General features: G+C 34.9%; 60 protein-coding genes, 1 tRNA gene and 2 pseudogenes (1 of these 63 running past the window's edge). 7 read left to right on the top strand and 56 right to left on the bottom strand.

All coding sequences use genetic code 11. The annotated features are described in order from the left end of the window. The 5 genes from H8718_RS07175 to H8718_RS07155 all read right to left on the bottom strand — a co-directional run. Nucleotides 1-415: the 5' portion of a flavin reductase family protein gene (locus H8718_RS07175; protein ID WP_177669565.1), read on the bottom strand. It extends 365 nt beyond the left edge of the window; the window shows 415 of its 780 coding nt (coding positions 1-415); the start codon lies at nucleotides 413-415; the stop codon falls past the left edge of the window. A gap of 283 nt (nucleotides 416-698) precedes the next feature. Next, nucleotides 699-1,916, bottom strand: a complete 1,218-nt coding sequence (locus H8718_RS07170) for a radical SAM/SPASM domain-containing protein (protein WP_249332421.1) — start codon at nucleotides 1,914-1,916, stop codon at nucleotides 699-701. Nucleotides 1,917-1,919: 3 nt separating this feature from the next. After that, complete coding sequence (locus H8718_RS07165; RefSeq protein WP_249332420.1) at nucleotides 1,920-2,783, bottom strand: class I SAM-dependent methyltransferase; 864 nt, start codon at nucleotides 2,781-2,783, stop codon at nucleotides 1,920-1,922. After that, nucleotides 2,776-3,363, bottom strand: coding sequence for a class I SAM-dependent DNA methyltransferase (locus tag H8718_RS07160; protein WP_177669559.1), 588 nt, complete (start codon nucleotides 3,361-3,363; stop codon nucleotides 2,776-2,778). Before H8718_RS07160 ends, H8718_RS07165 begins: the two co-directional genes overlap by 8 nt. An 11-nt stretch (nucleotides 3,364-3,374) precedes the next feature. Next, nucleotides 3,375-3,650, bottom strand: a complete 276-nt coding sequence (locus tag H8718_RS07155; protein WP_249332419.1) for a hypothetical protein — start codon at nucleotides 3,648-3,650, stop codon at nucleotides 3,375-3,377. A gap of 161 nt (nucleotides 3,651-3,811) precedes the next feature. Between H8718_RS07155 and H8718_RS07150 the strand changes: the two genes are divergently transcribed. Further along, on the top strand, nucleotides 3,812-4,528 hold the full coding sequence (locus H8718_RS07150; protein ID WP_177669555.1) for a lysophospholipid acyltransferase family protein: 717 nt from the start codon (nucleotides 3,812-3,814) through the stop codon (nucleotides 4,526-4,528). Between the two features lie 60 nt (nucleotides 4,529-4,588). Here the strand turns inward: H8718_RS07150 and H8718_RS07145 are convergent, their stop codons facing one another. Together H8718_RS07145 and H8718_RS07140 are read right to left on the bottom strand one after the other, a co-directional pair. Next, nucleotides 4,589-5,170 (bottom strand): helix-turn-helix domain-containing protein, encoded by a 582-nt coding sequence (locus H8718_RS07145; RefSeq protein ID WP_177669553.1) that lies wholly within the window; start codon nucleotides 5,168-5,170, stop codon nucleotides 4,589-4,591. 131 nt (nucleotides 5,171-5,301) lie between these two features. Next, nucleotides 5,302-7,020, bottom strand: coding sequence for an ABC transporter ATP-binding protein (locus tag H8718_RS07140; protein ID WP_177669551.1), 1,719 nt, complete (start codon nucleotides 7,018-7,020; stop codon nucleotides 5,302-5,304). 157 nt (nucleotides 7,021-7,177) lie between these two features. Here H8718_RS07140 and H8718_RS07135 point away from each other — a divergent pair, with 157 nt between their 5' ends. Then, nucleotides 7,178-8,074, top strand: coding sequence for a stalk domain-containing protein (locus tag H8718_RS07135; RefSeq protein WP_177669550.1), 897 nt, complete (start codon nucleotides 7,178-7,180; stop codon nucleotides 8,072-8,074). 61 nt (nucleotides 8,075-8,135) lie between these two features. Here the strand turns inward: H8718_RS07135 and H8718_RS07130 are convergent, their stop codons facing one another. From H8718_RS07130 to H8718_RS07085, 10 genes are all read right to left on the bottom strand, one after another. Next, the gene (locus H8718_RS07130) at nucleotides 8,136-9,683 is read right to left on the bottom strand and encodes a DEAD/DEAH box helicase (protein ID WP_283246172.1); all 1,548 of its coding nucleotides are present in this window, start codon (nucleotides 9,681-9,683) and stop codon (nucleotides 8,136-8,138) included. Nucleotides 9,684-10,115: 432 nt separating this feature from the next. Then, the gene (gene pyrE / locus H8718_RS07125; protein WP_177669548.1) at nucleotides 10,116-10,787 is read right to left on the bottom strand and encodes an orotate phosphoribosyltransferase; all 672 of its coding nucleotides are present in this window, start codon (nucleotides 10,785-10,787) and stop codon (nucleotides 10,116-10,118) included. 116 nt (nucleotides 10,788-10,903) lie between these two features. After that, complete coding sequence (locus H8718_RS07120) at nucleotides 10,904-11,416, bottom strand: hypothetical protein (RefSeq protein WP_249332418.1); 513 nt, start codon at nucleotides 11,414-11,416, stop codon at nucleotides 10,904-10,906. Between the two features lie 89 nt (nucleotides 11,417-11,505). Next, nucleotides 11,506-12,345 carry an amidohydrolase family protein gene (locus H8718_RS07115; protein ID WP_249332417.1) on the bottom strand — a complete coding sequence of 280 codons (840 nt, stop codon included), beginning with the start codon at nucleotides 12,343-12,345 and terminating at the stop codon, nucleotides 11,506-11,508. Nucleotides 12,346-12,347: 2 nt separating this feature from the next. Beyond that, nucleotides 12,348-13,547, bottom strand: a complete 1,200-nt coding sequence (locus tag H8718_RS07110) for a hypothetical protein (RefSeq protein ID WP_249332416.1) — start codon at nucleotides 13,545-13,547, stop codon at nucleotides 12,348-12,350. Nucleotides 13,548-13,558: 11 nt separating this feature from the next. Beyond that, nucleotides 13,559-14,332, bottom strand: coding sequence for a hypothetical protein (locus H8718_RS07105; RefSeq protein WP_177669540.1), 774 nt, complete (start codon nucleotides 14,330-14,332; stop codon nucleotides 13,559-13,561). Beyond that, on the bottom strand, nucleotides 14,314-15,030 hold the full coding sequence (locus tag H8718_RS07100; protein WP_177669538.1) for a hypothetical protein: 717 nt from the start codon (nucleotides 15,028-15,030) through the stop codon (nucleotides 14,314-14,316). The genes H8718_RS07105 and H8718_RS07100 overlap by 19 nt, the downstream gene beginning before the upstream one ends. Then, on the bottom strand, nucleotides 15,027-15,698 hold the full coding sequence (locus tag H8718_RS07095; protein WP_177669536.1) for an ATP-binding cassette domain-containing protein: 672 nt from the start codon (nucleotides 15,696-15,698) through the stop codon (nucleotides 15,027-15,029). The genes H8718_RS07100 and H8718_RS07095 overlap by 4 nt, the downstream gene beginning before the upstream one ends. 163 nt (nucleotides 15,699-15,861) lie before the next feature. Then, nucleotides 15,862-16,890: a ribonucleotide-diphosphate reductase subunit beta gene (locus H8718_RS07090; protein WP_249332415.1), complete on the bottom strand. Its 1,029-nt coding sequence runs from the start codon at nucleotides 16,888-16,890 to the stop codon at nucleotides 15,862-15,864. 26 nt (nucleotides 16,891-16,916) lie between these two features. Next, on the bottom strand, nucleotides 16,917-19,214 hold the full coding sequence (locus H8718_RS07085) for a ribonucleoside-diphosphate reductase subunit alpha (RefSeq protein WP_249332414.1): 2,298 nt from the start codon (nucleotides 19,212-19,214) through the stop codon (nucleotides 16,917-16,919). Between the two features lie 284 nt (nucleotides 19,215-19,498). On the opposite strand from H8718_RS07085, the gene H8718_RS07080 reads away from it, so the two are divergent. Next, a tRNA-Pro gene (locus H8718_RS07080) sits at nucleotides 19,499-19,571 on the top strand. A gap of 249 nt (nucleotides 19,572-19,820) precedes the next feature. Here H8718_RS07080 and H8718_RS07075 read toward each other — a convergent pair. The 11 genes from H8718_RS07075 to H8718_RS07025 all read right to left on the bottom strand — a co-directional run bounded on the left by H8718_RS07075 (nucleotide 19,821) and on the right by H8718_RS07025 (nucleotide 31,693). Further along, entirely contained in the window at nucleotides 19,821-20,621 is an 801-nt protein-coding gene (locus H8718_RS07075) for an ABC transporter permease (RefSeq protein ID WP_249332413.1), read from the bottom strand. A 1-nt stretch (nucleotide 20,622) separates the two neighbouring features. After that, entirely contained in the window at nucleotides 20,623-21,414 is a 792-nt protein-coding gene (locus H8718_RS07070) for an ABC transporter permease (protein WP_249332412.1), read from the bottom strand. Nucleotides 21,415-21,424: 10 nt separating this feature from the next. Continuing rightward, nucleotides 21,425-22,426 carry an ABC transporter ATP-binding protein gene (locus H8718_RS07065; protein WP_249332411.1) on the bottom strand — a complete coding sequence of 334 codons (1,002 nt, stop codon included), beginning with the start codon at nucleotides 22,424-22,426 and terminating at the stop codon, nucleotides 21,425-21,427. 186 nt (nucleotides 22,427-22,612) lie between these two features. Next, nucleotides 22,613-24,076 carry a DUF4340 domain-containing protein gene (locus H8718_RS07060; protein WP_249332410.1) on the bottom strand — a complete coding sequence of 488 codons (1,464 nt, stop codon included), beginning with the start codon at nucleotides 24,074-24,076 and terminating at the stop codon, nucleotides 22,613-22,615. A 5-nt stretch (nucleotides 24,077-24,081) separates the two neighbouring features. Then, nucleotides 24,082-25,509: a GldG family protein gene (locus tag H8718_RS07055; protein WP_249332409.1), complete on the bottom strand. Its 1,428-nt coding sequence runs from the start codon at nucleotides 25,507-25,509 to the stop codon at nucleotides 24,082-24,084. Between the two features lie 17 nt (nucleotides 25,510-25,526). Continuing rightward, on the bottom strand, nucleotides 25,527-26,231 hold the full coding sequence (locus tag H8718_RS07050) for an ABC transporter permease (protein WP_249332408.1): 705 nt from the start codon (nucleotides 26,229-26,231) through the stop codon (nucleotides 25,527-25,529). Further along, nucleotides 26,215-27,201: an ABC transporter ATP-binding protein gene (locus H8718_RS07045; protein ID WP_177669519.1), complete on the bottom strand. Its 987-nt coding sequence runs from the start codon at nucleotides 27,199-27,201 to the stop codon at nucleotides 26,215-26,217. Before H8718_RS07045 ends, H8718_RS07050 begins: the two co-directional genes overlap by 17 nt. Before the next feature lie 165 nt (nucleotides 27,202-27,366). Further along, entirely contained in the window at nucleotides 27,367-28,782 is a 1,416-nt protein-coding gene (locus H8718_RS07040) for a sensor histidine kinase (RefSeq protein ID WP_249332407.1), read from the bottom strand. A gap of 1 nt (nucleotide 28,783) precedes the next feature. Continuing rightward, nucleotides 28,784-29,476 (bottom strand): response regulator transcription factor, encoded by a 693-nt coding sequence (locus tag H8718_RS07035; RefSeq protein WP_177669516.1) that lies wholly within the window; start codon nucleotides 29,474-29,476, stop codon nucleotides 28,784-28,786. Between the two features lie 146 nt (nucleotides 29,477-29,622). After that, nucleotides 29,623-30,324, bottom strand: coding sequence for a DNA/RNA nuclease SfsA (gene sfsA / locus H8718_RS07030; protein ID WP_249332406.1), 702 nt, complete (start codon nucleotides 30,322-30,324; stop codon nucleotides 29,623-29,625). Next, entirely contained in the window at nucleotides 30,314-31,693 is a 1,380-nt protein-coding gene (locus H8718_RS07025) for an MATE family efflux transporter (protein WP_249332405.1), read from the bottom strand. The genes sfsA and H8718_RS07025 overlap by 11 nt, the downstream gene beginning before the upstream one ends. A gap of 147 nt (nucleotides 31,694-31,840) precedes the next feature. Between H8718_RS07025 and H8718_RS07020 the strand changes: the two genes are divergently transcribed. Beyond that, nucleotides 31,841-33,013, top strand: coding sequence for an SAM-dependent methyltransferase (locus H8718_RS07020; RefSeq protein WP_249332404.1), 1,173 nt, complete (start codon nucleotides 31,841-31,843; stop codon nucleotides 33,011-33,013). 43 nt (nucleotides 33,014-33,056) lie between these two features. Here the strand turns inward: H8718_RS07020 and H8718_RS07015 are convergent, their stop codons facing one another. The 16 genes and pseudogenes from H8718_RS07015 to H8718_RS06940 all read right to left on the bottom strand — a co-directional run bounded on the left by H8718_RS07015 (nucleotide 33,057) and on the right by H8718_RS06940 (nucleotide 47,275). Continuing rightward, nucleotides 33,057-33,704 carry a DUF1232 domain-containing protein gene (locus tag H8718_RS07015; RefSeq protein ID WP_249332403.1) on the bottom strand — a complete coding sequence of 216 codons (648 nt, stop codon included), beginning with the start codon at nucleotides 33,702-33,704 and terminating at the stop codon, nucleotides 33,057-33,059. Between the two features lie 59 nt (nucleotides 33,705-33,763). After that, nucleotides 33,764-34,666 carry a 1-phosphofructokinase gene (pfkB, locus tag H8718_RS07010; RefSeq protein ID WP_249332402.1) on the bottom strand — a complete coding sequence of 301 codons (903 nt, stop codon included), beginning with the start codon at nucleotides 34,664-34,666 and terminating at the stop codon, nucleotides 33,764-33,766. A 241-nt stretch (nucleotides 34,667-34,907) separates the two neighbouring features. Beyond that, nucleotides 34,908-36,068 carry an AI-2E family transporter gene (locus H8718_RS07005; protein ID WP_177669505.1) on the bottom strand — a complete coding sequence of 387 codons (1,161 nt, stop codon included), beginning with the start codon at nucleotides 36,066-36,068 and terminating at the stop codon, nucleotides 34,908-34,910. A gap of 164 nt (nucleotides 36,069-36,232) precedes the next feature. Beyond that, on the bottom strand, nucleotides 36,233-38,095 hold the full coding sequence (locus H8718_RS07000; protein ID WP_249332401.1) for an aryl-sulfate sulfotransferase: 1,863 nt from the start codon (nucleotides 38,093-38,095) through the stop codon (nucleotides 36,233-36,235). Nucleotides 38,096-38,347: 252 nt separating this feature from the next. Further along, nucleotides 38,348-39,178 carry an urease accessory protein UreD gene (locus tag H8718_RS06995; protein WP_249332400.1) on the bottom strand — a complete coding sequence of 277 codons (831 nt, stop codon included), beginning with the start codon at nucleotides 39,176-39,178 and terminating at the stop codon, nucleotides 38,348-38,350. Between the two features lie 2 nt (nucleotides 39,179-39,180). Then, nucleotides 39,181-39,792 (bottom strand): urease accessory protein UreG, encoded by a 612-nt coding sequence (gene ureG, locus H8718_RS06990; protein WP_177669499.1) that lies wholly within the window; start codon nucleotides 39,790-39,792, stop codon nucleotides 39,181-39,183. An 18-nt stretch (nucleotides 39,793-39,810) separates the two neighbouring features. After that, nucleotides 39,811-40,512 (bottom strand): urease accessory protein UreF, encoded by a 702-nt coding sequence (locus tag H8718_RS06985; RefSeq protein ID WP_177669497.1) that lies wholly within the window; start codon nucleotides 40,510-40,512, stop codon nucleotides 39,811-39,813. After that, a complete protein-coding gene (locus H8718_RS06980) occupies nucleotides 40,493-40,939 on the bottom strand; it encodes an urease accessory protein UreE (protein WP_177669495.1) in 447 nt (148 codons plus the stop codon). Before H8718_RS06980 ends, H8718_RS06985 begins: the two co-directional genes overlap by 20 nt. Before the next feature lie 35 nt (nucleotides 40,940-40,974). Next, on the bottom strand, nucleotides 40,975-42,690 hold the full coding sequence (gene ureC, locus H8718_RS06975) for an urease subunit alpha (protein WP_177669493.1): 1,716 nt from the start codon (nucleotides 42,688-42,690) through the stop codon (nucleotides 40,975-40,977). 1 nt (nucleotide 42,691) lies between these two features. Next, nucleotides 42,692-43,012 carry an urease subunit beta gene (locus H8718_RS06970; RefSeq protein WP_177669491.1) on the bottom strand — a complete coding sequence of 107 codons (321 nt, stop codon included), beginning with the start codon at nucleotides 43,010-43,012 and terminating at the stop codon, nucleotides 42,692-42,694. A gap of 12 nt (nucleotides 43,013-43,024) precedes the next feature. Beyond that, nucleotides 43,025-43,327 carry an urease subunit gamma gene (locus tag H8718_RS06965; RefSeq protein ID WP_177669489.1) on the bottom strand — a complete coding sequence of 101 codons (303 nt, stop codon included), beginning with the start codon at nucleotides 43,325-43,327 and terminating at the stop codon, nucleotides 43,025-43,027. Between the two features lie 95 nt (nucleotides 43,328-43,422). Beyond that, nucleotides 43,423-44,196 (bottom strand): ABC transporter ATP-binding protein, encoded by a 774-nt coding sequence (locus tag H8718_RS06960; RefSeq protein WP_177669488.1) that lies wholly within the window; start codon nucleotides 44,194-44,196, stop codon nucleotides 43,423-43,425. After that, nucleotides 44,190-45,218 carry a FecCD family ABC transporter permease gene (locus tag H8718_RS06955; RefSeq protein WP_249332458.1) on the bottom strand — a complete coding sequence of 343 codons (1,029 nt, stop codon included), beginning with the start codon at nucleotides 45,216-45,218 and terminating at the stop codon, nucleotides 44,190-44,192. The genes H8718_RS06960 and H8718_RS06955 overlap by 7 nt, the downstream gene beginning before the upstream one ends. 50 nt (nucleotides 45,219-45,268) lie before the next feature. Next, a complete protein-coding gene (locus H8718_RS06950; RefSeq protein ID WP_249332399.1) occupies nucleotides 45,269-46,237 on the bottom strand; it encodes an ABC transporter substrate-binding protein in 969 nt (322 codons plus the stop codon). Between the two features lie 487 nt (nucleotides 46,238-46,724). Further along, nucleotides 46,725-46,829 (bottom strand): annotated as a pseudogene (locus tag H8718_RS20950) (sporulation initiation factor Spo0A C-terminal domain-containing protein); the annotation flags it as partial. A 179-nt stretch (nucleotides 46,830-47,008) separates the two neighbouring features. After that, complete coding sequence (locus H8718_RS06940) at nucleotides 47,009-47,275, bottom strand: hypothetical protein (protein WP_249332398.1); 267 nt, start codon at nucleotides 47,273-47,275, stop codon at nucleotides 47,009-47,011. Nucleotides 47,276-47,433: 158 nt separating this feature from the next. Between H8718_RS06940 and H8718_RS06935 the strand changes: the two genes are divergently transcribed. Continuing rightward, nucleotides 47,434-47,817 carry a helix-turn-helix domain-containing protein gene (locus H8718_RS06935; protein ID WP_249332397.1) on the top strand — a complete coding sequence of 128 codons (384 nt, stop codon included), beginning with the start codon at nucleotides 47,434-47,436 and terminating at the stop codon, nucleotides 47,815-47,817. Between the two features lie 4 nt (nucleotides 47,818-47,821). Beyond that, a complete protein-coding gene (locus H8718_RS06930; RefSeq protein WP_249332396.1) occupies nucleotides 47,822-48,289 on the top strand; it encodes a hypothetical protein in 468 nt (155 codons plus the stop codon). 209 nt (nucleotides 48,290-48,498) lie between these two features. Here the strand turns inward: H8718_RS06930 and H8718_RS06925 are convergent. The 4 genes and pseudogenes from H8718_RS06925 to H8718_RS06910 form a co-directional block, all read right to left on the bottom strand. Next, nucleotides 48,499-49,095, bottom strand: a pseudogene (locus H8718_RS06925) (HDOD domain-containing protein); the annotation flags it as partial. A gap of 132 nt (nucleotides 49,096-49,227) precedes the next feature. Continuing rightward, a complete protein-coding gene (locus H8718_RS06920) occupies nucleotides 49,228-50,157 on the bottom strand; it encodes a ParM/StbA family protein (RefSeq protein WP_249332394.1) in 930 nt (309 codons plus the stop codon). 20 nt (nucleotides 50,158-50,177) lie between these two features. Next, a complete protein-coding gene (locus H8718_RS06915; protein WP_249332393.1) occupies nucleotides 50,178-50,480 on the bottom strand; it encodes a hypothetical protein in 303 nt (100 codons plus the stop codon). Between the two features lie 11 nt (nucleotides 50,481-50,491). Continuing rightward, nucleotides 50,492-51,055 (bottom strand): helix-turn-helix domain-containing protein, encoded by a 564-nt coding sequence (locus H8718_RS06910; RefSeq protein ID WP_249332392.1) that lies wholly within the window; start codon nucleotides 51,053-51,055, stop codon nucleotides 50,492-50,494. A gap of 157 nt (nucleotides 51,056-51,212) precedes the next feature. Here H8718_RS06910 and H8718_RS06905 point away from each other — a divergent pair, with 157 nt between their 5' ends. Continuing rightward, nucleotides 51,213-51,377 carry a ribbon-helix-helix domain-containing protein gene (locus H8718_RS06905; RefSeq protein WP_249332391.1) on the top strand — a complete coding sequence of 55 codons (165 nt, stop codon included), beginning with the start codon at nucleotides 51,213-51,215 and terminating at the stop codon, nucleotides 51,375-51,377. A gap of 347 nt (nucleotides 51,378-51,724) precedes the next feature. On the opposite strand, the gene H8718_RS06900 is transcribed toward H8718_RS06905, so the two are convergent. The 8 genes from H8718_RS06900 to H8718_RS21050 all read right to left on the bottom strand — a co-directional run bounded on the left by H8718_RS06900 (nucleotide 51,725) and on the right by H8718_RS21050 (nucleotide 57,545). Then, nucleotides 51,725-52,630: an alpha/beta fold hydrolase gene (locus tag H8718_RS06900; RefSeq protein ID WP_249332390.1), complete on the bottom strand. Its 906-nt coding sequence runs from the start codon at nucleotides 52,628-52,630 to the stop codon at nucleotides 51,725-51,727. Nucleotides 52,631-52,725: 95 nt separating this feature from the next. Beyond that, on the bottom strand, nucleotides 52,726-53,379 hold the full coding sequence (locus H8718_RS06895) for a peptidoglycan recognition protein family protein (protein WP_249332389.1): 654 nt from the start codon (nucleotides 53,377-53,379) through the stop codon (nucleotides 52,726-52,728). A gap of 14 nt (nucleotides 53,380-53,393) precedes the next feature. Beyond that, nucleotides 53,394-53,636 carry a hypothetical protein gene (locus H8718_RS06890; RefSeq protein ID WP_249332388.1) on the bottom strand — a complete coding sequence of 81 codons (243 nt, stop codon included), beginning with the start codon at nucleotides 53,634-53,636 and terminating at the stop codon, nucleotides 53,394-53,396. Between the two features lie 74 nt (nucleotides 53,637-53,710). Further along, a complete protein-coding gene (locus H8718_RS06885) occupies nucleotides 53,711-55,393 on the bottom strand; it encodes a pyocin knob domain-containing protein (RefSeq protein WP_249332387.1) in 1,683 nt (560 codons plus the stop codon). A gap of 15 nt (nucleotides 55,394-55,408) precedes the next feature. Continuing rightward, the gene (locus H8718_RS06880) at nucleotides 55,409-55,915 is read right to left on the bottom strand and encodes a putative phage tail protein (RefSeq protein ID WP_249332386.1); all 507 of its coding nucleotides are present in this window, start codon (nucleotides 55,913-55,915) and stop codon (nucleotides 55,409-55,411) included. Further along, complete coding sequence (locus H8718_RS06875; RefSeq protein WP_249332385.1) at nucleotides 55,902-56,954, bottom strand: baseplate J/gp47 family protein; 1,053 nt, start codon at nucleotides 56,952-56,954, stop codon at nucleotides 55,902-55,904. The genes H8718_RS06880 and H8718_RS06875 overlap by 14 nt, the downstream gene beginning before the upstream one ends. Further along, nucleotides 56,938-57,348 (bottom strand): DUF2634 domain-containing protein, encoded by a 411-nt coding sequence (locus tag H8718_RS06870; RefSeq protein WP_249332384.1) that lies wholly within the window; start codon nucleotides 57,346-57,348, stop codon nucleotides 56,938-56,940. Before H8718_RS06870 ends, H8718_RS06875 begins: the two co-directional genes overlap by 17 nt. Then, nucleotides 57,345-57,545, bottom strand: a complete 201-nt coding sequence (locus H8718_RS21050) for a DUF2577 family protein (RefSeq protein ID WP_408646573.1) — start codon at nucleotides 57,543-57,545, stop codon at nucleotides 57,345-57,347. The genes H8718_RS06870 and H8718_RS21050 overlap by 4 nt, the downstream gene beginning before the upstream one ends. Between the last annotated feature and the right edge of the window lie 126 nt (nucleotides 57,546-57,671).

Here is a 57,671-nt window from a genome sequence, read left to right as displayed (position 1 = left end):
ATACATCTGCAATGAATAAGTCATGGGACCCTAATGGTTTAATTTCTTTAAGCTTACAAACAATATTAACTGGGCTTTCTTCAATCATAGGAACACCAGCTACATTGTCACAACTTGCTGTAAGATTCATTTCTTTAAATTTATCTACATCCCTTCCTGATCTTACACCACAGAAATCTGTAGCTTTAACAAGTGCTCTTGTTGTCAGGTTGATTACAAAATAGCCACTTTCTTTAATAAGATCATAGGAATATCTAGAGGGTCTTAAAGAAATATAAGTCATAGGTGGATTGGTACAAATAGTTCCTGTCCATGCAACTGTTACAATATTAGGCTTATCTTCACTTCCACAGCTTACCATAATTGCTGGCAGTGGATAAACCATATTGCCCGCTTTCCATTTTTGTTTTGCCATTAATGTATGCCTCCTTGATGTTAGTCTTGGCTTTACAATGCTTATTTAAGCATATAAGGAATAGCACAGTTTTTCAAGTATTTGAATAGTATTTGGAGAAATATTTTTATACTTTAAGGCTGCCCTACCAGGTCATTATGTATGCCCTAATACTAAATGTAAATAGACTTTTGAGATTCATCAATATCTTAAAATAAGCTTTCATACTTTTCCTTACCACTTGTAATTTGCTCAATACCGCTCTTTTCCTCTAAAAGTGTCTCCTTAGAATTTTTATGTTCAATTATGCTTTCCCACCTAATAATCTATAGTATTTAGGGATTTTTTCACTTTGGCTGTTACTACACTTATACTTAGCACAACACATACATTTAGGTCCACCACAAGCCTTATGCATGCGCTCCCAAATTTGACCAATAGGCTCTTCCAAAACATTACCGTAACTTTTATAAATAAAATCACAAGATCTAAAATCACCTACTTGATCAATATAGCTATGCTGTACACCTGCTCCACAGCCATATTGATCTTCAGATTCTACATAAGGAAATACAGAAGTCTTAGGATAAGACGGGTCCTCGTTAAATGTAATGTGTAGCTGAATAAGCTCTCTCTTTTCCTTTTCTGTTAGCATTTCATCTTTAGCCTCTTCTAGCAGTCCACAAGGAATAGGCTCTACTATTCTTAATTCATGTATACCTTCTTGCTTTAAGAATTTGGCTATATCATGAATCTCTTTCGTTCTAAGCATCTCCTTCGTACAAACAACCTGCCCCATAGTATAAAGTCCTGCTGCTTTAGCATGTCTAATAGCTTTTAAAGCAATCTCATAAGCCCCTTTATAACCACGCTTTACATCATGTACCTCAGCTTTAGTGCTATCAAAACTTATAGCAATGCCAAAGAGTCCCGCTGCCTTTAAGGCCTTGGCACGCTCTAATGTTAGCCCATAGCCATTTGAAAAGACTAAAGTCATACTTCTATTATCTATAGCTTGTATAATCTTCTCTAAGTCCTTTCTTATAAGAGGTTCTCCCCCTGTAAATCCAATAATACCTACACCTAAATCCTGTAGACTCTTTACAATTTGGATTATCTTACGTGTATCTAAGTCCTCTTCTCCTTCTTGCATCATCTTACTTGCACTACAATGCCAACAATGATACATACACTTTCCGGTAACTGCAACATAAGTAGAAATAGGTGCTAATCTTTTACCTGATACATGGCTTGTATAAAACTCTGCCCCTTCTCCTGGTACACTCCTAGCAATTTGTTCAAAAGCTCTACTATTTACTGGAGGTAAAAACGCATTGATGATATAGTACCCGTCATGCTTTACAATTCTTTCATGCTTAATCACATTACATGAACAGTCTATAAGATAACGCAGTTTATATGCTTTATTTTCTTTAAAACGTCTATGTAAAGTGTAAAAGTTCTTTATCGCCATTCTATCTAAACACATAGGTAGAATCTTACCTATTACTTGTCTATCCATATTCTACTCCTCCTTTTTAAAGATGCCCCATACAAAAGTATGCGTTACCTGTTTAATCCCTTTTTCAGCAAGTAGTTTACACATTTCCCTCTGCACACTTTTATTCTTTAAATCAATCATAGTATCAAAACCTGCTAGCGCCCCTGTATGGGTGACCCAGTCTATTAATAGACTTTCCTCCTCAAATGTAAAAATATGTTTACCTTCTTCACCTTCTAAAACGTTGAACCCCATCTTCTCAAACCAACTATCGAAAGTTCTTTTATTGACTGGATTAGGAAGTTCTAACATAACCTTTTGAATGGCTTTGTGTTCCTTTAAAAGGAGCTTTGGATAAATGCTACGTATTTCTGGCAAGGTCTCCTTTGTGTTCACAATAACACCAAATAGACCACCTGGCTTTAAGACTCTATAAACTTCTTTGATAATCTTTTGAGGGGATTGATATTTAATTGCCCAGCAGCATATGATTCTATCAAAGCTAGCATCTTTTTCCCTATCTAAAAAACTGAGCATATCCTGCTGTGTATAGGTTGCATTTTTAAGCCCTTTCTTCTTGGCCTGCTCAAGCATCCCTTCTGAAATATCTACAAGTTTAAATTGAGCTTTTTCATAGTACTTTTGAAGATACACACTGTTATAGCCTGTTCCACATGCTAGGTCAAGCACACGTAAATCCAAAGGAGGCTCTTCTTTTAATAACCCTTTTAATACAAGGTCATTATAAGTATGCATTGTTTTTAAAAAATAATCTTCATACGTACTACTTACCTCACTATAGGCCTGTCCAATACATTCCTTTGTCACCATTTGATGTGTTAGACAAAGCCCTACAAGTCTAGCCAGTAATTGTATATGCTTAAACATTCTTCTTTTCTCCTTTATAAAGCATCTCAAAAGCGCTTATAGGTCTAATCTCCTGATTTTTAAAATAAGGGCTACATAAGTTAAGTAAACTTTCCATTGTAAACATATGGCACCGTTCAAAGCATAAAGTTTCAAAGCACCAAATACACATAGCTTTTATATGACGAATATTAAATTCACTAATCACAAGTATTCCTTCTTCAGTTAGGCATAAGGCAACCTGTCTTATAATTTCCTGCTGATTACTTATATGATGCAAAGCATCTCGTATGACAACTATATCAAAAGGTGCTACTTCATTATGTTGCAATACTTCCTCGAGTGTTTCATTATAAATGGTAAGATAGGCATTTTTCTCTTTAGCAATAGCTGTCATTTCCTTCTGAGGATCTATGAGTGTGACATCCCCACCCATGTGCTGCAACTTATCTGCCAAGGTACCAGTTCCTCCACCTAAGTCTAAGATACGCTTACCTTTAAGCTCTCCTAGACTTTCTAAAAGTACTTCATTTGTATCTAATTTAAACCTGCGCATAAATCTATCGTAAATTCTAGCATAGTATTTAAATAAATAAGCCACTTACTTCTCCTCTATTCTTCTTCGTTATTCAAACTAAGTCCGCAACTTGGGCATGCCTCATCCGTTTCTGCTAAAGTTATACCACAAGCAGGGCATTGCTCCATGCTAAGCACTTCTTCTTTTATTTCTTCATTCACATGCTCTGTGCAAATCTCATCTCTTATCTCTTTAAGCAAAACTTTAATTTCTTGTAATTCTTCTACTATTCCTGAGTGCTCCACCACTGTCATAAGTATAAGATACAATACATAAAAACCTATAATCACACCTATTAAAATAAGTAACATATCCTTTCCCCTTTCTTACCTTCTCAATTAAGCCTATTATACCATAATATTTTAAACTATTCTGCATCTATACCTTTGCAAATAATCCTGTATTCTAACCTAGTTTTTTGCTATAATATAGGAAGAAATGCTATACAGGCAATCATAATAGGAGGTTTTATATGTTTAGAACGATTTATTGGTATGGTTATTTTGCTATTAGCTTAGTATTTACTTTACCTGCACTTTATAAAGCTAAATCTCTTCTTAAACAAGGACAAACTGAGGAAGCGGAAAAATACATTAATAAAGTGACCTCTAAATGGGCAATGGCCCAAGTTAAGAACAGTGGTGCAACTGTACATGTACATGGCTTAGAAAATATTCCAAAAGATAAAGCCGTTGTTTTTATGAGCAACCATCAAGGCAATTTTGATATTGCCCTTTTCATGAGCTATATTGATAAACCAAAAGGTTATGTATCTAAAGTTGAAATTGATAAACTTCCTATCGTACGTACTTGGATGCGTCTTATCCACTGCGTCTTTATGGACCGCTCTTCCTTAAAAGGAGCTGCAATGGCTATTGTAGAAGGTATTAAAATCATTAAGGAAGGCCACTCTCTTGTTATTTTCCCAGAAGGTACACGTAGTAAAGGCGGTCCCCTTGGTGAATTTAAGGCAGGAAGTTTTAAACTTGCTACAAAATCTAAAGCACCTATCATTCCAGTAACAATGGATGGTACTTATAAACTCATGGAAGCTCAAGGCGGAAAGGTTAAACCTGCTACTGTCAATGTTTATATTCACCCACCCGTTGAAACCGCTAACTTAACTAAGGAAGAACAAATCGAACTTCCAGAACGTGTTAAAAACATTATTGCTTCTAAACTTTCTTAATAAGAAGTACTTTTATAATGCAAAAAGCACTAGGCAATCTTTTACTTGCCTAGTGCTTTTTTATTTAAGTTTAATAAGTCCGTGTTGTGTACAATACGCATAAATGTTACCTTTACTCATTTTAGGAAAACGTACTTCTGCGTTTTGTTCTGGGTAAAGTTTTACAATAAGTACACGATCATATCTTACATAAGCTATAAATGAAATAAAGTGTGCTTTAGTCATTTCATGATTTATTGTAATATAATAATCATCTTCCACTTCTTCAATCTCTACCTCATGCCCTTCATCCGCTTTCTGTACTTCTAGGGCTGCAAGCTTTCTACCACAGCAAGATAGTTCTGCTTCACCTGTACTCCATACAACATTCCCACACTGTGGACATGCATAAAATTTTATTTTTTTCATATTGCCTCCATCCTTTTCATTAGGTGATAAATCACCTGCTAAAATCTGCTCTACATTGACACCTAAAAGCTCAGAAAGGCTACGTAAAAGTGTTACGTCAGGACAGCCAAGCCCTCTCTCCCATTTTGAAATGGTTCTATCGCTCAGATGCATAGCCTCTGCTAATGCCTTTTGTGTCATATGCTTTTCTTTTCTTAAACTTGCAATGAGCTTACCTACTTTAGTGCAATCCATCCTGCTCACCTCCTTTGTTATCATACTGTTTTTATCTTAAACCTACAACAAACGCTCCGTAGAGTTCACCCTTCTTTTAATAGAAATAGCTGCATGTTTTTAGCATGCAGCTATTTCTCCTTTATTATTTATTAACTTACTAAACCTTCAAACTGAGCCTCATAAAGCATTTTGTAAATACCTTCTTCAGCAAGGAGCTCTTCATGGCTTCCTGATTCTTTTATACCTTCTTTTCCAAGTACAATAATCTCATCTGCATTACGGATTGTAGAAAGCCTATGAGCAACAACAATTGTTGTACGTCCTTTACATACTTCATCAATAGCTTTCTTAATCATAAACTCTGTTGCATTATCCAGCGCCGATGTGGCTTCATCAAGGATAAGAATAGAAGGATTTTTAAGAAATACACGCGCAATAGATAAACGCTGTTTCTGTCCTCCCGAAAGTTTTACGCCTCTTTCTCCAATGAAAGTTTCATAACCGTTTGGAAGGCTTAAAATAAAGTCGTGAATATTAGCTTTCTTCGCTGCATCAATAACCTCATCTTCTGTAGCTTGTGGATTCCCATAAAGGATATTTTCTTTAATGGTTCCTGTAAAGAGGAATACTTCCTGGGACACAATACCAATGTGAGAACGAAGGCTCTCTAACTTAATATCATAGATGCTGCGTCCATCAATTTGGATATCCCCTCCATCAATTTCATAAAATCTTGGAATAAGATTACAGAAGGTTGTTTTACCCCCACCTGATGGGCCTACAAGTGCAACCATCTTACCTTTTGGAATGGTTAAATTGATTTTATCTAAAACATATTCATCTTCATATTTGAAAGAAACTTCTTTAAAGGTAATTTCCCCATCTACCTTTTCTAAATTAATAGCATTCGCTCTATCTGCTTCTTCTATTTCATCCATAAGCTCTGTAAAACGTTTGAAACCTGTCATACCACTTTGGTACTGCTCCATAAAGTTGACAAGTTTTTTAATAGGTTGTGTAAACATTTTAATATAAAGCATATAAGCCATAAAATCACCAAAGGTAATGGTGCCATTAATAGCAAAAAGCCCTCCACCAATCATACATACAAAGTCTAAAATATCAATACATAAAGTAGAACCTGAGAAGTACTCTGCCATTACTTTATAGGCTTTTTCTCTTTCATTCTTAAAGGCATTATTTCCTTTTTGGAATTTCTCAAGCTCTGTGTCCTTGCTACAGAAACTTTTAGAAACACGCATACCTGCAATACTATTTTCTAAAATAGCATTAACTTTCCCTGTTTCTACACGGCTTGCTGTAAAAGCTCTTCCCATTTTATCTTTCTTCTTCCATGTAAACCAGAAAGTAAGTGGGATAAAAGCAAAAATAAGTAAGGTTAAAGATACATTAATATTTAATAAAATAATGAAGGAACCCACTAACATAACAGCTGAGATAAATAAATCCTCAGGACCATGGTGAGCAAGTTCTGAAATGTCCATTAAGTCATTAATGATACGAGACATGACATCTCCTGTCTTTGTATTATCAAAGAAGGTGCAAGGTAACTTCTGCAAATGTGTGAAAATATCTCTTCTCATATCTGCCTGCATACGTACCCCTACAACATGTCCCCAGTATTGCATAAAGAAGCTACATGCATATTTAATACCATAAATCATAAGAAGACTTATTGCAAAGACCCCTATCATACGGAATTCTTTGTTTGGTATACTATTGTTAAGTAATTCTCTTGTCATCATGGGGTAGACAAGGTCACATACTGCAAATAAAAAAGCCACGAGTAAATCTAAGAAAAAGAGCTTTTTATATGGCTTATAATAGCTTACAAATCTCTTAAACATTATATGATCATCCTTTCAAGTTTTTTAATCATTCTTATCTATTGTAGCATAGGCTCCTAACTTATAAAACATTTTTATCCGTTAAGGAACTTTATTTTATATTCATTCGTCTAAAGTAACATAGAAATTCAAACATGTAATCTTAGGAGGATTTAATATGAGTAAAAAATTATTAGTTATGCTTACAGCAATGGGTACACTTAGTGTAACACTTATTGCAGCACCTATCGTAAAAAATGTAACAGCAAAAATTGACCCAGCTATCTCTTTTGAACTAAATGGTGAAAAAGTTATGGGCGATTCTGAAGCACTTATGTACAATGATACTCTTTATGTACCTGTACGCGCAATTAGTGAAACATTAGATGCTGATATTACTTATAAAAATAAAGTTGTATCTATTACAACAGGAGAAACTGACCCAGAAGCTGCTTCTTCTAATACAAAAGAATCTCAAGTATCCGCTACAGAAATAACACCAGAACTTGAAGCTGTAACGATTGATGAAGCTACTATTATGAGCGTTGATGTAGAAAGTAAACAAGTAGGAGTTCTTCCAGCAGGTAAGGAAGATGTTTTTACAAACTATATTATTTTAAATATTAGTGAAGATACTACACTTACACAAGATGGCACTTCACTTACATTAAATGATCTTGTAGAAGGTATGAAAGTATCTGTTACACATTCAAGTGTTTCAACACGTTCTCTACCACCACAAACAGCAGCTTTTACACTTAATGTACTTGCAGAAGCTGAGGTAAAACCTCTCGAAAACGTAACACTTGAAGATGTCCAAGTTGTAGAGGTTAATGAAACAAAATTTGGTTACTCTGTGTTAGTAGGAAAAAATGAAAGTCCAGAAGATATTATGAATCAAACTATTCTTCACATTAATGAAGAAACGGTCATTAAACATGAAAAAAATAAAGCTATTTATAAAGCAAGTGACTTAGAAAAAGGTATGAAACTTAAAGTTGTTCACTCACCAATTATGACTTTATCTCTTCCAGGTCAAACAACTGCTATCGAAATTACAATTTTAGCTCAATAATTAAAACTAAAAAAGAGGCTGCCCTAAGGGGCCAGCCTCTTTTTTACAAATTTATAAGAGATTATCTTCTATTTTTACGTTGAGCAATCTCTACGTTAATTTTTCTACCTTTATATTTTTGTTTTGTAAGTACACCTAGAATTTCATCTTCACAACCATTTGGCACTTCAAAGAATGAGAATTTCTCCATAATGTCTACTTTTCTAATGCCTTTACGTGGCGTAGATGTTTCATTACTTACAAGTTTAATAAGATCTATATCTTTTAACTTATCTTTTTTCCCTAAGTTAATAAATAATCTTACGAAGTCTCCACCACCTTGGTATGCTTCACGACGTGGTTGTAAGTCTTCCATTTTAATATGATCATTTGCACTCATTGTTTGATTGCTCATTACAAGTTTAAATAAAGCAATCATGATTTGCTCTTCATTGTAGCCTTCTTCTACAAGATGGTCAATGCATTCTTTGTAACGTTTTGGCATTCTTGATTGAGCTGCCTCACGGATTTCATCACATACACGAAGAAGTTGACCTTCTTTAATCGTTTCGATTGTTGGAATCTCAGCTTTTTCAATTTTAGATTTAGTGTAATTTTGAATAAATCTAAGTTTTGAACGATCTTTAGGTGTGCAAAGCGTATAAGATAAACCTTGACGCATAGCACGACCTGTACGACCAATACGGTGTACGTAGTACTCTTCATCTGTTGGTACATCATAGTTGAATACAACATCAATATCATCGATATCAATACCTCTTGCTGCTACGTCTGTTGCAACAAGTACGTTAACAAAACCTTTTCTAAACTTAGCCATTACACTATCTCTTTGAAGCTGTTTCATATCACCATGAAGTGCTTCTGCTAAGAAACCTCGTTGTTGAAGTGCACTACATACCTCATCTACACATCTTTTTGTATTACAGAATACAACGCCTAATTTGAAGGCTGTTACTTCCATCATACGGCTAAGTACTTCAATTTTATAACGTTCATTTACATCTAAATAATATTGTTTAATTGTATCTACTGTTACAGTTTTTTTAAGCACACTGATACGCTCTGCATCTTTTTGATATTGGCTAGCAATATCTTGAATAGCTTTTGGAAGTGTAGCAGAGAATAAAATGAATTGTTTTTCTTCTGGAGCGCTTTGAAGAATTGTATCAATATCTTCTCTAAAGCCCATGTTAAGCATTTCATCCGCCTCGTCTAATACGAGCATACGTAAGTCTTCTAATTTAAGAGTACGTCTTCTTAAGTGGTCCATCACACGGCCTGGTGTACCGATAATGATTTGTGGTCTTTTCTTAAGAGCCATAATTTGTCTGTCCATAGGTTGTCCCCCATAAACAGCTAATGTACGTACATTGCTCTTATATTTACAAAGTGAGCGAAGTTCTTCTCCGATTTGGTTTGCAAGCTCTCTCGTTGGGCAAAGGATAAGAGCTTGTACTTTATCACTGTTTGTATCTATTCTTTCAACTACTGGAATACCAAAGGCACATGTTTTACCTGTTCCTGTAGGAGCTTGTGCAATAACATCTTTTCCGTCCATAATTGGATCAATAGATTTCGCCTGAATAGGTGTCATCTCTTCAAATTGCATATCACTTATAGCGCGTTTGATCTCGCTGGAAATATCTAGGTCATTAAAAAGTCTTGTTTCTATAATCTATACCTCTACAATCTATTAAATTTGTCTATTTTCGTTTCTCTTTTTCTCGGCAACCCTCATCTTAACACATTTCCCTTAAAATAACAAGCTAGGCCTATTAAAAAAGTCTCTTCCAAGTGAAGCTACTTTTCTAACGATTTCACTCATTTCTCTTCTACATCAGTATTCATATAGGTATGCCTTTAGATAGAAACGATAACTTTTCCATTAATTTACATACTTTAATATATTAAAAATTGAACTAATAGTTGAATCTCATTCATATAACTCATCATTGTACTTATTTAATATTCTCTTTATACTGAAAGTAAAAAAGAATGCCCAGGATTCCCTGGGCATTCTTTTTGCTAGCTACTTTTCTAACTATTTTACGCAGTATTCAGCAAGATATGCTTCCATACGTGCACGCATTTCATCATCGATTACAACTTTTCCATCGATTTCTACATTATGAAGTGTTTCGATAATTTCTCTCACTGTAACGATTGGGTATGTTTTTATACCAAATTCTTCTTCAATTTCTTGAATAGCAGTTCTGTTTGATTGGCCTCTTTCCATACGGTCTACAGAAATAACAAGTCCAGCAATCTCAATATTTGCTGCTGCTTTTAAAATAGGAAGGCATTCACGAATAGCTGTTCCAGCTGTGATAACATCTTCTACAATGATCACTTTGTCTCCATCTTGAAGTTTGTATCCTACCATTGTACCACCTTCGCCATGGTCTTTAGCTTCTTTACGATTAAAACAGTAGTTTACATCTTTATCATGATTATTTGCAAGAGAAATAGCTGTTGCTACAGATAATGGAATTCCTTTGTAAGCTGGTCCAAATAAAGCATCTACATCATCTTTTATATTTTCTGTAATACATTTTGCATAAAACTCACCAAGTTTCCCTGCTTGATAACCTGTTTTATAGTTTCCTGTGTTTACAAAGTAAGGTGTTTTTCTACCACTTTTAGTTGTGAAATCTCCAAAAGTAAGTACACCTGAACGCACCATAAATTCAATAAACTCTTTTTTGTAACTCATATGAATCCTCCACTCTATACGCATTTATCTTATCTATCATATCATGGAAAATGTAAATTGACTATAAAAAAGTTACCTTCCTTATAATAGAAGATAACTTTTTTGTAGGGTCCATTTTATTGTTCTAAATGATACTTCCAAATCTTCCTACTGTCATAAGCTGCATATATTTCCTGAAGGTCTGTATATAGAATTTCTTGCCCAGCCTGCAGGAGGATACAAAGCTTCTTAACATTAAAGAAATTGAGTTGCCATACACGTCTTAAGATGGTATCTTCTACTTCATTATAAAAAGCATAGGTTAAAAAAGCTTTTTCATATTCTGTAAGAGTATGTTCTATTTCACGCTCTGCAACTGTAATAAGCTGTTCAAGTTGCTTTTCCTGTTTTTCACATTCACGTACAAAGGGCCTATCTATACCATTCGTAAAAATAAGCATCTGCTGATCATGTATAACTTTTTCTACTTCTTCCTCTATATACACCTTTAGATACCCTCTTATGGCTGACAGCACCTGCTCATGCTCTGCTGTAAAAGGATTAGGATTGAAAGCCGCTCTCTCTTCTCTTAACCCCCTCTTTAATTTTGTAATACATATTTTTAAAAGCCCACCTACTTGAATTAACATCCCCTAACTGCCCCCTTAAAAATATTACATATATATTACATTTTAATTAAATTTGGAATATTTTTCAAGGAGTTTTCCTGAAAACTTTACTACAATATATGACATGTTTCAAAGAGTTTTAGTGCATTTCCGCCCATAACTGCTTTCTTTTCTTCTTCTTTAAGTATATTAAGTCCTTCTTCATAACGGCTGATAGGAAGAAGTGGATAATCACTGCCAAAGAGTAGTTTATCCAGTATACCAATTTCACGAATTACCTTATAAATAGTGGGCTCATATAAAAAGACAGCTGCTGCTGTATCATAGTAAACATTTTTAAAACTGCTTCTTATTTCTTTCATCAGTTCATAAAATAAAAGTCCCCCACCAAAATGCGCAAGTATAATAGGAATTTCTTGATGATTACGTACAAAGGTTTCAATGCTTTTCTGACTCACGCTTGTTTTACCTGCATACTCATGTCCTACAAGTTCATTAGCATGCAGAAGTACAGGCAAATTATAGTTCATACAACATGCTTTTAATGCCGTATGATGAAGCCCTTCAAGCTGCAAATTCTGCCCCTCTGGGAACAATTCTCCTATACCTCTTAACCCACCTTCATAACACCTTATAATTTCTTTTTCTAAATCTTTATGATGGGCAGGCATGGTCATAAAACCAATAAACTTATCAGGATACTGCTTAACTGCTTCCATCGTATAATCGTTGACATATCTACATAGTCCCATATCCTGAAAAGAAAATCCGAATACTACACCTTTATCAAAACCTTCCTCCTCTAAATGATTTGCTACTGTTTCATAAGTGGCAAACTTATTATGAGGCGTTGCAGACAATAAATTGAAGTAAGGCTCACGCTGTCCAATTTTTTTCCAATCCTTTATGATATCTGGGGGGGTAATATGAATATGTGTATCTATTTTCATTTCTAGTTTCCTTCGCTTTCTAAAGTTTCCTCACTTTGCAGATTTGTAGCTTCTTCATGAGTAGCATGACCTACTTCAGACTCTTTTAATACATCTGACTCGGCTGGTTTAGATGTTGTGGTCACAGGTGGCTGAATCTCCTCCTCTAGTACTACTGTATTCGGTTCATTAGGTGTAGTAGGTGGTACTTTATTTGGAAGAATGCTGTATGGATTTTCGATAATATCCATAACTTCTTCTGGCGTAATAAGGAAATCTGCTTCTAATCCTTCTATATAAATTTTATTTGTCTGCTCCTTTAGATCAAATCCTTCATTTAGGACATCTTTCACACTTGGTAATAAGTCCTGATTCATACTTTTTAAAAGCATAGGCAGAACAAGTGCCTTGTTGGTGGTTTCTTCTAACATTTTAAAAGTCTCTTCTGCCTTGTTTAATGTAGCTAGGTAAGTATCCATAAAGCTATTAACACTCTCATAAATACGTGCAAACTCTTCGCCCTGACTGGATACATCCTTATAAGTTTCTTTGAACTGCGCTGCTAATAAATGTGCATTTTCAGCAAGTGGCGTAAGCGTAGCACTATTTAGGCTTTTCATATCCCTTAAGAGCGTCAAGCTATCTCCTATACTCCCAATAACATGGTCCTCCATATCACTTGCAAGTTTTTTACGTGCATAGCGTACAGGGTCTGTTTCTGCCTGATAGTATTCATACCCAAATAAGAAATAGTGATCTACTAAATACTCACCTATATAAGTAATATCTTCTTTGGTAAGTGCATAGTAAGTAGTCATATCTAAGTTGGCATCCGTTGCTGCGCCATCTACCGTCACCTCAGTTTGCTCAGATTCCTCTATAATCATTTCATCTTGAACCTCAGCAACTTCTACCTGTTCTACTTTTTCTTCTTCTACTTTTTCTTCTTTTGGCTTGTCTTTTTTAGGCTTTTGGGGAAGAGGTGGTTTAATGGCTACTTCTTCCTGCTTGATTTCTATTTTTGTTTCTTCTTGTACCTTTTCAATCTCCTTTTCTGCTTCTTTAAGCATTTCTTGCACCTGCTGCTTAATAATTGCATCTGCAATAGTCTTTTCTCTTTTATGTACTGCAATAACCATTTCATTAATAGTCTGACTTGCAAAGTTTAAGGAAAAACCTGTAACGGCGGCTAGGACACCTAGTTTCATTAAATTTCTAATCATGTTCTACCCTCCTATTCCTTTCGCTCTATATTAAAGTCTCTTTTATACGTAATCCAAAGAGCACCTATAAAAGTAAGTACCATACTTGCAAAGAGTATACCATTACGCCATGCAAAAGAAGCGACACTCATTTGGCTTGTAAAGTCTAGTACATACACAAATACAGCACTTGTTAAAATACCTATTATTAAAGATAGGAATAACGCATAAGCTTCCTTATGCGTAAGCAGTGAAAAGACCATACTGAGCATACCTACTGCCAAATACAAGCTAAATACAGAACCTAAGGATAAGCCTATGGTTTGAAAAGGTGTGTAAATAAAGTTTCTTGCACTTTGCCCCATGGTTACCTGTACTTTAAGGAAATCTGAACTCCAACTTGCACTAAAAGGAAAGACTTGATCACTGATTAAAAAGTTTAGCGTAAAAAGTGCTACAAAAAATAAAAGGGTATAAAACAATAAAGTGACCCATTTCCCAACAAGCCATTTTCCTCTACTTTGGCACTTAATGACTTCTAAAGAACCAAAGTTATCATCAAACATAATGCCGCATATAAGGAACAAGTAAAGAGGTAAATAAATATAAATAATGCTTACCGTATCATTTAAAATTAAATAAGTTATCTCAAGAGATGAAAACGTAATGGCTGTCATATCTGATATTTGTATATACTTCGCCACACTTACAACACATGCAAAGGCAAAAGCAATAATGGTCAGGCACCATCTTACTAAATTAAAACTTTCAGAGATATTATAACGAATCATTTTCGCTGTAACCATAACGTTTCCCCCCTTCTATAAAGCATACTACCTAATACAAGTACACCAGATACCCCAAGTATAATGAATAGTTCAAGGCTAATGAGCTGCATATCTACATGAGTCCTCATAAGCCATGGTGAAAAGCTTAGTGGCGGATAGAATTTTTCCAGATTTAAATAAGGAAAAGCATAGATAAAGAGTAAATATAAAACCTGAGGCGTTACAATAGGAATATACCGTTTTCTATTAACAAATGTCAGGCTATAGGCAAAAGACCCATAGACAAAACCGAATAAAAAGCCTAATAACATAACGCCTACTATCTCTTCCTGCTGCACATAAGGTGAGAAAAGGCTGCATACACCGTATAACATAAGCATAGGGATAAAAAGTGCTATACCTGAAAGGATATTGTTAACAAACCATCTTTTCAAAGTATAGTTCTTCCCCTTATGCTTTAAAATAAGCAAGTTCCTATAGCCTGAATCCTTCTCTAGCATATTCATATTGCTATAAACCATAGAAGCTAGAAGTGGTGCAATAAAAGGCATAGCAAAGGATTGACTGACAATAAAGGCCTGATCGGCTGTATAGGTATCTTGTCCATATACATAATAAGCTAAACCTAAGGCTAAACTCAGTATACCTAGGGCTATAGCGCCTAAAAAGCTACGTTCACTTAGTCCCCTTTTAAAATCTGTTATAAACCATCTCATGCACTCACCCCTGCCTGCGTTTCTTTCTGTGCTCTTAAGGTGCCATCTGCAATATAAAATAACTCATCACATAAGATTTGAATGTCCTCTTTATTATGGCTAGCCAGTAAAATGGTTACACCATGCTCTTCTTTAAGCGTTTTGAAAAAGTGACGCATACGCTTTACGCTTTCCTCATCTAATCCATTCATAGGCTCATCTAAAATAAGTAAATCCGGTTTATTCATAACAGCCTGAGCAATGCCTAACTTCTGTTTCATTCCTAATGAGTAGGTACGAACAGGCTTTTTGTTATCTGGATCAAGCCCTACAAGACGCATACTTTCTTTTAATTCTTCTAGAGACACAGGCTTTTCAGATAGACCATTTAAAATCTTAAGGTTTTTAAGACCACTATAGTGGGAAATAAAACCTGGAGTTTCAATAAGTGCACCAATAGATTTTGGAAATTGTTTAGAATGAGTCATATTAACTTCTTCTAAGAAAATTTGACCTGATGAAGGTCTCATAAGACCGGTAATCATCTTAAAGATCACGGTTTTTCCTGAACCATTACGACCTACAAAACCATAAATTTGGCCTTTCTTAAGCTCAAAGTTTACATGCTTTAAGACTTCTTCATGACGAAAAGATTTACATACGTTTTCAAATTTAATATATATTGACATACATACCTCCCTACATGTGTAAGTAATCTCTTTTAGTATACACTTATTCTATGAATTTCTAATATAGCCTGTCGTTTATTTTTATGCTTAAGTTATTTATTTTATATGTATTTAGTGCAAAATAATAAAAGGAACTGTTTTTCTAAACAGTTCCTTTTGGAATTTATTCTAATGAATCAAAATCAAATACTGCCGCTTTGGTATAATTGGTTACTTTAGCTTCAAAGAAATCTGTCTTGGTAGCATTAAGACTGGAGAAGTTGTCAATCCACGCCATAGGATGAGCAGTAATCTCTAAGTATAAAGGCTCAAGGCCAATAGCTTTTAGTCTTAAGTTAGATAAGTACTTAATATAACTATCTATAAGCGCATCATTAAGCCCTAAGATTTGGTTATTGGTCACATACTGCCCCCAAGCCACTTCGTGCTCTACACCTATGCGCATCATTTCTCTTAATTCTTCTTCAAAGGCCGGTGTAAACAAGTCGGGATTCTCTTTTTTTAGCTCTTTTAATATATTTTGAAATAAAACTAAATGCGTTACTTCATCCCTATTAATATATTTAAAAAGTGTACTTGTAGCTGTCATTTTACCTTGTCTTGCAAGGGTATAGAAGAAACTAAAGCCTGAGTAGAAATAAATGCCCTCTAAAATATAGTTGGCCATAATTGCTTTTAAAAAATTATGGGTTGTAGGCTCCTCATTAAAAGCTTGATAGATGCCTGCTATAAATTGATTACGTTTAAGAAGGTGCTCATCCTCTCGCCACATATCATAGATAGCATCTCTTGTCACAGGATTGGTTACTGTATCCAAGATATAAGAGTAGCTCTGCGCATGAATTTCTTCCTGAAAAGCTTGAATATTAAGAAGGGAAGAAACTTCTGCTGCTGTAATATAGCGTGATAAGTTAGGAAGATTTTCTGACTGTACAGAGTCTAGGAAGTTTAAGAAAGAAATAATCTTATCAAAGGCATTTCTTTCCCCCTCTGTTAAATAAGGAAATTGCTTCACATCTTCATGTAGAGAAATCTCTTCTGGAATCCAGAAATTATTGAGCATAGTACGGTATAAGGTATTCGCCCAATCGTATTTGATACGATTCCATTCTCTTAAGTTCGTTGTATTCCCATTAATCATAGACTGCGTTCCTCTATCGCCTCTTTGATTAAATATCATTTTTTTATCCATTTTATAACCCCTTTTCTCTTAAACTCCTAGCTTGAACAACTTGTACATTCATCCATTTCCAAAGATTGATTTCTTACATAATAAAGTGTTTTAACGCCTAATCGCCAAGATTCTGTATACATATCTAGAATATCTTTAGCTGCTATATTTGGTGTTATATATAAATTAAAGGACTGTGATTGATCAATATGTTTTTGTCTAATCCCACAAGCTTTAATACTCCACTGTTGGTCTATAGTATGCGCTTCTTTATAGGTCCAGAAATTCTCCATAGACAAGTCAGGTGCTGTCTTTGGTGTGAAACTCCCTTTCTTCTCCTCAATAAAGAACTTCTTAAAGATTGGATCAATCCCAGCTGTTGTATTGGCAATATTAGACGTACTACCTGTAGGTGCCACTGCCATAATGTATCCATTTCTTACACCATGTTTTTGTACTTCTGCTTTTAAAGCCTGCCATCTTGGAGAAGTATAGCCACGTCTTTCAAAATATTTACCTGTTTGCCATTCTGATCCTTCAAATGCAGGATAAGCACCTTTTTCTTTAGCCAGTTCCATAGAAGCTTTAATAGCTTGATAAGCAATTTCTTCAAATAGCTTATCAGCTACTTCAAGATGCTCCTCACTTTCCCATGCAATATTGTGGTTAACTAAGTAGTGCTGATAACCACTTGTTCCTAGACCAATGGCACGGTATTTATCTCCTGTAATTTTTGCTTCTGCTACAGGTAATTGATTAAGTGTAATAACGTTATCCAGCATTCTAATCTGCAGTGGAATACTATCTTTAAGCTCATCTATTTCAGTTTTTCCTAAGTTAATAGAATTTAAATTACATACAACCATATCCCCAGATTTTACTGTTGTTAGCACTTCTGGTATACCATCTTTATTTATAATCTGTTCTTCTATCTTTTCACTTTCACTTACATTTTGAGCAATCTCCTGACAGAGATTAGAAGCATAGATCATGCCGGCATGCTTATTTGCATTGGCTCTATTTACTGTATCTCTAAAGAAGATAAATGGTGTTCCTGTCTCTACAGCACTCTTCATGATTTTTTTCATAATATCTAATGTCTTAACCGTAATACGTTGTAAGAATGGATTTGCTTCACATTCGAGATAACGCTTTGTAAAGGCTTCATCTTCTATATCATCAAAGGCATCTTCTAGTCTATAACCCATAAGCTTTTCTACTTCATAAGGGTCAAATAAACTCCACTCTTCTCTCTTTTCCAGGCGCTTCATAAATAAATCTGGAATAGCTACACAAGGGAATACATCATGCGCTTTTCTACGGTCATCACCGTTATTAGTTCTAATTTCTAAGAAATCATATAAATCTTTATGCCACACATCGAGGGTAATAGTCGTCCCACCTTTACGCTTTCCTAATTGGTCAACAGCTACAGCTGTAGCATTATAAAGTCTTACCCAAGGAATTACCCCACCTGATGCATTTTTAAAACCACGTATTTCACTATTAAGCGCTCTTACTTTTCCAAGATAAATGCCTAGCGCGCCCCCATGTTTAGAAACCTGTGAAAATTTCTGATTTACATCATAGATAGACCAAAGATTGTCCCCTACAGCTGAAATAAAGCAACTGCTAAGTTGATAGAAAGGTGTTCCTGCATTACCAAGTGTTGGTGTAGCAGAAGTCATTTTAAGCTGACTCATCAGGTCATAGAAAGCTTTAGCATAGTACACCTTATTTTCTTTTTCAGGTATAGCTAAATGCATAGCAATAGTCATAAAACGCTCTTGGGGTAATTCAAACACTTCTTTTTTGAACCCTTTTACTAAATAGCGGTCTGCAAGCAGTTTTAGTCCTTCATAGTTAAATAAATAATCACGTTCCGGCTTAATATATGCTGCAAGTTCTTTAATTTCTTCATCTGTATAAACTGCTGTTAGGTACTCCCCGTACAGATGCATCTCTACCATCTTTTTTACAAGTTCAAAGTAGTCCCCATAACCAAAATGATTGTAACCTCTATTGATTTTAGCTTTTTTATAAAGATCAAAAGCAAGTAGCTTTGCTGCTACATACTGCCAGTTTGTGTGAGTGGTCTTAACTGCATTACCGAAACCATCTACTTGCGTTTGAATAACTTTTTCAATAGCTGTCTGAATAAGAATTTTCTGAATTTCCGCTGTAGTCATCCCATCTCTAAACTGAATATGTGCGTCTAATTCCAGTTCTAAAGGATCACAACCTGCAAGCCCTTCACAGGCTAATTCAACCATTTTCTTTGTTTTCTCTATACAAAGTGGTTCAAAAGTACCATTTCTCTTTTGTATTCTAATACTCACATACATCATTCCTTTAACGACTAATTTATAGAACAAAAATTTTTAAATAATATCAATTATCTCTTATGATTTCTTATTCTATCATAGATAATTTACTAAGTTAAGTCCCATATGAGCCTTAAAAGCATTCCCATATACATCCAGTATAGCCTAGGCTAGATATTGTAAAGGTTTCTTGAAGAATTCAAGTCATCTAAAAAAAATCAATGACATTTCCTCATTTTTTTGTTTATTTTTCCATCTTCACATGGTATAATTCAGAATATAAAACACTTTTCATTGTTTTGTATCGGAATGTGGCCCAGGTGGTAGGGCACTCGTCTGGGGGGCGAGGAGTCGCCAGTTCAAGTCTGGTCATTCCGATTAAATCATAGAGGAAACTTTGGGAATACTAAGGTTTCCTCTTTTTATTGTCTTTAAAGTTAAATTTAGGCCTAATTTCTTCATCCCTAGTATCCTTAGTTGACCACTTGGCAAGGATTAATTTACGAAAGACTTTATCCCATTAATAAGCCTATGACTATTCCCTATAATAATCACTATACAACCTTATTGTTATATTCTTATTTTGGTCCTATAGAAAGAAATCACCATACTCAATACACTCTTGTATTAATTGCCTGGGCTGTCATATACTCTGAGTCCCAGTTTAAAAATAACAAACGTAATGCATATGGTAATCAGTGCTACTACAGGTGTTAATAAACCTATAACAGCATACTCCCCTCTATCTAAAATATACAAAGTGGGAAAAAAACTAATAAAGGCATAAGGAATGATAAAAATAAGTACAAACTGAATACCTGTCTGAAAAATTGTCAGAGGATACTTACCAAACTCAGAAAAAGTGTGAATCAGATGCGCAAAAGATGTGTTACCACTCTTGAGCCAGAAGCAAGTGCAATTAGCTGATAAGTTCAAACAAACGCGAATAATACTTGCCGATAGTATAAAAAGTATAAACATCCCTACCTTAGCGAGGTTCCAATTCACTTCTAGCATACTTAAAGCTTTTGCCATCATACAGGCACTAATGAGAATCTTTCCAAAACCATCTAGGTTAATTTTAGTTGCTAAAACCTGCATCCCTATAGGAAGTGGTCTTAAAATATAGCGGTCTAAATTACCTGAATGGATATATTGGCCTAACAACCAAGTTCCTTCAAACAAAAAATTTATTACACCTTCTGTAAAATAAATCATTCCGTACATAAAAATGACTTCCCACATATTCCATCCATCTATATAAGGGATTTTTGAAAAGATAAGATAAATAAAAAATAAGCCTGAAATCTGTGTAAAAAATGTAAAAGCTAGCATAATGAGAAAATCCATTTTATATGCCATCATACATTTTAGTTGTTGAATCATAAGTTTTATATAAAGACTTATAAACTTATTGATAGTCGTCATATTAACCTCCATTAATGGTAACTTGTTGAACAGCCTGCTTCCATAATAGGTTACTTATTCCCCACAATACCATCAGCCATATTGTCTGTCCCATAAGTGCATGATAGATCTCACTTCCACTTAAAGTTCCTATAAAAATAGAAGTGGGTATATATACAATTCCCTTAAAAGGTAGTAGAAAAGCAATTCTTGCTAATAGGGGTGGAAAGAGTTCAAATGGGACTAACGCACCTGAAAAAAAGTTAGAAATAGTAGACCTAGCCGTTGCTATACCGTAAGCATTTGAAGTCCAAAAACTAAATAAAGAAAAGATATAACTTAAGATAAAATTAAGCAAAAAAGATAACCCTATACTTATAAGAAACGAAATCCATATTTGAAAATCTGTTGGCAAAGATACCTTAAAAATAAATATAGCACAATAAAACATAATGCCTATTGCACATAAATTACTAAAAAAACTATTTCCTATAGCTTGTACTAAAGTGACTGTCCTGAGATTAACAGGTTTAATTAAATCAGCAATAATATTACCTTGAATAACTTTTTTTGACATGCTCATTTCTGCATTCCATGAAATAGTAGACGTACATAAGAAAGAAACGAATAAATAAACCTTCATACTCTCCCATGTATATCCTGCTATGATCTGATTAGATTTAAACATAATTCTCCAAATATAAAACATAACAATTGTTACAGCAAACTTCGAGAGAATACCAAAGAAAAAGTTCCATCTATAAATCATAGTTTCTTGTACTGCACATTTAAAAAGAGAGATATACTTTTTCATTATTCACCTCCTAGCTTATTAAAAAGGTACCATTATAGACTTTTTTAATAAGCTGCTCAAGGCCTGGCTCTTCTATTGAAAAGTCTTGAATACCCGTTATCTGAAGCATATTTTCAAGTATGGTAACCGCTGCTATTTCATTTTGACTAAATAAAATACTTACCTTATTAGTATCTTCTCTTATAACGGTTACAGGTAAATTTTTCAGTTTCTCTTCTAAGACATTTCCTGTATCCTCTATAAGGGCATTTATTTTTCTTTCTGAAATCAGTTCACCTTTAATCTTTTGAATGGTATCATCATAAATCACTGTACCTTGATCAATGATGATTATTCTATCACATATTTTTTCTATATCTGCTAAATCATGGCTTGTTAATAAAATGGTTGTCTTCTTCTCCTTATTAATATAATTTAAAAATTCATGCACCTTCTCCTTGACAGCTACATCGAGTCCTATAGTTGGCTCATCTAAATAAAGAATAGGTGGATTATGTAAAAGTGAAGCGGCTATATCGGCACGCATCCTCTGGCCTAAAGATAGCTTTCTAGCGGGTTGATGGATAAACTGCTCCATCCCTAATATATCACAAAATATCTCTAAATTTTTCTTATACATAGGTCCTGGAATTTCATAAATATCTTTTAGTAACTTAAAAGACTCTATAATAGGAATATCCCACCAAAGCTGTGTTCTCTGCCCAAATACAACACCAATATTTTTAGTATTCTCTATGCGATTTTTATGCGGATCTAGACCATTTACTGAAATTTTACCTGATGTTGGTAATAGTATACCCGTCAGCATTTTTATTGTAGTAGATTTACCTGCTCCATTAGAGCCAATATAAGCCACTTTCTCCCCTCTTTCCACTGTAAAACTAACATGTGATACAGCCACTTTATCCTCATATTTAGGATGTATTAAATGTTTAAAAGCACCTTTTACCCCTGGCTCTTTAATCGTATTCCTATAGCTTTTACTTAATGCCTGTACTTCGATTAAACTCATCTTACCCCTCCCCTATCTTTTGTTTCTGGTATATTTAAACCTTATAATAAATTAAATGTAATTTTATTATACTAAATATTCCAAATACATAAAACATAACTTTTTTTAGTTTTAGCAAAATATATTGATTTTTACCTATTTATATGCAAAAAAGTCAACCTTTAAAGGCTGACTTTTTTACTCCATTTATTCTTCTACTTCTTCATATACACTCTTACATTTTTCAAGGAGTGATGTAAAACTCCATTCATTCGTTGTGTATTCACATACACCATTAAGTACCATATAAAGCTCTCCACTTCCAGTTGGAATCAGTTCTAATCTATCTGTTTTTCCATCTTTATAACTTAACGTAATGGTAGCTACCGTCTGCAAATTAAAACTTTCTACCGGCTCTACTTTAGTTGGTGTGAAAGCTATAATCATATTGCCTACTTCTTTAAGCTCTTCACTTGTAAGTTCTTTTCCATCTGGTATAAGATTTAATGTCTCTGACTCCGTTGTAACGCTAATACTTGCTATATCATCACTTGTTCTATTTTCAAACATATTGCGTGTCAGTGTTATAGGTGTAATATCGAGCCAGCTTAAATCACTTTGGTTAACATTATAAATAATCGGCGTCCCTTCTCTCATCATATAATAAGTGTCATTTTGTCTTGTAACGGTTAATCTATAATTTTGCCCATCTGAAAGCTTTATTTCAAGAACAGAAAGAGGAGCATCAAATCCATAATCTTTCATTTTCTGCTCATCTACACGAATCCCTTCAACAGCTGTAGCATAGATACTAAATAGGCCATCTGCCCAAGAAGTTACATCATAAGTTGTAAGATCCTTTGCATACGGTGCTGTCATTTTATAATAAGCTGGAATCACTTCCTCCTCTACTTCTGTTTCTTTAGACTCTGATGTATCTACTGATGCAGCATCAGCTTCTCCATTCTGTGCAGTATCTTCAGGGGCTGCGTCTACATTTTCTCCCTCTTCAGGTTCTTTTTCTGTAACAATTGTTTCTTCTGGTACATAAGTAAGTTTTATTTCAGGTCTTCCTGTATTTTTTAATACCAATTCTTCAATATGTACATCACTTGATTTGGTAGGCAGAATTTGCGTTTCCACAAAATCATAGAGTGTTTGGTCAAAGCTCATAGCAACACTTGTACTAATCAAGTACACTTTATCATTAAAAAGAACATACTGCCCTTGATAAGATGGTGCTTCACTTCCTATAGCTACCTGGTACGCTTTTCCATCTTGCATATCCATTTGAACTTTAATAGCAGGTGATTCTAATCCATATAGAGCTAAATCTAAAGCCTCTTCTGTTTTGATTTCCTGACTCGCTTCAAGATTGATACATGCCTCAACAATGATATTTACAGCACTAGTAGAAAGGGGCATATTTTCTAGACCTGTTACACTAAAACCTTCTTCTTCACCTTGATTAATAAGTTCTATCTGCTCCGTATCTGTCTCAAGTTTTATTTTACTTACTTGATTCTTTTCCTCTTTTATAAGCTCTATGCTCTCACTTGCTGCAGTCTCTTCTTCTGGTACGCCTTCCCATGTGAGTGCAAAGGCTGCTCCTCCTAGTAGAAGGACTAAAAGAAGCGTACAGCCTATTAAAGTCTTAGTCTGTTTACTCATGGCATCTAACTCCTTCTTCGTTTAATCCAAATAGTAATACCTACTGCAAGTACAGCAATTGGAAGTACAATAACAAGCATTACTGTATATAAGAGTACTTGCCCCTGCGTTAAAGTAAAAGAACCCCCTCCTAAAACTTTTGGTGCAATAGAAAATACATTTTCACGATCTGCTACTGTATTAAAGAAAGATAAGAAGTATTCCATGTTAGCAAGTGAACTGCTATTTAAAAACTGCTCGTTTAAAATCATATCAGAACCAAATACACATAGCATAGCATTTACGCCATCTTGATTATAAGTAGATTTAGCTGCAACACTAATTGGCCCTTCCTGAACAATATCCTCTACGGAATTAACATCTTCATCAATAATCCCTGCAGATTCAGAGTAAGCAAGAAGGCTTCCTGTGTTATAGCCCATATTACTTGTAAATAACATCTCTACTGGACGAGCAAATGGCATAGTAAGTGGAATATCTGTATTGGTCATATGCTCTGTAACAAGAAAATCATCTATATCTGCAATACCAAAGTAAGCATTATTACTAATTACTCTATCTTGGTCTGTTTCTGCTACCATAACGCGTGGTACAGATAAGCCCCATTTTTCAAGCCATCCCTCTAATACAGGAAGCTCTGGTTGCTCCGCAGACGCAAAGTATAGCATGGTTTTATTTTTTTCAGATGCTTCCATCATAAAGCTATCCAATTTTTCTATATCTTCTTCTGTATAATCTCTAAGTGGTGCAATAGCAATCAAAATCTCTGTGTCTTCTGGGATAGCCTCAGCCTGAAGCATGATACTATTTACTTCAAAGTTATTTTTCTCAAGTAGATCTTCTAAATTTATATTTTCATTTTCTTCGTGTCCTGTTAAAAAGGTTACTTTTGTTTTCTCTTCACTTGTCACATTCATAATAGCACCTGTCATAGCTTGTTCAGCATTAGAAGACGTAATGCTACCACCATACCAAGACTGTTGAATGTTGAAAAGGTCGTAAGCTGTTAGCTTCTGTGTATTTTCACCACATGCTACTAAAATATCATTAACACTAATACTTAAATCAGCATGCTCAGAAGCATATGTTGGATTAGCCATTAAATCTATGAATTCTAACGTAATATTATCGTTATACTTAGCATACTGCTCTACAACAGTTATAGCCTGCTCATAGTATTCACCACCTCTAGCAAAGCTATCTCGTGTATTCATAACAGTAATCGTAATGTCTTTATCTAAATCACTTATGTATTTAATAGAGTCTTCAGATAGCTCAAAGGCCTTATTAGAGGTTAAATCTATTTTCACTGGATATTTTTCTGTAAAGGCAGAGGCAATAACATTGACAACAATAAGGCATAACACCACAATCAAAGTAATTGCCGTACTCATAATCCCTGTTTTTTTCTGTACAGTTAACTTCTTTTTCATTTCCTCACATCCCTTCCTTAACTCCAACGTCTTTTATCTAGTACTCTAACAGTCAAGAAGATAAAGAGAGCTGCAATAGAGACAAAGAATATGACATCCGCTATATTTAAAAGACCTGTTGTAAAATCTTGATAATGTGTATAGAAAGATAAATAATTGCAAACTTTTTCTATGAGTGGCGTACCTAACATCACACCTACTGAGTCAACCATAGTAAAGAATATACCAAATCCAATAGTCCCAACGGCTGCAATAACTTGACTCTCCGTTAAAACAGATACAAACATCCCTATAGCACAAAGGGCTCCGCCTAGTAAAAACATCCCTATAAAGTGCCCCAAAAATACAGCTAACTCTACAGGTGCTTTCACTGCTACGATACCTAAATATAAAAGGGTAATAGCAAGGGCTAACATAAAAATACTAAGAGCTGCTAAATATTTGCCTGCTACTATACCCGTAAGACTAACAGGCGCTGTCATCAGTCCTTGATCTGTCTTATGTCTCTTTTCCTCACTAAACATTTTCATAGTTAAAAGCGGTGATAAGAAAATGACCATACTAAAAAGTGCATCAAATAAATAACTAAAATCCGCATTACCTCCATAAAGCTGATAGCCAAAAAAATAATACCCTGCTATAGCATAAAAGATAGCTAGAAACACATAGCCTATAGGCGTTACAAAATAAGAACGCATGTCACGCTTATAAATCGCAAACATCTTCCTCTCCCCCTTCTTCTTCATCTAATGTATAGGCATCGTAACTCTTTGTTGTATATTTCATAAATACATCTTCTAAAGTAGGCTGGTTAGATCTTAGTTCCAAAAGCGGTATGTGATTCTGGACCAGCACAAAGGATAAAGTAGCACGTACATCTACCCCTTTTGTCTCTAAGTAATATTCATACACATCTTGCTGGGTTGTCATTTTGTAAGTTACATCTTCTACATTTGGAATCGTTTTGAGTAAGCTTACGATTTGGGTTGGTTTACCCTGAGCTTGCAATGTAATACATTTTTCCATCTGCTGCGTTTCTATCAGCTTTATAGGTGTATCATCTGCCACAATCTTGCCCTGATTAATAATAATGATACGGTCACATACAGCCTCTATCTCCTGAAGAATATGAGAAGATAAAATAACCGTTCTTGTCTTCGCTAGTTCATGAATAAGCTTTCTAATCTCTATAATTTGTTTGGGGTCAAGGCCTACTGTAGGTTCATCCAAAATCAAAAGGGGTGGATTACCAATAAGTGCATTAGCTAATCCTACTCTTTGCTTATACCCTTTAGAAAGGTTATGTACAAGTTTATTTTTTACATCTGTAATTTGTACGAGTTCACAAATCTCATTTAGATGTTCCTTCTTATTTAATTTCACTTTTTTTAAGTCATAAGTAAAGCATAAACTTTCCCATACTGTCAGGTCCTGATAAAGAGGTGGAATTTCTGGCAAATACCCTATTTGTTTTTTTACCTTTTCCGGATCTGTTAAAATGTCATGACCATCTACTGTAATTTTCCCTTCGCTACAGGAAAGGTATCCTGTAATCATATTCATAGTGGTGGACTTACCAGCACCATTGGTTCCTAGGAATCCTACAACTTCACCACTGCCTACAGTAAAGCTAATGCGATCTACCGCCAGCTTATTACCGTACTTCTTAGATACTTCTACCACTTCAAGCATCTTATAACCTCCTTTAAATCTGCACTATAGGACTATGTTACATTTTTATCTAAACTTATCCTAGAGCATTCCGGTGGCAACTTTGTGGCAAAAATGTGGCAGCTTATAGGAAGGTAACCCTTTTGGAGATATAGCAAAAGAGACTGATACATACTGTATCAGCCTCTAGTAGCCTCTTGGAAAATGAAGTTTAAAGATAGCGCCCTGTCCCTTAGCATTATGCGCTTCTATATGTCCTCCCATATATTCGATACTTGATTTCACAATAGCAAGTCCTAGCCCTGTCTGCCCTCCCTGACCTTTATAAAACCTTTCAAAGAGATGAAGAAGGTCTTCCGTATCAAATCCTTTGCCATCATCCTCAATGATAAAGCCATCCGAAGTAACTTGTACCAAAATAGAGGATGTGGCATATCTTAAACAGTTAGAAAACAGATTATCAATAACACTTTCAAGTAAGTATTCATCTGCCACAATACGTGTCCTTTTTGCTTGCAATCTAAATAGAATCCCTTTTTGCTCTGCCAAAGGTCTAAAGACTTCTATACGCCCTTTTAAAAAGTCCGTTACTTCAATAGGCTGAAGCTCTATACGCTGCTTCGCATTATCAATACGAGATAGTGTCAGGAGCTGATTAACTAAAGTAGCAAGTTTATCACTTTCTTTTATAATGACCGCCGCTGGATAAGTTGTCTCTTCAAATACACCACACTCAATACCTTCTGCATAGCCTCTTATAGACATAAGAGGTGTTCTTAGCTCATGAGATACATTTTCAAAGAATACTTTCTGCCCTCTATCATAACTTTCAAGACGCATAGCCATCTCATTCATAGCGGTATTTAAATCCTTAATCTCTTGCAAATTACTTACTTCTTGATTCTGTGTAAAATTACTTTCTCCAATAGCTTTAGCCTGATTACATAGATTCTTAATAGGATTTGAAATACGATTTGCTAGATTCCATATAAATGGTAAAATAATGACCGCAATAATCCCTGTTATACCAAAGACAAGCGTAGAGAGTCTACTTAAAAATTTATCTGTATTAGGCACAATACTATAGCCTATTATATACTGCACATTTGCCTTAGGATTATTAGTCTTATGAATACTTCCAATCAAATAGTGTTTATCCTCAATGGTCCGTTTATGAATGCTACCACTCTCTCTAAAGATTTCTGGATTTGCCATGCAGTACTCATAAATTGCCTTTGCACCCTCTTCAAAATGTCCCCCCATAGGATAAATAAGCTCTTCATTTTTATCTAATAGAATAACTCTTGTCTCATTAAGTCCATTTTGTAAAATAGGTTTAATCTCATCAAAAAAAGTTGCTGCTTGAAGCTGCTTGAAGATGAGCTGCTCTTCTTTTGTTCTAGGCGGATATTTCATATATTTCCCAAAAGTATGATCTACAAAAGGCTCTATTGTTTTTAAGAGCATCATTAAATCATACCTAGCTTGCTTTTCCATAAAGATTGAAGAAGTCTTATTAAACACAATATAAGTCAAAATAGGAATGGAAAGTAAAATAATAACAACAGGTAAAAAAATACTTTTTCGTATACTGAGTTTCATTTTATACCTCCTGGCCTATTCTATAACCAAACCCCCATACCGTTTCTATAGAAATGCTACCGTGCTCCTTTAATTTCTTACGTAGTCTTTTTACCACATCATCTGTTGCTCTTGTATCTGTTTCAAAGTCTACCTGCCACAGTTCTTTTAAAAGTTCCACTTTGCTGACCGCACGGTCTTGGTTTTTCACCAAAAAAGCTAGGAAGTCAAACTCCATTGGTGTAAGTGTTACAGCTCGCTCATTAATAATTAAAGTTCGCATTTTCATATTAAGTATAAGTGTGTGATAGGTAAGGACTTCACTTTCCACATGACTTTGTCCCAGCAAAAGCTCATTTCTTCTAAAAAGTGCCTTAACCCTCGCCACCAGTTCTAGGGGAGAGAAGGGTTTAACGAGATAATCATCACTTCCTATGGTAATGCCTGTTACCCTATCAATCTCACTATCTTTGGCTGAAACAATAATAATAGGTACACTACTTTCTTGCCTAATCATGGCACACAAACTTAAACCATCTATTCCTGGCATCATAATATCTAAAATAAGTAAATCTGCCGGATCTATTCTAAAACGATTTAAAAGGTCTACTCCATTTCCAAAACATTTGACCTCAAATCCTTCTTTCTCTAAAAAAGATTGAATGAGCTTACATATATTCGCTTCATCATCTGCTATGTAGATTCTCTTTAGCATTCTATAGTGCCCCTCTCATCTCTATGATCTTGCCTTATTATACCAACTGATTGTGACAAAACTTTGTAAATTCTGTGGCTAAATTATGTACTATTATGCAAAAAGGATGGGTTATAAGAAAAGGCTATTGCTTATGCAATAGCCCTCTAAGGTTGAAGGATGACTTTCACGTCTTCTCCTATTTTAATCGATTCTTCTGTCACCTTGCAGTCGTAAGCAAGGATATGAACACCTTTTGCCGCAGCATGCTCTACTGCTTTGGCAAAAGCCTCATGTGTTACACGATTTGGTGTAAAATACTTAACACCTTTCATTTGAATGATAAAGATAAGATAAGCCCTATATCCTTCTTCCATAGCTTCTATGAGTTCATAAATGTGTTTAACAGCTCTCTCGCTTGGCGCATCAGGGAATCGTACAATACCTTCATCTTCAAGGGTAACCCCTTTGACTTCTACAAAAGCTTTTTCTTGCTTCGTTTCAATGTACGCATCAAATCGAGAGTTTTTATAAGTCTTTTCAGGTTTAAGAAGCGTTACATCTCCTAGTAGACCTGGCAAAGTCACACTTTTTTCTTGAATGGCTTCATAAAATACTTTATTAGGTACTTGAGAATCCATATTTATAAGCCTCTCACCTTTTTGTACTGTAATGAGAGAATATGCTGTTTTACGGTTTGGATTTGGGTCATGTTCTAAATAGACCATACAGCCAGGTACAAGCAATTCCTTACAACGTCCTGTATTTTTAACATGCACCTTCACCCGCTCGCCTTCTACCTCACAGTAAGCAATAAAGCGATTAGGCCTTTCTATAAAAGTAGCTTGAATGCTATTTTTATACTGCATCTGCCATCACCGCACCTTCTTTATAAAGCTTTTTACGTTTTACAAGATAGAACCAAATGCTCGCCAGCACTAAACCTTTTAAAATACTACTAATACTAATACTCCACCATACCCCGTTAATACCTAAAATCCCAGGCTGTGATAAGAAATAAGCCATCGGAATACGTGCACCTGTTAATAGAATGCCCACAATAGAAGGAATATAAGTTCTTCCTAGCCCATTAAAAAGACCTGTGATCGTAATCTCAACACACATAAAGAGCTGTGAGTAACCTAAAATTCTAAGATAAACTTCTCCACCTGCAATAGCCTCTGCTTCTGGAATGAAGATAGAAAAGAGCGGTTTACCAAATCCAATAAGAAGTACCGTTGCAAAAACACCTAATATAAGCGCCATACCCATTGTAATGCCAAACCCTTTTTCAATACGGTCATACTTTTTAGCACCATAGTTTTGGCCTGTGAAAGTTCCAAGTGCTGTTGAAAGCCCTCCTGCCGTCATCCATGAAATGGCTTCAATCTGAGAACCTACCTTCTGTACAGCAATTGGTACAGGGCCAAATACAGCAATAATACGTCCAATCACCATTGAGAAAAGTGTAAAGAGTCCACTTTGCACAGCTCCAGGAAAGCCGATAATACAAATAGTTTTGATAGAGTCCCATTTAGGTTTTGTAAATAAATTAATACGTAAGTAGCTTTCTTTTCTTTTAATTAAAACGATGATGAAAGCTACTGTTACAATAATTTGAGCAGCTACGGTTGCTAGGGCCGCACCTAATACACCCATTGGAGCAATAGGACCAAATCCTAATATAAGAAGTGGATCAAAAATCATATTAAAAACAAGCCCTATTGTATTCATAATAAATGGTGTTTTACTATCTCCAAGCCCATTAAAAATGGCTGTAAAAACAGGATTGATAAAGTAAAATATCATACCCAGTGCCATCACAATAAGATACGTTTTAGACATACCTATAATCTCACCATCGCCTAAATTGAAAAAACCAATAAGTGGATTACAAAATGCAATTAGGAATAAGCCATAAAGCACAGCTAAAACAACATTAATCTGAATGGCACTTAAAATATAGGATTTAGTCCCTTCTAGGTCCTTCTCCCCTATACTCTGAGCTACTTTTATTTCTGCTCCAACTTTTGAAATCATAATAAAGGCCATAGCAAGCCATGTAAAGAAGCCTGCTGTTCCAACTGCAGCAACAGCGCTACTGCCAACGCGTCCAATCCAGATCATATCTGTCATGTTATACGCCATTTGTATAAAAGACGTTCCCATAATAGGAATCGCAAGTTTAATGAGCTTTCCTACCATGTGTCCTTGTGTTAAATCAATTCTTTTATCCATATTACTTCCTTTTCTTTCTTAAAATATCAAACTTTATTCATTATACATTTCCCACTCTACACTATTCAATACCTTTCTTTAAAATTTTCTTGTCTAAGCATTAAATAGGAAGTTTATGGTCATACTTGCTTATAAGGAGGTTTGATTATGCAAAAGACACCTATTAAAGAACTTGTCTCCAAGTTTAAAGATACCCATTTTACTTTACGCTTTTGGGATGGAGAGGAAATAGAAGTAGGAACGCCCCCCTCACAGTTCAAAATTATCCTCAATGAACCTATTCATACAATGGAATTTATCAAAAGCTATACCTTAGCCTTTGGTGAAGCTTATATGAATAAAGCCCTTGACATTGAAGGAGATTTATATGAATCCCTTGATGCTATCTTAAAATATAAGAGACATTTTCATACACACTTTCATCTACTACCTCATATTTTTCATACTTCTACTCATGCCAAGACCCAGAAGCAGCAAGTTTCTTCTCACTATGACTTAGGTAATGATTTCTATAAGCTTTGGCTAGATAAAACCATGAGTTATTCCTGTGCTTATTTCAAAAAAGATACAGACACCCTTTATGAAGCGCAAATGAATAAAATCCATCATATACTTAAGAAACTCTACTTAGAAGAAGGTCAGACACTTCTTGACATTGGTTGCGGCTGGGGTAATCTTCTTATTGAAGCGGCCAAATGCTACAAAGTAAAAGGACTTGGCATTACCCTTAGTACTGAGCAGCATGCAGCTTTTAAGTCACGTATCCAAGCTGAAGGCCTTACGGACTTGCTCGATGTGAAGCTTATGGATTACCGTGATCTTATTGATTCCGGCCTTAAGTTTGACCGTATCGTAAGTGTCGGTATGCTAGAGCATGTAGGCCGTAAGGAATACCCTACTTTCTTTAAAGCTGTAGATGCCGTACTTACGGAGGAAGGCTTGTGCCTCCTTCACTATATTAGCGGACTAACTGAATCTCCAGGAGATGCTTGGATTAAAAAGTATATCTTCCCTGGTGGGGTTATCCCAAGCCTTAGAGAAATTATCACCCTTTCAGCTAACCATCATTTCTATACTTTAGATGTAGAAAGCTTACGTAGACATTATACAAAGACCTTACTTGAGTGGTATAAGAACTTTGAAGCACATCTCCCTGAGATTGAGACTATGTTTGATGAAAAGTTTATCCGTATGTGGCGTATGTATTTATGTTCCTGTGCCGCCTGCTTTAATAATGGGATTGTAGACTTACATCAAATCTTATTCTCTAAGGACGTTAACAACACGCTTCCTATGACAAGGGAATCTCTTTATAAATGAAAATAGGAAAGTATACTAAAGTAGGTATACTTTCCTATTTTACTTATAACTTAGCTAGCCTTTCTTCCAGAAGCCGAATGGCAATCACATCATCTAAATAACCTATTGGGAAGATATAATCAGGTATAATATCTGTTGAAATGACAAAGTATAATAACCCACTCCCTATAATTTGTTTTTCTTCCCTAGATAATGCCTCTTCTTTAAAATGCTTATAAAGGACTTTCAGCCTTTCAATAAGTAGACCTTCTGCACTTAAAGCCTCTATTTTATCTCCTAGCCTTCTATCAATGAGATCTTCTCCTTCATGTGTCAAAGCATATGGCTCATATTTAATAAGTTCTGCCTTAATTTTATCTATTAATAAAGGGTCTTTTTCTAGTCCATAAAACTTAAAAATAGAGTCCATCAAATCTGGGTACTCATCTGATACAGATGCTTTGCTTGTCTCCCGCTCTTCTAAATTCATCTGAAAACCTGCTGCTTCAATAAGTGTATGCATCGATAAATCTAATGCCTGTGATAGTTTCTGCATATGAACAAGTCCTGCCTTTTGCTTGCCATTCACAATTCTTGAAAGTGTTGCCTGGTCCATCTGTACATATTGACTCAGCCTACGCATAGACCAATTTTTTTCTCTTACTCTCTCCCTAATAAGCATTCCCAATTTATTTTCATGGTGGTCATACATCTGCATTCCCCCTCAGTCTCTCTTATTATTTATATATAAGAAGGACTAAAGATTTATGCTTAGAGCTTATGAAATAAACTTTTTATTTGCTCACCTGTTGCAAGATCCTCTTCAAAAGCTGTGGCACTTCCTGCAGCCATACCCATTTTCAGTGCTTCTTTAAAGTCTCCACTTACCTTATAACCAGCAATAAAGCCTGCCACCATAGAGTCTCCTGCTCCTACCGAATTTTTGACTTTACCGTCTATGCCTTCATGCGTAAGAACTGTGCCATCTTCCGTTACAAGTACTGCGCCTAATCCTGCCATAGAAACGAGTACATTACGAGCACCTTTTTCTTGTAACTTTTTAGCATAAGGAATAACCTCTTCATGTGTTTTAAGTTCCATGTCAAAAAGCTCCCCAAGTTCATGATGGTTAGGCTTAATAAGAAATGGCCCATAAGGTAATACATTAAGCAGTAGATCTTTTGTAGCATCTACAATACAAGCTATACCACGGCTACTGAATTTTTTAACCAGCTGCTCATAAGTATCACTTGGTAATGTAGAAGGGATACTCCCTGCTAGAATAAGGAAGTCACCTTCCTTCATACACTCTAGTTGCTGCTCAAGTTCTATAAGATCCTTTACTTCTAAATAAGGTCCCCTTCCATTAATCTCTGTTTCTTCACCACTTTTTAACTTCATATTAATACGGGACATACCTTCTTTAAGCGTAATAAAATTATGTTTCACCTGTGCCTTATCTAACAGACGTATAATCTCCCCACCTGTAAACCCTGCTACAAAACCTAATGCTTCATTTTCTATACCAAGCTGATGTAAAATCAGAGAAACATTAATTCCCTTCCCTCCTACATAAATCTGCTCTTCACTACATCGGTTCATCCCACCAACTTGAAAATCATTGACCCTCACAACATAATCTAATGAAGGATTGAGTGTTATTGTATAAATCATTTTCTTCACCTTTTCTATCTATTTCTTCTTTTTTATTATAGGTTGTCTATCATTAAAGCGCAATTTAAAAGAAGTGATAGTAAACTATCACTTCTTTTATAGTTTTTTATCAATAATAAGCTCTTTAAATTCAAAAGTCACTGATACGCTCACCACAAGGCTATCTTCTTCTCTGTGATAAATCATTAGAACAATCTTTTCAATCTATTAATCGTTTCAACTTAACCTTTGCTTCAGTATTTTATACGTTAAACTTTTTAGTTATTTTATGCTTACTAATTTTCCTATCCTTTATACGCTTGTTGACGCTTTCACCTAATAAAGTATAGACTACTGAACACATCGGTACCATCATGAGCATACCCAATACACCAAACATACTACCACCTAATGTTACAGCAATGAGTACCCAAATACCTGGAAGGCCTACTGAACTTCCTACAACACGAGGATAAATCAAGTTACCTTCTAACTGCTGAAGCACAAAGAATAAAATAAGAAACCAAATAACTTGAACCGGATTGGTTACAACGATTAAAAAGGCTCCTATAAAGCATCCTAAAAAAGCACCAAAAATAGGAATAAGTGCTGTAAACCCAATAGTCACTGAAATCATCAGTTCATAAGGAAGATTAAAGAGAGACATCGTTACAAAGAACATTCCGCCTAAAATCATAGCCTCTAAGCACTGCCCTGTAAAAAAGTTACTAAATGCTCTACTTGCTATATGGAGTACACGTAATAAATGTTCTACCCTATCCTCTTTAATATAAGCATACATCACTTTTTTAGCTTGCATGCCTAGCTTCTCTTTTTGAAGTAATACATAAATAGCTAAAACAAGACCTAGCACAAAAGTAAATACCCCACTAAAAGTTGCTGAAATTACACTAAAAGTAGAACCTGCAAGAACTGTTGCACCACGTTGAATCCATTCAAAAAGTTTCTTGCCCCATTCTGCCCAGTCAATCGTAATGGTCATTTCACTTTGAAGCTCTGGGAAGTACTGAATGATATCATTTAAGAAATCTTGTACCTGTGTTACAAAACCTGGAATACTTTCTTTAATAATCAAGAAAGTACGTACAAGTTCTGGAATAATAATAACCATAACAAGTACTACAACTGCTACCATAAGAAGCATAGCTAGAACCAAGCTTACAGGACGCTTAAACTTATTGAATCTATTAGGTACGGCTTTTAAAAGTCTATTTTCTATAGCAGCCATAGGAATATTAATAATAAAGGCTATAGCAAGCCCTAGCAGAATAGGTGCAAAAAGTCCTAAGATTTGATTAAACCAATCTGCTACTTCTATATGATTTTGCAGCGCCCAGTAAAATAAAATAATAGCTGCCGCAGTTAAAAATATTTTCTTAAATTGGTCTTTATTAATCTCCATTTTCAACCTCCTCTTTTTAAGTAAACATTATACTATCGTTCATGCTATTTATCAATGTTTTGACAGCATTCTCTTTAAGGTGTAGCCCCTTTTTTATAAAACTATTCACTACAACAAAAAAAGGCTGTGCAAATTATGCTTTGCATAGCCTCTTTTACTTTTTCTTAACAAGTTACACTAACACCCGTTTCATACTTTTGATCATCAATAAGAAGTGTCACTTTAAAGTCACCTTTAAGACCTTCTTTACTAATTGGATGCTCTACAGCTCTTTCATCTGTTTCCTGGAATGTTCCTACACACATTGCAAGGAATGGTCTTTTTGTTGTTGGTACAAAATAACGATGTGTAGTTTCTTCACCTTCAAGCATAATCATAACAAGTTGACCTTTTTCAAAACTTGCTTTTAAGATGATGCGGTCTTCTTCTTCACCAATTCTTACTTTATAAGTATCTGGTACCATACCACCGTTTTCTGCTGGTACTTCCGTCATCATTTCTTCTGTAACACCTAATGAACCAAGAAGCTCACCTTTGCCAAATGTTAAAACATCTTCCTCACAGTAAAGTGAAAGTTTTTCTGCACGGTAGAAGTTGCCTGGTAAGTGCATTTCATGCATAATCACATCGTCTTTAATTTCAATAGTGATTGAATTCATCACTAAGCCTTCTTCTTTACCTTCATGCATAACAGGAGGTACGTTACATGTTTCCCCTCTTAAAGTACCTGCTCCACCTGAATGTACCATGTAATGGCCTTCACCATAGTATTCTACGTTAGAAATATAAGTTGAGAAGAAGTCTTTTCCTCTTTCTTTACCAAATTGCCATACTTGTCTAATAGTCATATCTTCTGTATTAATACGGAATCTTACCCCACGAGAGAAGTTCTTATCTGCTGGTACATAGTTTTCTTTTGATTTAGCACGGAAGTGACCATTATCAAATACCATAATATCGCCATCTGGAAGGACAACACAAGCATGTTGTTCATATTGCCAGTCAAATTCATCTCCTACTGGTGTGAAGAAATATTTTTCTACCATTTCAGCTGGCCATCCTTCTGGATCACCAATAATCCAGTTTAAATCACCTGTTTCATAGTCTAAGTTAATGACAGCATCTTGGTGTCTACCTGATAATGTAAGAGAATTTGTCTTTTTATCATACCATACTGCATTATTATGGAACCAGTCATGTGCATCTTGGCTTCCTGAACCGGCTACATTTTGAGGTAATACTTTTTTATAGTCCCAAGATTTTAAGATCTTACCTGTTTCTCTATCAATAAGAACGCACATATCTTCTACTGTGCCTGTTGGAAGATCTTGTGTAAGAACTAAAAGATTGCCATCTTCCATTTCAAATTCATCATGGTGATAACCACTTGGAAGACGGTATTCTTTATAAATTTTACCAATCATGCCCATTTCATAAAGACCAGTTGTATGATAAGGTGGTGCTACAAGGCGATTTGTTCCAAGAAGGATACGCCCATTTTTTATACGTTTTAAGTCAAAGGCAAAGTTTAATGTTCCATACCAGCGTACTTCCCCTTTATAGTCATAAGCTGCTGTCATTGCTTTAGAAGTTGGGCTAACAAAAATAACATTTTCACCTAAGTAACCTGGTGTTGTTTCTAAGTAAGTTGGTAGAAGTACTTTTTCTGGTGCTGCTTCTGTCTGAATGTAAACAGTATGACTTTCACCATTTTCTAAAGTAATCACAACTTCATTGTTATAATCTGCATATAAGCCGTAAATAGGTAATACATGTTCTGTATTTTTTTCAAAAGTAGCAGTTATATCTCCTGCTTTTTCTTTCCCTTTCACAAGTACATTTACCCCTAAAGCTTGTTCTGTTTTAAATAAAATAAGTGCTGTTAAAGGTGCAATACCATATGGATTAAGCTTAATAAATGGTGTACTCAATGTATGGTTTCCATTTTTATATTCTGTTAGAAAAGCTTGTTCTAACGCATATTGCTCTGTAATAATATGATCAAATTTTTTAAAAGTAACTGACATATCCATTTCTCCTTCGCTTGTTAAATGATTAACTTTATTTTACCATTATTGAGCAAATAAGAAATTAACCTATGTTAGGATTAAACTGGAAATTTAAGTACCTACTTTTCATATAGACCCAAAAAACTCTCTTAATGGTATCGCTCTTTAATATTATATTATTAAACGATTAGATAGGATAATTAAAAAGTACATATTAATAAGATTCAATTCCTCTTTTTAATATGTACTTTCATTTTGTATGTTCCTTAATTAATATTTTCTTAATCTTAATGGTTCAATATCATAGAGTTGCTCTCGAATATAATCATGGCATCGTTCTATTACTTTTTCAATATCTTGTGTTAAGTTACCTAATACACGAAGTACAAAGCCATTACATTGTGGTGTTGAAAGTCCGTATCTTACGGGTTTACCTAATTGCTCAATGTACATTCTCATTTCTTTTATCATACTATCTGTTATTCTAGAATCAATAACCATCATAGTTCCAAACTGTGTATATTCCTCTAACATTCCTAATGCCTGCATTGTAGAACTTTTAGGAGTAAGTTTTAGGTAATCAAGTACAACGGGCTGACCATCCATATAAATATGGGTTTTTAACTTGACTTCTTCATACTTAAATTTTTCACCTGTAGGCGCCCATCCTGAAGTAATGCCATCGATATACACAAGACTTGCATTTTCTGTCATATCAATTCTTGTATCTTGTACATAATAAGCATCTTCATAAGCTATAAGACTATCAGAAATATACTCTAACTGGCTACCTTCTTCTAAATGAATAAAAGTCTTTTGGATAGCTGGTATTTGATTAGGACTTTTAAAAATTTTATTAGGGGATTGTGTTGTTAAGATGACTTTTGCGTCCTTTTCAAGTGTAAACTTATTTTCGTATACATCGCCTGCTACAAATCCTCCTCCTAAACTTAACATAAAATAACAAGGAATATCGCTGGTATCTAAATACATTGCTGGTGATATACGAGAAGCACCCTTTTGCAGAAGCGTCTTGGCACTATAAGAACCCTTTTTGCTTTGCATACCAAGTTCTAAATAGCCTGTTAATCCTTCTTTCATTCTTAATTCAGACCTTCTAATAAACAATTCTTTTGAATCCATTCAATCACTTGGTTAACACCTTCATCTGTCTTTAGATTCGTGAAAATAAATTCTTTTTGTCCTCTAAATGTAATGGTATCTTGTTTCATGACTTCTAGGTTAGCTCCTACATAAGGTGCTAAATCTGTTTTGTTAATGATAAAAAGATCACTTTTTATCATCCCTTGTCCACCTTTTCTAGGAATTTTCTCACCTTGTGCAACGTCAATAATATAAATTGAAAAATCAACAAGATCTGGACTAAATGTAGCTGCTAGATTATCGCCACCACTTTCTAAGAAAATAATATCTAGATCTTGGTGAGTTTTTTTCATCTCATCAATAGCTGCAAAATTCATAGAGGCATCCTCACGAATAGCAGTATGTGGACATCCACCTGTCTCTACCCCTATTACACGATCTTCAGGTAATATGGAGTTTTTAATTAAAAAGTTAGCATCTTCTAGTGTATAAATATCATTTGTAATGACACCTAAACTATACTTTGGATACATCATTCGGCTAAGTCTTTCGATTAATAAAGTTTTTCCTGCTCCAACTGGTCCTCCGACCCCGATTACGATTGGTCTCATCCTATTCCTCCTTACTGATTATGACATAAAAAGTCTAAAGTGTAATGTCTCATGTCTCATTTGCGCAATTTCAAGACCTGGTATAGTCATTCCAAAATCTTCTTCTTCCAAGTTTTTAATTGCTTCATACAGTTCTATTAAAAATTCACTTATATCTCTTAAAATGATCTGCCCGTCTCTTTGTCCCAATGGAATAGCACGTACGCCATTTTGCACTAAACTCGAGACAGTACTAAAGCTATAACTCAGGATAGCATCTTTTTCACTAATACCCATGGTATGTACAGCAATTGCAAAAACAAGTGCTGGATGACCATAAGATACTGCTTGTGCAATACGTTTTTGATAAATTTCTAAAATGGGATTATCATAAAGATCCAAAATCAGCTGTAACATTTGTCGTCCAACTCTTTTTGTACCTTCCCTTGTTTCTCTTGCCATAGTTTGCACTGTAATTAATTGATCTATTTCCCATAACTTCTCTAAGTTCTGGGTACTAAGTGCCTCATAGACAAGTCGTATAGCTAAACCATCTGAATATATAAACTGACCTTTTAAGAAAGCTTTAATATACTCCTCAAAACTTTCTCGATTTGTGATCCACTCATCTCTTAGATAAGTTTCCATACCATAAGAATGACTAAAAGCACCAATTGGAAAATTTGAATCACAAATTTGCAAAAGTTGAAGAAGTTGCCTATTAGTGGCTGTGGTCAACATGTCTAAATGCCTGTTTTAATTTTTTATTTTCTCTTGTATAGCTTAAGTTTTCTTCTTTAAGAAGTCGTTCTATTAAATAATCATATTGCACAATCATACTATCTTCTTCAAATTGAGCAGGTAAATGTCTATTACCTAACATATGTGCAACAATCCCCATTTGCATCATATCAACTGGGCGAATCACTAACACATCATCAGCTTTAACACTAATGACGATAAGATTGTTACCATCCTCGTGTAAAATATCACCATCTCTTAATACACTATTAGGAGATAAGCTAATCCCAAGCTCTGTACCATGGTCCGTTTTCACACGTTGAATTCTCTTAAGTAATCCATCACTCTCTAAAATAACTTTTTCTATATGAAATGCTTGAATATCTTGTTTATCTTCTATATTACCAATTACTTTCTCTATAATCATAATGTGCTCCTTTATCTAGCGTATTGTTTATCTCTTTAGAATAAGAAGTACCTTTGTGCCATTGGTACTTCATCTACTGGCTCGCAAGTTATCAATTCACCATTAACTTTTACTTCATAAGTTTGTGGATCAACTGTAAGTTCTGGTGTTGCATCATTTAATTTCATATCTTTCTTCGTTACATTACGAATGCCTTTTACTGGAAGAACAACTTTCTCTAAGCCAAGTTTTTCTTTAATACCATCCTCATAAGCTGCTTGAGATACGAAAGTAATATTACATGCTTTCTTAGCTTTCCCATAAGATGCAAACATTTCTGTATACTGTTGTGGCTGTGGTGTTGGAATAGAAGCATTGACATCCCCTACCCAACCATTCGCTACCATACCACTCTTAAGAATCATATTAGCTTTTACACCAAAGAAGGCTGGGTGCCAAATCACAAGGTCTGCGATTTTACCTACTTCAATGGAACCTACATAATCACTAATCCCATGAGCAATAGCAGGATTAATCGTATATTTGGCTACATAACGTTTTACTCTATTATTATCTCCATATTCATGATCGCCTTCAAGGCATCCTCTTTGAATCTTCATCTTATGTGCTGTTTGCCATGTTCTTGTAATAACTTCACCTACACGGCCCATAGCTTGTGAGTCTGAGCTCATCATGCTAAATACACCTAAGTCTTGTAAAATATCTTCTGCTGCTATTGTTTCTTTTCTAATTCTAGAATCTGCAAAAGCAACGTCTTCTGGTACATTTGGACTTAAGTGATGACATACCATAAGCATATCTAAATGTTCTTCAATAGTATTTACTGTATAAGGTTTTGTTGGGTTTGTAGAGGCTGGAAGAACATTCATTTGTGAGGCCATTTTTATAATATCTGGTGCATGTCCACCCCCTGCACCTTCTGTATGGAATGTATGAATGACTCTACCTTTGATCGCATCAATAGTATCTTCTACAAATCCAAATTCATTAAGTGTATCTGTATGGATGGCAACTTGGATATCCATTTCATCTGCAACTTGTAAAGAATAATCAATTGCTGAACGTGTTGCTCCCCAGTCTTCATGGATTTTAAGCCCTACGGCACCAGCTTTAATCTGTTCTTCATTTGGTGCCTTTGCTGCACCACTGCCTTTTCCAAGAAGTCCAATATTCATAGGAATATCCTCTACAGCTTGAAGCATACGATGAATATGCCATGTCCCTGGCGTACATGTGGTTGCTTTACTTCCTTCTGCAAGCCCAGTACCACCACCAATCATAGTTGTTATACCGGATACAAGTGCTTCTTCACATTGTTTTGGATTGATAAAGTGAACATGTGTATCAATACCACCTGCAGTGACAATTAATCCTTCACCTGCTATGATTTCTGTTCCAACACCAATAATAAAATCGACACCATCCATAATGAGTGGATTACCTGACTTACCAATCCCTGCAATTTTACCATCACGGATACCTATATCTGCTTTATAAATACCTGTATAATCTAGGATAATTGCATTAACAATAACAAGGTCCATTACTAATGGATTTTCTCTTGTTTCTAATGAATTTTGCCCCATTCCATCACGAACAGATTTACCACCACCAAATTTCATCTCTTCGCCATAGATAGTCTTATCATCTTCTATTTGGATAAATAGTTCTGTATCCGCAAGTCGTATACTATCCCCAGTTGTAGGCCCAAACATATCGGCATATTGTCTTCTTCCTATTTCAAAACTCACTTTATTTATCCTCCTTGGTTAATGGCCCATCAATTTGATTGTTTAATCCATAAACTTCTCTTTTTCCTGCTAAGTCAATTAAAGAGACTTGCTTTTCATTCCCTGGCTCAAATCTTACTGCTGTTCCTGCTGGAATATCAAGTCTTTTACCATAAGCCTGCTGTCTATCAAATTCAAGTGCTTGATTCACTTCATAAAAATGAAAATGTGAACCTACTTGAATGGGTCTATCACCACGATTCACAACAATTATATTTGTACTTTCTTTATCTTTATTACATATAATAGGTTCTTTACGTAAAATATATTCTCCTGGTATCATGTGTATTTCTCCTTATGCAATTGGGTTGTGTATCGTTACAAGCTTTGTACCATCTGGAAAAGTTGCTTCTACTTGTACTTCATCTATTAATTCTTTAATGCCATCCATGACATCATCTTGTGTAAGGATTTGTCTACCCTCGTTCATGAGCATTGTAACACTTTTGCCTTCTCTTGCACCTTCCATAATTTCATCAGTAATTAATGCAACAGCTTCTGGATAGTTTAATTTAATTCCTTTAGCTTTTCTTCTTCTTGCTACTTCTGCAGCAACTACAATGAGTAATTTTTCTTTGTCTCTTGGTGATAATCTCATTTTTTCACTCCTATATATTTGAGTTATATCATTAAATAATCTATTAAATAGTTTAGTATACAATCTAAAACTTAACAAGTATTTTTACTTTAAATTTATCCAATATTTGACATAAAAGACACTTGTATCTTCTTATTAATTGGATTTATACCTACATAGGCATTTACCCCAAATATTTCTTTTAATAATGCTACCGTAATCACCTCTTCTGGAGAACCCACTTTAATGATTTTTCCTTTGTGTATCACAATAAGATAATCGCAATACATTGCTGCTAAGTTAATATCATGTATGGCAGCTAAAGTGGTCATTTTAAGGTTTTTTACTAAATCCATAAGTTGAATCTGATACCCTATATCCAAGTGATTGGTCGGTTCATCTAGTATTAAAAAATCAGCATTTTGGACTAAAGCACGTGCAATTAAAGCACGCTGTTTTTCCCCTCCGGATAGCTTGGAGAATGTCCGATTCATATCATTTTCTAATCCTACCTTTTGTAACGTTTGTCTGACTATTTGCAGATCCTCTTTAGAATAGTCTTCAAAAATTGATTTATAGGGATACCTCCCCATTTTTACAATTTGTTCTACTGTAAAGTCAAAGTAGGTGTTGCTCTCTTGTGCTAAGACTGCTATTTTTTGTGCACATTCTTTCTCTTTTAGTTTACTTAATACCCTCTCATCTAATATAATCTTGCCACTAGATGGTTTATACACTCTGTATATATTTTTGAGTAATGTAGATTTACCAGATCCATTAGGTCCTATAATACCTACAAATGCTCCGTTTTTTATATCAAAAGAAATATCTTTAAGTATTTCTTCATTATCAATACTAAATTTTAGATTGTTAATTTGAAGTTTTAACATGTCTCATTTCCTCCAAATGAATAATTTTTTTTGGAAATAAGATATAAGAAAAAAGGCCCTCCTACCAAAGCTGTAATAATGCCTATGGGTAGTTCTAGCGGTGGGAACAAGCCTCTAGCCATAACATCTGATCCTATTAAGAATATTGCTCCTATTAATGATGACAATAAAATAAGTTTTTTATGATCACTTCCAACTAAAGTCCTACATATGTGAGGGACTACAAGTCCTATAAAGCCTATTGATCCTGTAACAGCAATCAATGCAGATGTTAATAGTGTTGTTAATAGTAGAAGCAATACCTTAATCCATTTAACGTTAATCCCAAGTATAATAGCACTCGTATCGCCTACTAACAAAATATCCAGTGACTTAGAAAGGAAAAATGTAATGATCATAACTATACAAAATATTATAAATGGAAATAATAAAATCTCCCACTTTGCACCACCTAAACTGCCCACTGTCCAAAAAAGTGCTGTTTTAGCTTGATTGGTATTTGGGGATACATAAATGAGCAAATTGGTAAGTGCAGAAAAAATAGTAGAGATAGCCATTCCCGATAAGACAAGACGTGTTGTAGAAGATGTTCTTCCTAGTTGAGTCCCTATAGCAAAAACAAGTATACCCGTTAAAATAGCACCTAAAAATGCTCCCATTGTAATGCTTGTTATACCTACAGACGACATACTCCCTAAAACAATGACTGCAACAGCACCACAAGATGCTCCCGAAGAAAGTCCTAATACATAAGGTTCAGCTATTGGATTTTTAGTGACACACTGCATCAAGATCCCACATAGGGCTAGTCCTGCACCACAAAGCGCTCCTAATAAGACTCTTGGTAAGCGTATTTCCCATATAATTGCCATAACCATTGCATCACTTGTATCTTTATACATTAATCCATTAGTCAGTTTATAAATGATTGCCTTATAAACTTCTCTAGGAGCAATATAGGTGCTTCCTATAGCCACCGCTATTACTATTGAAAGGATTAAGAGTACGATTAATACACTCACCCCCAACAAAAAATTCCTCTTTGTCCAATGTCTTATTTTATTTTTTATCATTATTCTGCCTTACTTTCTTCAATATTAGGCGCTTCATAAAAATCGTGATACATTTGTTCAATCAACATAGGATTTCTAATTCCAGGTGATAAGTCTGCTAATCTAACAACGTATAATCTATTATTTTTAATAGCCTCTACATCCTTTAATGCTGGATGTTTTTTTAAAAAACTTATTTTGCTATCTGCGCTATCTCCTGCCATGAACTCTGTTATCAATATAACTTCTGGATTTCTAGCTACTACACTTTCCCAAGAAACATTAACGTAAGGTCTATTAACATCATTGGCAAATACATTACTGCCCCCTGCAAGTTCTATTAAGTTGTTTGCAAGTCCCGTACCAACTACCATAGCATCATTTTGTCCTGAATCATAAACCATCACTTTGACACGTTCTTCTTCTTTAATAGAACCGACCCTATCCGTCACGCTTTTTATATCCTTTTTCATTTGCTGTATGACTTCGTCTGCACGATCTTGTACATTAAACAATTTACCTAAAAGCTCAAAGTCTTCATATACTGTTTCGACAGTAGCATCCCCCTCATAGGATTTAGCCATAAAAGGAACAATATCTTTTGCAATGAGTTCATCAGGTAAACCTGTTGTTTGTTCGCTAATAGATGAGTCCCATCCACTTACAAAGTCTGGATTACTTGCAATAAAAGCTTCCTTAGAGATAGCATGTCCTTCGCCAACTTCAAGTACAGGAATTTGACTATAGGCTTCTTCAAATTCAGGTAATATAGGATTATCTAGTAGAGCAGTTGCTACTATTTGGTCTTCTAGCCCTAATGCTAATAACATCTCTGTCATAAATTGTGATAACGTAACAGCTCTTTTTCTTGGGGAGTTGGCTACTATATCATAAGTACCTCCCGCTCCTGAATAAGTAAAGCTGACTGGTTGAAAATACTCTTTTTTACTCTCTTCTTGTATTTGTGGTGTAACATTTTGCTGATTCATACTACACCCTACCAAAGTGCTTGCTATTCCAGCCATCAGGATTATTAAAGTATTTTTTTTGCTAAACTTTTTCATTCAAATCTTTCCTTTACATATCTTTTCTTATTCAGTATATCGGATGAAAATGTATTTTTCTACCTATTTTTATGTTATCTTTAGGTAAATTATCAATTCTAATTATAGGGTCGTAATATATATTAATATCAACCAATTTAATCTTATTATACTCTTCAATAAAATACTTATATTTTATTCTTATTGTCTCTTCCAATCCTATTAAAGCAGTTATCAAACATACAAAAATCCTCCTAATATATGGTATACCATTCAACCAATCAATTAGAAGGATTTATAGTTTTTATTTAAAGAAATTTATAGGTTTTACTCTAGAAAATTCCACAATCAATGCTTCAAAAGAGTTTATAGATCATACTTTAAAATGTTAGTTGGTGTCACTATTGCTCATAAATCTAGCATTCCCAATACTTTAACTTACTTGCATCTCAAGTCTTAATCTATCAGCAATAAGTGCAATGAACTCGCTATTAGTAGGCTTTCCCTTACCATTGTTTACAGTATAACCAAAGAGCTGAAAAGGGTTGTAAGCATTGATATTACTACGTTATATATTTTAAAGAATATTCTATATACAATTTATTTATTGGTTAGCCCTATAAATATTTATTGGTTTTCGTAAAAGTATTTATAGGTTTAGAGGATTATATCAAAATTGAGTAATTATTACAAGTATCTTCCTTATAAATGTCTATTTTATGTTCTATCTTCAAACACTTCTCTCACATAAGTACACCCATTAACACTCTTTGTCACCTTATAAGCATCCTCATGTTCCCCTTCTCCCTTAATTTTGTCATAAACATACCACTTCATACAATCATGTTGCTCACTGATTAAATCATAGGATTCTAGTATTTCCCATAAGTCAGCATTGTAATATACATTGAGCTTTTGATATTTCGTTTCTGCATAACTAATATATCTTTCTAAGCGTTTACTTATTTTATACCCTTTATACATAAAATCCCTCCCAATAAATTAGTGTGGATAAAACGTAATATATTTGCTTGGTATAAAAGACTATAACATATAATAGTTGCAATTGCTGTATGAAATAAATGGTATCTGTATATTGAAGGAAAAATATGTCAACACTAACTCTTAAGGGAGGTGCAGACTTGGATAAGCAGGAACTAAGAGAAATTGCTGGTGCTAAACTTCAAGAAATACGTAAAGGGACAGGCCTATCTATTTTTAAGGTTGGTCGTGCTATAGGTGTTTCAGGGGGATACATTAGTCAGATTGAGAGAGGTGTCAGGCCACCATCTGATGCTGTATTGATTAGACTTGCTGAATTATATAGTGTGGAACAAAAAGAACTCTTTGGGTTATACGAGAAATTGCCTGATGATGAGGTTAATATGATTATGCAAATGCCTGAATTAAGAAATTTATTTACTGAATTAACAAGTAAAAAGGATATTACTGATGAGGATAGAAAAGAAATGCTTGAAGAGTTTAAAGTAATTGCAAAAAAATATTACAATAAGGATGGTGATTGAAATAATGTTTCATAAACTGATAGATGCTTACGAATATTGGATAGTAGCATGGCTTGGATATGAAAAAGCTGTTAGGGTTGAAGAATTTATGAATAGTGCCTCTACATTTGTTTTAGGGATGCTTGCTATGGCTCTTATATCAAGCTTCTTTATAATTAGATTACATTCTGTTGAGGACTTTGGTAAAAGTAAGGTCAAACTGGTTAGGGTAGATCATGGGGAAAAATCACAATTGGTTCTGCACATCCACAATATATGGTCTGCTTTTGAAACCCTCTTATTCCTATCTTTTAGCCCTTTTTGTACTATTAAACGATTTACTGAAAGAGATGCAAGGCGTACTAGGAGGTTTTTAATTTCTATAGAGCTATTAGTTGCTATTATTCTTATTGTTGCATCTGTATCTATTTTTTCGGTTCTAGAGCCTATTTCTGAGATGGAAAGTTCTATGGTAATGTTAAAAATAATGTAGATTTAGCTAAAAAAGGGGCAGTGTGGTTAACTGTCCCTAAAAGTCTAGTATTAGATATAGTATTTTGATTCAAAGAGGGGCAATACCTTTGTGTGGATACTGCTCCCCTAATTTTTAATCTCTTGCCTTATAACATAAGGCCCTATTTCTAAGATTAGATGTCCTAATATAAAATGTTTTAACTCTTTATTATCTTTTTTGCATACTGGTTAATCTATAAAGGTTGTCTCTTTTATATCCTCAAGTATATCATATATAGAACAACCTATTTTTTTCTCAAAGTAGTCTTTAATTTCAAAAGTTTTATTCCATCTCTCTATAGTGGTATTCCAAAATCCATAACGTCTTACAACATCTACAAACCTTTTTTCTAATAAACAGAATCCATGTGGTACAGCTAAACTGTCACAAAGCTGTATGAGTTTATCATAATCATCGTATGTACACTTATTAATATATGATTTTATAAAAACTTCTTCCTCTTTATCTAATTGGTCATCAAAATCTCTATTTTTAATAGGATAAGAATGTGTCATACATACTTGAGCTACTTCATCCCATCCCTTACTCATAGTATATTGGTACCCTTCATAAACATGTTCAACTGTAACAATCCCTACTCTTCTGCCAATATCATGAAGAATACCTAAAACATATGCTTTCTCAGGTTCTAACCCTTCACATTTTTCAGCAATACATTGTGCCGCTCTACCAGTATTTAATGAATGTTGTACCCATGGCCCCGGGTTAAGTTGACCAGCTACTTCTAGCTCTTTTTCTGCTTCTAACCTACTCGGTAACATTTTATCCCCCCTACTGTAATTACTTATTTTGTAACTAATATTTATTTTACCAATAAATTATATTAAAGTAAAATATTTTATAAAAATATTAAACTCTATTTCTAAGATTGGATGTCCTATATCTATTCTTTATATTTAGTTAACCATTAGGTATCCCACAGCATTGCCATACCATCTCAACTCCTGTGGCACCTCTATATTATTCCTAACATTCCCCCCGACAGCCGTCAAGAACTTCTCTGAGCCTCCACCAACAAAAATCTTGTCGTGCAAGATGGTTTTACCAAACTTATTTTCGATGTCTTTCATAATTTCTCTACAAACCGGAAGTGTATCTGACAAATGGTCAACTAAATTAAATTCCCCTTTTTCTGTTCGTATAACTGGCTTATTACTTTGGAGCTTCTTATCTATTTGCTCTATAGTAACTTCTACACCCTCACTAGCAATCTTATCCTGTAATACCTTATACATATCATAAAGGGCAATATTAGTTGTTCCATAATTGCTTATTGTAAATTTACCATTCCATTCTACTAGGATAACATCTGTGGTCTTCATTCCTATATCTATAATAAGTGTGGTATTATCTTTATCGATGTAATTAGTAAGAACTCTAAGTGCCGCATACCCTTCTGCTTGTACTTTAACATCTACAAGATTAACAGATACTTCTTTTCCATTAACCACACCTTCAATCGTGCCAAAACCTTTAAGCTTCTCTGCAAACTCCTCCTTCTTGGCTTTATAGATGCTAATAGGTAAGCCTACACCTAAATTGATATAATGTGTACCTGATCCATACAGTCGGTTAACAGCCCATAGAATTTGATGCTCTATGTATTCTCTATTGGTCTTATCCACATTACTAAGGGTACTCTGCCCTACTCCTAATGCTAACTTAACTCCCTTACATTCTATAATATCTCCACTTATAAGAGCCGTATCCATTGAGTATACGCTATTCGTGTAGGCCTTTATTACCTCGCCTTTATCATTTATCCCAGCCACACAAATGGTGCTGTTTCCCATATCAAGTCCTAAGTTCTTCACATTGTTTGCCATGTTGTCATACTCCCTGTTGGTTAAAATTCTTCTATTTCATCATTGTTGTGTAGTGTGGTTATAATCGATGCATTTTGGTGTACTATGGGTTCTTGCTGATGCTTGATTGGTTCAATTAGGTGTTGCTGTGGTTGACATTCTTGCTCTTTTGACTCGCACTCCCACCAATTTGGTGCATCTTCTACCACACTTACACCATTCTTCCTTATATAATCATCTAAGGCCTTATTAATCTCACCATTTAGGTTTCTAAAATTAGCCTTTGCCATAAGTCCTAGTTGCTTTTTCATGTCACTAGGTATAGCTATGCTTAATCGTTCCATGTTGCTTACCTCTATGTAAATTGTAGTTGACTTACGCCACACCATTCAGTTGGTACTTCCCTATAAGTGCTTGCCAGTTCTTCATTCGTTCTAAAGCGAGTGGGTTGATCTTGATCTATAGGCTCCCCCTTTAGGAAAGCTTCTAGCTCAGGGAATCTTTTTTTAAGTCTTTCGATTGCATCCTCAGCCATCTTATTAAGGTCGAAGCCTTTCCACATGAGTGGCTTCTTTTTAGGTGGTGTGGTTGATAGTTCTTGTTGTTCTTGAGGTGCCTCCTCTTCAATATTTTCTTGTTGTGGCTCATTCTTTACCACACGTATTGTTCTTTTATAGTTGTCCTCAAGGGTTGAGGTTATGTAATTCTTGGTAATGAGTGATTGAATAATATCACTTGCTCGTTTAGGTGTTACTTGAAGGATTTCTGCAAAATACTTGTTTGATGCAAAGCAACCATTGCTTTTGTCTAATGCTTTGATGATTGCTAGAGTAAATTTTTCTTGAAGTGTTAAATTGGAATCCTTGAGGATGTTAATGTCTATCCAAAGTCCTTCCAGTTGGGTTGATGTATTTTGCATGATGTGGTTCCTTTCTGTATATCCTAGATGTAAGTGTAGTATAGCTTAAAGGTTTCTAACTGTCAATAACCGTTTCTAACTTTAAATTAAAATTATTTACACATAGTGTAAAACCATTTAAAATATAGATATTGACTAAATTTGAGGAGGTAATTTGATGGCAATCGACAAAGAAACTCAAGTATCTGCATCAGTAGTTCTTGATAAGAATATATATGAACAACTTAAAGAAATCTGCAAAAAAGAAAAAAGAAGTGTATCTAGCCAAGTTGCTCTTCTCGTTGAAGATTATGTAAAAAATAAATCAAAGTCAAAAAAATAGCCACCATATGGTGGTTTTTTATTGTCCTCATTCTTCCTACTCTCTTTCTTTAACAATAACGATACTATAAAACATATTATAAGCTTTATTATAAATATATTATTTATCCTCACATCCTTATATCCCCCTCCCTGTTTTCATGGAACCCCCTTGGAAATAAAAAAGAACCCCCTAGAAGAAAAGTTCTAAGGGGTAGGAAATATATAGGATAGGGGATGGAAGAATAAATGTAGGGGTGTGGATAAAGAATTGGTGTAAAAAAAAGAAGGCCAACCTTGATGGCTGGCACATTGAATTATATTATTGATGTCTTTTTTATTTTTTGCATGAATAGAATAACTAATTGCTTAGTTGAAAGATATCTCATTTAACCAGTTAATTATAATGTCACAAAAATTTTCTACTTGATCCGTATGCACAAGATGGCCACAATCTTTTACTACTTCAATCCTACTATTGGGAGAATAATTGAGAAAGTACTCTGCCGAATATTTGCTCATAACAGGATCTTTATCTCCTTTTATCAACAGAGATGGACAATTAATCATTTTTAAATAAGGTAAAAAACTTTTGTTGTTAACCTCATCTTCTAATATTTTATCTCTATGAATTCTACTACTTTCCCATTGTGTATCATCAACATTACCTAATAACCAATATTTCTTAACCTCCTCGGTTAAAGGTTTGTTATAGTATACCTCATCTAAAATAGTTTGAGGTATCTGTCCCAGCAAGTTAACAAGTTCTGTTACATCATTAGAGCTTGTGAGTTTTTCTTCTATCATATGAGCTAATTCATTATAGCCATGTTTTAATAATACCTTTATAGTATTTTTGTGTATTGTTCGAATAGCATCAATAGTACCCCAATTAGAATTTTCGTAGATTACTGCCTGTATTGAGTTTGGATACTGATATGCATACAGTAATGCAAGCAATCCTCCAAATGAATGACCTAATAGAATCCATTTATCAATATTATAATATTCCCGTATATATTCACAGTCATCTACTAACATTTGAACATTCAATTCCTCGTCACTGTAAATCTTTTGAGATCTTACTACACCTCGTTGATCAAACATAATCACATTAAATGATTTTGACAAATGATGCGCAGCGCAATGGAAGTCTTCACAATGCATACCTGGCCCACCGTGTAAATATAGGATGGTAGGAGCTTCTTTTAAAGCATTAAAATAACGCATAAATATTTCCTTACCGTCCTTTAAACTAAACATAAATTCTTCCATACTACTTCCCCCTTGCAAATACCTATTCTAGAAACTGAACCCTACTTCCTTATATCTTGATCTTAGTATAACCCTATAACAATTATTTGTAAATTCTATATTTTATCAACATAAGAGCTCACTTTTATTACTAATGACCTCACATTATCCTTTGTATAATTCCCCTTAATCCACACTTCAGGACTACTAATAATACCCTTCTCCTGCAATACTTTCACAGCCTTCACAAGTTCTTTATCCTCACCCATTTTGCCCTTCACTTCTTCCTTCAACCTCTTAAATGCTCCCACATCTTCTACATAATACTTAGGACATACCTTCCCTGTTACGTCATAATGGCGAATAATGGCTTGTGTGGGCTCTAACTTATATCTTCTACACAATTCTACTAATAGGTTAACAAGGCTGTCATACGCCTTTTCTGTAGGCTTTCCTGACCAATCAGGATGGCATATCTCCATACCTATAGAATAGCTATTAGCCTTACTTGCATGATAGGCTACTTCACTTTCCGGAAGGCATCTTACTACCACACCATCATTGCCTATAATGTAATGGGATGATGCGTAGATGTAGTCACCCGTTGAATTCTTTTTTCCTACTTTTAATCCATCAAAATACTTCGCATTATTTTCTGCTGTCGTTCCAGCATTGCCAATCCAATGGATAACGATATTTTTAATTTGTCCTATCTTCTTCTGTGGTCTACTATATGGGTTTGGTGTAATGAACATTTCTTTGATTTGCATCTTATGTACCTCTCTTACTGTTTTATATTTTGCACAATCTGATCGAGTTTTGTATTAATGTCTCTTGCTAATATTGCATTGGTTTCAAGTAGCATCTTATTAGTAGCTGACATTTCTCCTAGCTGTGTAAGTAGCTTCTCCTCTCGTTCCTTCGAATCTACTCTTTGTTCTGCCTGTACCTTTGCAATGTAAAATCCAAGGCAAGCCACACAAGCTACTGGAAAGCCAAAGGTCTGTAGTAATTCTGTAAAATTCATGTTGTCACCTCTTTTCTCGATATAAAAAATCACCTAAGCGCATTGCAACTTAAGTGTCTAACATTCTCTTTCATTTATACATTCAATTCGTCATAACAAATCTCTACCTTACCTGACATAGTAAGCTTAGTAAAAGAAGTCCAGCCAGGTGGTGATAAAGTTGGTACAATCATCATATCGACCGATTCATCATTAAACCAAACATCACCACATTGTGTTAATGTACCATTTAATGCGCCTCCCCCTTGAACCGTTTGAATCCCTTCTGCATAACCGTTATCATTTATAGCAGATAGACCAATTGTTATAAAACCTGCCAAATTGGGGGATTTTGCATAGGATTGATTCTGTGTTATCTCTAAACTTGTACCCACTGGTGCATCAGCAAATGATTTTTTAACGCTATGACTATCTGTTAGAAAGGTAGAGGCTGTTAGGAATATTTCACAATACCCACTTGCTTTCCCTGCTGCTGATGCATTGGATTTGGTTGTACCACTCCAAGTAGTTGTCACCTTAATTCTAGCCGAACCATTTAATTTAGGCAGTCTTGTGCAAGGCAATGCGATCTTACGATGGGATTTCTTTTCATTGTCTGTACTTGTAGGGGTAACATCCATACTCGGAATATTATAGGTTATTTTTATATGATTACTTGCTCTTATTTGCATGCCCATTCCTCCTAGCCTCTCCCATCTTGTCCACGCCTTACCTGACGAAGACCTCATATACATTTCATTTCTTCCATATGGCATAGCTATTTGTGTACCATACCCATCAGTATTATTATGTTTCTTATAATTTAGGTGCCAATTTCCTGCATCAGGCAATCCTAGAGCTGTAGCTTGTGTACTATGTACCCAACAATCATAGTTTTGATGATGTGCTGGATTATTAATAATAGATGTACTTGGATTTGAGCCAAGATATACTGCAATATTTTGTGCTGACACATTGCCTATTTTATCTGAGTTCACTGCATGACCTACACTTACTTGACTCGGCTGATAAACATATTGTTCTGTACTAGAACCTTCTGAACCCCATAGGTGTGTGGGTGCTTTAGTGCCAAAAGACCAATTAAACTGTTTTCCACCTACAGTATCTGCATTACCTCCATTAGCTGGAAGTGAGGAAGGGAAGTCAGTTATTTGTGCTTTTGTGTGGGTGTGGTCAATAGGTTGAAACTCTGTAGGTTTATTCTGAATCCCCTCCCAAGATACATCTAGTCCCTCTACTTGCCTTTGAATTTCTTCCACACTTGCCCTAATGTCCCCATGAGCTTCCTCATCACTTTCATGCTCCTTCAAAGCTTCAGCTGTTAGATAGACTAGACTCTTATCAATGACTGCTGTAACTTGTGTGGTATTGGCTACAAGTACGGTTACATTAATCAGCTTTTCATTTAAAGAATCCTTTGAGATATAGGAACTATTAGTAGTATGTCCGTACATATAAAGCACTTCTACATTATCCTCCCCCCTTGCATAGACTCCAATTTCAGTCCATTCAAAGGGTATGGTTATATCTTCAATTTTAAGAGATGTGCTTAAGGTAACTTGACTACCTTTTCTTGTTATTTTATTGATAGGCAAGCTTTGTCTGACTTCAACTAATGCTTCTGCCGAACCAATGTCTCCTTCAAAGTTTCCACTTCCCATTTCTATTCTTGTAAATTCTAGCTGCTCTCCACTAAGAGCTTTTGAAAGTAATTCCATTCCTTTTGTGGTTATGGATTTAGTTTTAAATTCACTCATGTTGTCTCCTTTATATTAGATTTCTATTGTGTCACTTGTTTGGATATATGTACCCACATAATATGATAGATTGATAGGGCTTAATCTATTTATGATTAAAATTAAATGAGCTGGAAGTTTATCCTCCAACTCTTGTCTTAGATGTGCTATAAGGTGTTCTTTATGTTTCATGATGCTGATCGTTAAAGTGTAGTTGGTATGATCGAGATCAAGTAAGTAACTTTCTTTTCCAACAGTGCTATTTAAGCTATTTTGTAGCCATCTCATAGTAAAAGGTATTGTAGAATTGAACTTAGCTAATATATTGAACCTTCTAACCTCCATATCTTTATCAGGTCTTATTTTAAGCATTCTTTCATAGTAACTTAACCCTTCATGATTAGCTGTTTCTATGAATTGGTTTTGCTGGATTTGTTGTATAGCGTGGTTAAGTTCATCTAGTTCAGGTGTTAAAGCTTTATCTAACTCTTGAAACTCACTAATACCACTTACAAAGTCAGGTAAGTACTTATTCAGTTTCATTAGTCACACCTACAAGTACAGGAACCTGTTCATCAGTTAAATAAAGGTTAGTACTGCTTCCATTTAGCTTAGTTCCTTGTACATCTATAATGCCTTCTATCTCTAATAACCTTGCTTCAATTTGACTTATCCTAACTACTATATCTTCTTCATTCCACTTTGACCTGAGTTGTTTAAAGTATTCCTCAACCACACTTGTTACTTCATTTTTAATATTATCCCAGTCTATCCCTTTAAAGATAAGTTGTGTGGTTATCTGTACTTCTACTTCTTCTGCACCTTCTACTGTAACCTTATGCCCTATGGGTGCTATACCTAAGCCTTCTCCACTTGTTTCTATTGGGTCAACTAACTCTTGAACCGTTTGAACTAATTCAGGTGAAGGTACATTATGTTCAGCATCAAGTAACCTTACTTTCACAGTGCCACCTCCAGCCCAAGTAGGGTAAACTTTAACCACACCTACCCCTTCTATACTTCCAATCTTCTCTTCATAGTCACGTTTATTCCCTCCAAAGGCTTCTTTTTCAAAACTCCTAAAGTATCTTAACCTTAATGATTCATCTTCTTCCTCATCTTCACCAGCAATCACCACTTCTCCTAAAGTTGCACTTTCTAGGTTCTCTATGAAGTCCATATTCACCAACTCTCCACTATATCTATTACCTATTGCACCAGTTTGGTTCGCCTTGGCGAGAAATACACCCTCTTGCACCTTCTCGGTGACTGTATACACCAATTCTTCTTTTGCCCATCGTGAACCAATAGGTACATCAATATTAAAATAAGCCTTCCTAGTGGCATAAGTTGCTGACTTTCTATAGATACCTCTTTCAGCTGTTCTTCTTTCTAGGTATTCACCATAAGCTGTATCTGCAAAGACTCTCTTCTCTAGTTCCTCAATGTGCAAATAAGCTTCATAAAGTTCAGCAACACATGGTGCTATGGCATCAAATAAAAAAGAACCCTCAGAAGTATCCATTTGACTTGATACCCTCTTAAGCGCTCTTTGTAATAATGCATCATATGTTAGGGCCATTGATTTCCACCTCCCCATAAATAGTGTTAACTGTAAAGTCTACATTTAGTTGGTCATTAATTAGTTGAATGTTGAAATGGGTGCAGGCTGTAATCTTATCATTAATAAGTAAGCAATCCTTAATACGTCTTTCAACCTCACTTCTAATAAATCCTTTCTCATACCCTTGTCCAATAAGCTCGTCTAAATCCTGTCCAAAGTCCCAACTATAAATAGTATATCTATAACGTTGTGTAAGAAGAGTTTTATATATCCACATCCTAAGGGCTTCTTTACCTTCTAATAATCTCCCTGTAAGTTTGCCTGCTTCAAAGTTAAATTCATATTCTTTGTAGGCTTTAGGTGTGGGTATTGCCTGTTCTTCCACACTTCTTATAAATGGAAACAAACTCATAGCTTCACCACCTTACAAATCACGATATAGGTTTGCCTATTTTCTGTAGGCATAAGAGCTAATAGATCTCCACTTTTTAGGTCAGCCTTAAAAACTATATCTGCTGTTCCACTCAAATTGTAGGATGCACTAATTTTATGATTATGTGTAGCAAAAGAGGCTTCTCCTGTGTAGATTTTCAAGCTGTTCTGACCCACTTTTTTAAAAATTTACGTTTAAATTAGACCCAGGTCTTGTAACTAGTAAATCTAGATATTTATACTTAAAGTTGACCCACCCTAGATTTACACCTAGAATTGACCCACTTCCTTACAATGTTTTTA

This window comes from Zhenhengia yiwuensis (assembly GCF_014384995.1).
GTDB classification, from domain to species: domain Bacteria; phylum Bacillota; class Clostridia; order Lachnospirales; family Cellulosilyticaceae; genus Zhenhengia; species Zhenhengia yiwuensis.
Note: the sequence above shows the minus strand (reverse complement) of the source record. Positions and strands in the feature narration are given on the sequence as shown.

Coding starts and splice junctions, on each gene's coding strand:
- H8718_RS06995 (WP_249332400.1), bottom strand. CDS start 39,178: ATGAAAGAAGGATTAACAGGCTATTTAGAACTTGGTATGCAAAGCAAA.
- H8718_RS07145 (WP_177669553.1), bottom strand. CDS start 5,170: ATGGATTGCACTAAAGTAGGTAAGCTCATTGCAAGTTTAAGAAAAGAA.
- H8718_RS06885 (WP_249332387.1), bottom strand. CDS start 55,393: ATGAGTGAATTTAAAACTAAATCCATAACCACAAAAGGAATGGAATTA.
- H8718_RS06950 (WP_249332399.1), bottom strand. CDS start 46,237: ATGAATCAGCAAAATGTTACACCACAAATACAAGAAGAGAGTAAAAAA.
- H8718_RS06880 (WP_249332386.1), bottom strand. CDS start 55,915: ATGAAACTGAATAAGTACTTACCTGACTTTGTAAGTGGTATTAGTGAG.
- H8718_RS07100 (WP_177669538.1), bottom strand. CDS start 15,030: ATGAGATGGTTTATAACAGATTTTAAAAGGGGACTAAGTGAACGTAGC.
- H8718_RS07055 (WP_249332409.1), bottom strand. CDS start 25,509: ATGAAAAAGAAGTTAACTGTACAGAAAAAAACAGGGATTATGAGTACG.
- H8718_RS07045 (WP_177669519.1), bottom strand. CDS start 27,201: ATGCTTGAAGTGGTAGAAGTATCTAAGAAGTACGGTAATAAGCTGGCG.
- H8718_RS06985 (WP_177669497.1), bottom strand. CDS start 40,512: ATGTTGACCACAGCCACTAATAGGCAACTTCTTCAACTTTTGCAAATT.
- H8718_RS06970 (WP_177669491.1), bottom strand. CDS start 43,012: ATGATACCAGGAGAATATATTTTACGTAAAGAACCTATTATATGTAAT.
- H8718_RS07115 (WP_249332417.1), bottom strand. CDS start 12,345: ATGAAAATAGATACACATATTCATATTACCCCCCCAGATATCATAAAG.
- H8718_RS07065 (WP_249332411.1), bottom strand. CDS start 22,426: ATGAGTTTAATCGAAGTACAGGCATTAAGTAAAAGCTATAGGAATACG.
- H8718_RS07015 (WP_249332403.1), bottom strand. CDS start 33,704: ATGTATGACCACCATGAAAATAAATTGGGAATGCTTATTAGGGAGAGA.
- H8718_RS07050 (WP_249332408.1), bottom strand. CDS start 26,231: ATGTTTGCGATTTATAAGCGTGACATGCGTTCTTATTTTGTAACGCCT.
- H8718_RS07085 (WP_249332414.1), bottom strand. CDS start 19,214: ATGTATGTGAGTATTAGAATACAAAAGAGAAATGGTACTTTTGAACCA.
- H8718_RS07060 (WP_249332410.1), bottom strand. CDS start 24,076: ATGAGTAAACAGACTAAGACTTTAATAGGCTGTACGCTTCTTTTAGTC.
- H8718_RS06910 (WP_249332392.1), bottom strand. CDS start 51,055: ATGCAAAATACATCAACCCAACTGGAAGGACTTTGGATAGACATTAAC.
- H8718_RS06980 (WP_177669495.1), bottom strand. CDS start 40,939: ATGATTATAGAGAAAGTAATTGGTAATATAGAAGATAAACAAGATATT.
- H8718_RS07110 (WP_249332416.1), bottom strand. CDS start 13,547: ATGATTAGAAATTTAATGAAACTAGGTGTCCTAGCCGCCGTTACAGGT.
- H8718_RS07070 (WP_249332412.1), bottom strand. CDS start 21,414: ATGAAAAAGTATATCTCTCTTTTTAAATGTGCAGTACAAGAAACTATG.
- H8718_RS07130 (WP_283246172.1), bottom strand. CDS start 9,683: ATGCAATTTGAAGAGATGACACCTATTCAGGCGAAATCTATTGATCCA.
- H8718_RS07170 (WP_249332421.1), bottom strand. CDS start 1,916: ATGGATAGACAAGTAATAGGTAAGATTCTACCTATGTGTTTAGATAGA.
- H8718_RS07095 (WP_177669536.1), bottom strand. CDS start 15,698: ATGTCAATATATATTAAATTTGAAAACGTATGTAAATCTTTTCGTCAT.
- H8718_RS06895 (WP_249332389.1), bottom strand. CDS start 53,379: ATGCAAATCAAAGAAATGTTCATTACACCAAACCCATATAGTAGACCA.
- H8718_RS06930 (WP_249332396.1), top strand. CDS start 47,822: ATGTTTCATAAACTGATAGATGCTTACGAATATTGGATAGTAGCATGG.
- H8718_RS07150 (WP_177669555.1), top strand. CDS start 3,812: ATGTTTAGAACGATTTATTGGTATGGTTATTTTGCTATTAGCTTAGTA.
- H8718_RS07035 (WP_177669516.1), bottom strand. CDS start 29,476: ATGCTAAAGAGAATCTACATAGCAGATGATGAAGCGAATATATGTAAG.
- H8718_RS07000 (WP_249332401.1), bottom strand. CDS start 38,095: ATGTCAGTTACTTTTAAAAAATTTGATCATATTATTACAGAGCAATAT.
- H8718_RS07020 (WP_249332404.1), top strand. CDS start 31,841: ATGCAAAAGACACCTATTAAAGAACTTGTCTCCAAGTTTAAAGATACC.
- H8718_RS07040 (WP_249332407.1), bottom strand. CDS start 28,782: ATGAAACTCAGTATACGAAAAAGTATTTTTTTACCTGTTGTTATTATT.
- pfkB (WP_249332402.1), bottom strand. CDS start 34,666: ATGATTTATACAATAACACTCAATCCTTCATTAGATTATGTTGTGAGG.
- pyrE (WP_177669548.1), bottom strand. CDS start 10,787: ATGAGTTACAAAAAAGAGTTTATTGAATTTATGGTGCGTTCAGGTGTA.
- H8718_RS07165 (WP_249332420.1), bottom strand. CDS start 2,783: ATGTTTAAGCATATACAATTACTGGCTAGACTTGTAGGGCTTTGTCTA.
- ureG (WP_177669499.1), bottom strand. CDS start 39,792: ATGAGACCAATCGTAATCGGGGTCGGAGGACCAGTTGGAGCAGGAAAA.
- H8718_RS07140 (WP_177669551.1), bottom strand. CDS start 7,020: ATGTTTAAGAGATTTGTAAGCTATTATAAGCCATATAAAAAGCTCTTT.
- H8718_RS06965 (WP_177669489.1), bottom strand. CDS start 43,327: ATGAGATTATCACCAAGAGACAAAGAAAAATTACTCATTGTAGTTGCT.
- H8718_RS07155 (WP_249332419.1), bottom strand. CDS start 3,650: ATGTTACTTATTTTAATAGGTGTGATTATAGGTTTTTATGTATTGTAT.
- H8718_RS06960 (WP_177669488.1), bottom strand. CDS start 44,196: ATGTTAAAACTTCAAATTAACAATCTAAAATTTAGTATTGATAATGAA.
- H8718_RS06940 (WP_249332398.1), bottom strand. CDS start 47,275: ATGTATAAAGGGTATAAAATAAGTAAACGCTTAGAAAGATATATTAGT.
- H8718_RS06875 (WP_249332385.1), bottom strand. CDS start 56,954: ATGGCCCTAACATATGATGCATTATTACAAAGAGCGCTTAAGAGGGTA.
- H8718_RS06905 (WP_249332391.1), top strand. CDS start 51,213: ATGGCAATCGACAAAGAAACTCAAGTATCTGCATCAGTAGTTCTTGAT.
- sfsA (WP_249332406.1), bottom strand. CDS start 30,324: ATGCAGTATAAAAATAGCATTCAAGCTACTTTTATAGAAAGGCCTAAT.
- H8718_RS06915 (WP_249332393.1), bottom strand. CDS start 50,480: ATGGAACGATTAAGCATAGCTATACCTAGTGACATGAAAAAGCAACTA.
- H8718_RS07090 (WP_249332415.1), bottom strand. CDS start 16,890: ATGGATAAAAAAATGATATTTAATCAAAGAGGCGATAGAGGAACGCAG.
- H8718_RS07120 (WP_249332418.1), bottom strand. CDS start 11,416: ATGTTAATTCAAGTAGGTGGGCTTTTAAAAATATGTATTACAAAATTA.
- H8718_RS07135 (WP_177669550.1), top strand. CDS start 7,178: ATGAGTAAAAAATTATTAGTTATGCTTACAGCAATGGGTACACTTAGT.
- H8718_RS06890 (WP_249332388.1), bottom strand. CDS start 53,636: ATGAATTTTACAGAATTACTACAGACCTTTGGCTTTCCAGTAGCTTGT.
- H8718_RS07105 (WP_177669540.1), bottom strand. CDS start 14,332: ATGGTTACAGCGAAAATGATTCGTTATAATATCTCTGAAAGTTTTAAT.
- H8718_RS06920 (WP_249332394.1), bottom strand. CDS start 50,157: ATGGCAAACAATGTGAAGAACTTAGGACTTGATATGGGAAACAGCACC.
- H8718_RS06900 (WP_249332390.1), bottom strand. CDS start 52,630: ATGGAAGAATTTATGTTTAGTTTAAAGGACGGTAAGGAAATATTTATG.
- H8718_RS07005 (WP_177669505.1), bottom strand. CDS start 36,068: ATGGAGATTAATAAAGACCAATTTAAGAAAATATTTTTAACTGCGGCA.
- H8718_RS06870 (WP_249332384.1), bottom strand. CDS start 57,348: ATGAGTTTGTTTCCATTTATAAGAAGTGTGGAAGAACAGGCAATACCC.
- H8718_RS07025 (WP_249332405.1), bottom strand. CDS start 31,693: ATGGATAAAAGAATTGATTTAACACAAGGACACATGGTAGGAAAGCTC.
- H8718_RS07075 (WP_249332413.1), bottom strand. CDS start 20,621: ATGACGACTATCAATAAGTTTATAAGTCTTTATATAAAACTTATGATT.